The sequence below is a fragment of the Actinomyces sp. Z5 genome, assembly GCF_003287795.1.
Lineage (GTDB): Bacteria > Actinomycetota > Actinomycetes > Actinomycetales > Actinomycetaceae > Actinomyces > Actinomyces glycerinitolerans.
The window spans coordinates 1-50,338 of sequence record NZ_QMIN01000001.1 but is presented as its reverse complement, the minus strand read 5'-3'; the positions used below and the strand labels follow the sequence as shown (position 1 = coordinate 50,338).

Annotated in this window: 40 protein-coding genes; 15 read left to right on the top strand and 25 right to left on the bottom strand. The window is 65.5% G+C overall.

Annotation, left to right across the window (positions count from 1 at the left end):
- Positions 1 to 98: 98 nt before the first annotated feature.
- From DRB06_RS00195 to DRB06_RS00180, 4 genes are all read left to right on the top strand, one after another.
- A complete protein-coding gene (locus tag DRB06_RS00195) occupies positions 99 to 1,250 on the top strand; it encodes a low temperature requirement protein A (protein WP_181575138.1) in 1,152 nt (383 codons plus the stop codon).
- 227 nt (positions 1,251 to 1,477) lie between these two features.
- Positions 1,478 to 1,657: a hypothetical protein gene (locus DRB06_RS00190; protein WP_108968679.1), complete on the top strand. Its 180-nt coding sequence runs from the start codon at positions 1,478 to 1,480 to the stop codon at positions 1,655 to 1,657.
- 330 nt (positions 1,658 to 1,987) lie between these two features.
- Entirely contained in the window at positions 1,988 to 3,028 is a 1,041-nt protein-coding gene (locus DRB06_RS00185; RefSeq protein WP_181575137.1) for a helix-turn-helix transcriptional regulator, read from the top strand.
- 214 nt (positions 3,029 to 3,242) lie between these two features.
- Positions 3,243 to 3,971, top strand: coding sequence for an SDR family oxidoreductase (locus tag DRB06_RS00180; RefSeq protein WP_111818825.1), 729 nt, complete (start codon positions 3,243 to 3,245; stop codon positions 3,969 to 3,971).
- A gap of 98 nt (positions 3,972 to 4,069) precedes the next feature.
- On the opposite strand, the gene DRB06_RS00175 is transcribed toward DRB06_RS00180, so the two are convergent.
- Both DRB06_RS00175 and DRB06_RS00170 read right to left on the bottom strand, forming a co-directional pair.
- Positions 4,070 to 5,548, bottom strand: coding sequence for a PHB depolymerase family esterase (locus DRB06_RS00175; RefSeq protein ID WP_111818824.1), 1,479 nt, complete (start codon positions 5,546 to 5,548; stop codon positions 4,070 to 4,072).
- 43 nt (positions 5,549 to 5,591) lie between these two features.
- A complete protein-coding gene (locus DRB06_RS00170; RefSeq protein ID WP_108968687.1) occupies positions 5,592 to 6,416 on the bottom strand; it encodes an alpha/beta hydrolase family protein in 825 nt (274 codons plus the stop codon).
- Between the two features lie 275 nt (positions 6,417 to 6,691).
- On the opposite strand from DRB06_RS00170, the gene DRB06_RS00165 reads away from it, so the two are divergent.
- A complete protein-coding gene (locus DRB06_RS00165) occupies positions 6,692 to 7,915 on the top strand; it encodes an MFS transporter (protein WP_111818823.1) in 1,224 nt (407 codons plus the stop codon).
- The gene (gene gtfA / locus DRB06_RS00160) at positions 7,912 to 9,372 is read left to right on the top strand and encodes a sucrose phosphorylase (protein ID WP_111818822.1); all 1,461 of its coding nucleotides are present in this window, start codon (positions 7,912 to 7,914) and stop codon (positions 9,370 to 9,372) included. The genes DRB06_RS00165 and gtfA overlap by 4 nt, the downstream gene beginning before the upstream one ends.
- A 47-nt stretch (positions 9,373 to 9,419) precedes the next feature.
- Here the strand turns inward: gtfA and DRB06_RS00155 are convergent, their stop codons facing one another.
- From DRB06_RS00155 to DRB06_RS00135, 5 genes are read right to left on the bottom strand one after another with little or no spacing between them, the layout of a single operon-like run.
- On the bottom strand, positions 9,420 to 10,484 hold the full coding sequence (locus DRB06_RS00155; protein WP_073328969.1) for a helix-turn-helix domain-containing protein: 1,065 nt from the start codon (positions 10,482 to 10,484) through the stop codon (positions 9,420 to 9,422).
- On the bottom strand, positions 10,481 to 11,479 hold the full coding sequence (locus DRB06_RS00150) for an alpha/beta hydrolase (protein WP_073328966.1): 999 nt from the start codon (positions 11,477 to 11,479) through the stop codon (positions 10,481 to 10,483). The genes DRB06_RS00155 and DRB06_RS00150 overlap by 4 nt, the downstream gene beginning before the upstream one ends.
- A gap of 3 nt (positions 11,480 to 11,482) precedes the next feature.
- Positions 11,483 to 12,307 (bottom strand): carbohydrate ABC transporter permease, encoded by an 825-nt coding sequence (locus tag DRB06_RS00145; RefSeq protein ID WP_073328964.1) that lies wholly within the window; start codon positions 12,305 to 12,307, stop codon positions 11,483 to 11,485.
- A 7-nt stretch (positions 12,308 to 12,314) separates the two neighbouring features.
- The gene (locus DRB06_RS00140) at positions 12,315 to 13,214 is read right to left on the bottom strand and encodes a carbohydrate ABC transporter permease (protein WP_083565597.1); all 900 of its coding nucleotides are present in this window, start codon (positions 13,212 to 13,214) and stop codon (positions 12,315 to 12,317) included.
- A complete protein-coding gene (locus tag DRB06_RS00135) occupies positions 13,214 to 14,575 on the bottom strand; it encodes an ABC transporter substrate-binding protein (RefSeq protein WP_146750755.1) in 1,362 nt (453 codons plus the stop codon). The genes DRB06_RS00140 and DRB06_RS00135 overlap by 1 nt, the downstream gene beginning before the upstream one ends.
- A 244-nt stretch (positions 14,576 to 14,819) precedes the next feature.
- Between DRB06_RS00135 and DRB06_RS00130 the strand changes: the two genes are divergently transcribed.
- From DRB06_RS00130 to DRB06_RS00115, 4 genes are all read left to right on the top strand, one after another.
- Positions 14,820 to 16,571, top strand: a complete 1,752-nt coding sequence (locus DRB06_RS00130; RefSeq protein ID WP_111818820.1) for an ABC transporter ATP-binding protein — start codon at positions 14,820 to 14,822, stop codon at positions 16,569 to 16,571.
- Between the two features lie 35 nt (positions 16,572 to 16,606).
- Positions 16,607 to 18,532 carry an ABC transporter ATP-binding protein gene (locus DRB06_RS00125; protein WP_111818830.1) on the top strand — a complete coding sequence of 642 codons (1,926 nt, stop codon included), beginning with the start codon at positions 16,607 to 16,609 and terminating at the stop codon, positions 18,530 to 18,532.
- A gap of 89 nt (positions 18,533 to 18,621) precedes the next feature.
- Complete coding sequence (locus DRB06_RS16895) at positions 18,622 to 19,221, top strand: type IV toxin-antitoxin system AbiEi family antitoxin domain-containing protein (protein ID WP_111818819.1); 600 nt, start codon at positions 18,622 to 18,624, stop codon at positions 19,219 to 19,221.
- A 23-nt stretch (positions 19,222 to 19,244) separates the two neighbouring features.
- Positions 19,245 to 20,102 (top strand): nucleotidyl transferase AbiEii/AbiGii toxin family protein, encoded by an 858-nt coding sequence (locus tag DRB06_RS00115; RefSeq protein WP_181575136.1) that lies wholly within the window; start codon positions 19,245 to 19,247, stop codon positions 20,100 to 20,102.
- 823 nt (positions 20,103 to 20,925) lie between these two features.
- Here DRB06_RS00115 and DRB06_RS00105 read toward each other — a convergent pair.
- From DRB06_RS00105 to DRB06_RS00065, 9 genes are all read right to left on the bottom strand, one after another.
- Positions 20,926 to 21,927 carry a TIM barrel protein gene (locus DRB06_RS00105; protein ID WP_111818816.1) on the bottom strand — a complete coding sequence of 334 codons (1,002 nt, stop codon included), beginning with the start codon at positions 21,925 to 21,927 and terminating at the stop codon, positions 20,926 to 20,928.
- A 14-nt stretch (positions 21,928 to 21,941) separates the two neighbouring features.
- Positions 21,942 to 22,364 (bottom strand): DUF6379 domain-containing protein, encoded by a 423-nt coding sequence (locus tag DRB06_RS00100; RefSeq protein WP_111818815.1) that lies wholly within the window; start codon positions 22,362 to 22,364, stop codon positions 21,942 to 21,944.
- A gap of 64 nt (positions 22,365 to 22,428) precedes the next feature.
- Entirely contained in the window at positions 22,429 to 22,821 is a 393-nt protein-coding gene (locus DRB06_RS00095) for a DUF6379 domain-containing protein (RefSeq protein WP_073328951.1), read from the bottom strand.
- 1 nt (position 22,822) lies between these two features.
- Positions 22,823 to 23,839, bottom strand: coding sequence for a sugar phosphate isomerase/epimerase (locus tag DRB06_RS00090; protein WP_111818814.1), 1,017 nt, complete (start codon positions 23,837 to 23,839; stop codon positions 22,823 to 22,825).
- 207 nt (positions 23,840 to 24,046) lie between these two features.
- On the bottom strand, positions 24,047 to 25,171 hold the full coding sequence (locus DRB06_RS00085) for a Gfo/Idh/MocA family protein (protein WP_108968714.1): 1,125 nt from the start codon (positions 25,169 to 25,171) through the stop codon (positions 24,047 to 24,049).
- A gap of 328 nt (positions 25,172 to 25,499) precedes the next feature.
- On the bottom strand, positions 25,500 to 26,531 hold the full coding sequence (locus DRB06_RS00080; RefSeq protein ID WP_199912516.1) for a LacI family DNA-binding transcriptional regulator: 1,032 nt from the start codon (positions 26,529 to 26,531) through the stop codon (positions 25,500 to 25,502).
- A 41-nt stretch (positions 26,532 to 26,572) separates the two neighbouring features.
- Positions 26,573 to 27,430, bottom strand: coding sequence for a carbohydrate ABC transporter permease (locus tag DRB06_RS00075; protein WP_108968716.1), 858 nt, complete (start codon positions 27,428 to 27,430; stop codon positions 26,573 to 26,575).
- Positions 27,427 to 28,368, bottom strand: a complete 942-nt coding sequence (locus DRB06_RS00070) for a carbohydrate ABC transporter permease (protein WP_108968718.1) — start codon at positions 28,366 to 28,368, stop codon at positions 27,427 to 27,429. Before DRB06_RS00070 ends, DRB06_RS00075 begins: the two co-directional genes overlap by 4 nt.
- Positions 28,369 to 28,429: 61 nt before the next feature.
- Positions 28,430 to 29,743 carry an ABC transporter substrate-binding protein gene (locus DRB06_RS00065; protein WP_220092942.1) on the bottom strand — a complete coding sequence of 438 codons (1,314 nt, stop codon included), beginning with the start codon at positions 29,741 to 29,743 and terminating at the stop codon, positions 28,430 to 28,432.
- A gap of 590 nt (positions 29,744 to 30,333) precedes the next feature.
- Between DRB06_RS00065 and DRB06_RS00060 the strand changes: the two genes are divergently transcribed.
- A complete protein-coding gene (locus DRB06_RS00060) occupies positions 30,334 to 32,280 on the top strand; it encodes an alpha-L-rhamnosidase C-terminal domain-containing protein (protein ID WP_181575135.1) in 1,947 nt (648 codons plus the stop codon).
- Positions 32,281 to 33,245: 965 nt separating this feature from the next.
- On the opposite strand, the gene DRB06_RS00055 is transcribed toward DRB06_RS00060, so the two are convergent.
- The 5 genes from DRB06_RS00055 to DRB06_RS00035 all read right to left on the bottom strand — a co-directional run bounded on the left by DRB06_RS00055 (position 33,246) and on the right by DRB06_RS00035 (position 43,044).
- Positions 33,246 to 36,329 carry a glycosyl hydrolase gene (locus DRB06_RS00055; RefSeq protein ID WP_111818811.1) on the bottom strand — a complete coding sequence of 1,028 codons (3,084 nt, stop codon included), beginning with the start codon at positions 36,327 to 36,329 and terminating at the stop codon, positions 33,246 to 33,248.
- 29 nt (positions 36,330 to 36,358) lie between these two features.
- Positions 36,359 to 37,999, bottom strand: coding sequence for a family 43 glycosylhydrolase (locus DRB06_RS00050; RefSeq protein ID WP_111818810.1), 1,641 nt, complete (start codon positions 37,997 to 37,999; stop codon positions 36,359 to 36,361).
- Positions 38,000 to 38,067: 68 nt separating this feature from the next.
- Positions 38,068 to 39,096, bottom strand: a complete 1,029-nt coding sequence (locus tag DRB06_RS00045; RefSeq protein ID WP_111818809.1) for an alpha/beta hydrolase — start codon at positions 39,094 to 39,096, stop codon at positions 38,068 to 38,070.
- 45 nt (positions 39,097 to 39,141) lie between these two features.
- Complete coding sequence (locus DRB06_RS00040; RefSeq protein ID WP_220092941.1) at positions 39,142 to 41,430, bottom strand: glycoside hydrolase family 3 N-terminal domain-containing protein; 2,289 nt, start codon at positions 41,428 to 41,430, stop codon at positions 39,142 to 39,144.
- Between the two features lie 123 nt (positions 41,431 to 41,553).
- Positions 41,554 to 43,044 (bottom strand): MFS transporter, encoded by a 1,491-nt coding sequence (locus DRB06_RS00035; protein WP_108968731.1) that lies wholly within the window; start codon positions 43,042 to 43,044, stop codon positions 41,554 to 41,556.
- Positions 43,045 to 43,417: 373 nt separating this feature from the next.
- Here DRB06_RS00035 and DRB06_RS00030 point away from each other — a divergent pair, with 373 nt between their 5' ends.
- The gene (locus DRB06_RS00030) at positions 43,418 to 44,791 is read left to right on the top strand and encodes an ROK family protein (protein ID WP_146750754.1); all 1,374 of its coding nucleotides are present in this window, start codon (positions 43,418 to 43,420) and stop codon (positions 44,789 to 44,791) included.
- Between the two features lie 50 nt (positions 44,792 to 44,841).
- Here DRB06_RS00030 and DRB06_RS00025 read toward each other — a convergent pair whose 3' ends face one another.
- Entirely contained in the window at positions 44,842 to 45,612 is a 771-nt protein-coding gene (locus DRB06_RS00025) for a response regulator transcription factor (protein WP_220092940.1), read from the bottom strand.
- Positions 45,609 to 46,631 carry a sensor histidine kinase gene (locus DRB06_RS00020; protein WP_258522084.1) on the bottom strand — a complete coding sequence of 341 codons (1,023 nt, stop codon included), beginning with the start codon at positions 46,629 to 46,631 and terminating at the stop codon, positions 45,609 to 45,611. The genes DRB06_RS00025 and DRB06_RS00020 overlap by 4 nt, the downstream gene beginning before the upstream one ends.
- A 1,055-nt stretch (positions 46,632 to 47,686) precedes the next feature.
- On the opposite strand from DRB06_RS00020, the gene DRB06_RS00015 reads away from it, so the two are divergent.
- On the top strand, positions 47,687 to 48,427 hold the full coding sequence (locus tag DRB06_RS00015; RefSeq protein WP_146750753.1) for a hypothetical protein: 741 nt from the start codon (positions 47,687 to 47,689) through the stop codon (positions 48,425 to 48,427).
- On the opposite strand, the gene DRB06_RS16420 is transcribed toward DRB06_RS00015, so the two are convergent.
- Complete coding sequence (locus DRB06_RS16420; protein WP_244542606.1) at positions 48,428 to 48,613, bottom strand: hypothetical protein; 186 nt, start codon at positions 48,611 to 48,613, stop codon at positions 48,428 to 48,430. It abuts the gene before it with no gap.
- Here DRB06_RS16420 and DRB06_RS00010 point away from each other — a divergent pair.
- Positions 48,564 to 49,223 (top strand): ABC transporter ATP-binding protein, encoded by a 660-nt coding sequence (locus DRB06_RS00010; protein ID WP_258522083.1) that lies wholly within the window; start codon positions 48,564 to 48,566, stop codon positions 49,221 to 49,223. The genes DRB06_RS16420 and DRB06_RS00010 overlap by 50 nt on opposite strands.
- Complete coding sequence (locus DRB06_RS00005; protein WP_111818804.1) at positions 49,220 to 50,002, top strand: hypothetical protein; 783 nt, start codon at positions 49,220 to 49,222, stop codon at positions 50,000 to 50,002. The genes DRB06_RS00010 and DRB06_RS00005 overlap by 4 nt, the downstream gene beginning before the upstream one ends.
- A 25-nt stretch (positions 50,003 to 50,027) precedes the next feature.
- On the opposite strand, the gene DRB06_RS16310 is transcribed toward DRB06_RS00005, so the two are convergent.
- The coding region (locus DRB06_RS16310; RefSeq protein ID WP_220092939.1) for a hypothetical protein at positions 50,028 to 50,338 on the bottom strand (311 nt) is incomplete at its 5' end.

Here is a 50,338-nt window from a genome sequence, read left to right as displayed (position 1 = left end):
CCCCACCGTCAACCCCCCAAACAAAACACACCACAAGCCGAACCACACCCGCCACCACCGAACCAACACAGCCGCGGAGCACGTCTAGAATCCGCGCCGTGTCCAGCTCCTCCACACCGTCTCCCACCCACACTGCCTTGCCGCACCGCCCGGTCGACACCGTCATGCTGTTCCTCGACCTGGTCTACGTTTTCGCCGTGGCCGGCATCAGCGGCCTGCTGCGCGACAACGGGGCCCTCGGCCTGCTCCACGGCGCCGTCGTCCTCGCGGTCATCTACTGGCTGTGGTGCATCACCTCCATTCAGGCGAGCATGCGCGACGTGACCACCAACCACAACCGGTTGGTGGTACTGGCCCTGGCGCTGGTGACGCTGGCCGTCGCCATCACCGTCCCGCACGCCTTCGGCACCCACGCACTCGCCTTCGCCCTGGCCTGTTGGGCGGCCCGCGGCGTCCTACTGATCGGCATGGTCGGCACCGCCTGGCGAGTGTTCACCCCCGACCTAGTGGGAGTGGTCCTGACCGGCCCCCTGCTCGTGGCCGGAGCGCTGCTCGGCGGAAACGCCCAGCTGGGCCTGTGGGGCGCCGCGGCCCTGCTGGAGCTGGTCAGCCCCAGCCTGCAGCGCCGTCGCATGCGGGCGGTGAGCTACGACGCCGAGAACGTGGTGGAGCGCTTCGGCCTGCTGGTGATTGTGGCCCTGGGTGAGACCGTGGTGGGCATCGGCGAGCCACTGAGCGAGGCCGAGGCGATCGACTGGCGCCAGGCCGTCGCCGTGATCGCGGCCTTCGCGCTGGTCGGAGGGCTGTGGTGGTCCTACTTCCACCACAGCAGCGGCCTGGTGCTGCGGCTGTTGGAGACAGCAGGCACACCCTTCGACGTCGTGCGCGAGGTGCTCGTCTATGGGCACCTGGTCCTCATCGGCGGCATCATCGCCGTCGCCGCCGGCTTCCACAGCGTGCTCGAGGAGCCCGACGCCCCGATGGGATGGAAGATGGCGGTGCTGCTGTGCCTGGGGGTGGCCGCGTTCCTGGCGGTGTTCCTGCACGTGCGCGCCCGCGTCTTCTCCAAGCTGTATCGCTCCCGGCTGGCGGGCATGCTGGCGGCGGCGCTGCTGGCACCCCTGGCGGCGACGACGCTGCCCGGCTGGGCCGCGCTGGCGGCCGCCGCCGGCATCGCGCTGGTGGTGTCTGCCTGGGAGACCCTCTCCCCCACGTCCGCCGGACTGCCCGCCCCCGAGGACTTCCGCTGAGCCGCTGTGGCCATGCCCGTCGCAGTGGGTTCCGGCATATCGGGACGGCCGGGCGGGCCCGTCGCCGAATATGACGCGTACGCGCTCTCGACTCCCGCGGCTGCTAACGTGCGTTCGGCGGCCTGCCAGCCGTACCGGCGCCGTTCCCGGGTGCGCACGGTGTGGACCGGCCCCGTCCACGCCCACTTCGACGACGGGTGTGGGCTCCTCCTCCTGAAAGGACCGGCATGTTCGTCCTAGTCCCCACCACACCACTGGATGCCAACACGATCCGCTTCATTGCGGAGTCCACCAACGCCATGCTGGAGGCGCGGGCCGCAGAGCAGACCACGCGAGACGAGCGCGCTAACGGCGCACGCCGCCACGCCCCGATCGGCGCCCGGCCGACGGCGCTACCAGTGAACTGACCGCGTCGTCACCAGGCGTCTACTACGCCACTTCACCGTTGGGCACGCCGGTTCGACCTTTGCTGAACGGCCCACAGCCATTCAGCAGACCCCTAAGGGGCGTAGCAGACGGTGAACCGGCGTAGTAGACGGTCACCATCACCCGCAGAACCGTCGGCCCAACCCTGCCGCCACGGACACTAAACGCGAGCGCCGTGGCCCGCCGCGCCAACCGCTAGCATGGCAGCGCGATCGAGGAGGATCGGCAGCCGCGCGCACATCCCCCGATCAGCTGCTGGAAGTCGGCGCCGTCATGCGCGCGGCCAGGCAGATCGCAGTGAAGGAGATACGGTGCACAGCAACTCGCCCGACGACGCAGCACTTCCCCGGGCGCTGGACCTGCTCGCCGAGCAGTTCCCCCTCTACGACTGGACCTACAGGGAGGTGCCTGAAACCAGCGGCGCCGAGGTCGGTTTTGAGTGGTTCGGCGGAGACGATGAGGAAGTCATGGTCTGCGTCTTCCGCGGCAGCAGCATCGGCGAACGCTTCCACCGCCACGGGTTCTTCTTCCTCAACTACGCCTACCAGGGTGACTACCGGGCGCTGAGTCACCGGTCCGACAACCTGGTGACGGTGCACGAGGGCCAGATGTATACGGGCCAGCCCTTCCACGGCTACGCGCTGCGCTCCAGCGTCGACGAGCAATGCACGATCGTGGGCGTGCTGATACGCGCCCAGACCTTCTACCGAGAGTTCCTGCCGCCGGTCATGGCCGACGCCGAGCTGTTGGACTTCTATCTGGGCCCGCGCGACGACGCCTTCAGCGACGAGTTCCGGCACGTCACCATCCCCGACTCCTCCCCCGTGCGCCGGCTGCTGGAGATCATGGTGGTTGAGTACGCCAACCGCCGTGACGATTCCCAGCAAGTCCTCAAGCCGTTGGCCCTGGCGCTGGTAGAACTGGTGGCGCGGGAATGGCGTGCCGAGTACACAGGTAGCACGGGACGAGCCGAGAACGATAGGCCTGGACGCAGCGAAGGAACCGACGCCGGAGCTGGGAGCGGAGGCATCGAGGTTCCGGACAGGCCCGTGTCCTCAACAGTCATTGAGGCCGTGTCCCGGGATTTGGGGGGTGTCACCCTGCAGGCGTTGGCAGACCGTCTGGGCTACCACCCCAACTACCTGAGCACGCTGGTGCGTAAGGAGACGGGGAAGAACTTCTCCCAGTTGGTCCTCCAACTGCGCATGGAACGCGCCGCCCTCCTGGTGGAGCGGACCACACTGTCAGTGGAGGAGATCGCCCGGAGCGTCGGCTACTCCAGCACGAGTAACTTCTACCGGGCTTACATGAGGTACTTCGGTCACTCTCCCCGGGGAAGAAGCCGGGAGTAGCTCGTGGCCCGCTGAAGATACGACCTGAGGAATTGGCCCGGTGGTGCTGAGATGCGGGCGCTGCGCAAGACCGAGCGGGAATGGAATAGTGCGGACCGTTCCAGCAGACACATCGTCGCCGAGGTGCCGGCGAGAATCATGCACCCCTCGACGGCGATCGGACTCCTAGACCAGCTGCCCCAAGAAGATCCTCAAGCACAGCAAGGAGAGAATCATGCAGGACATCACCGGAAAGACCGCGATCATCACGGGTGCCAGTTCCGGCATCGGCAGGGCGTCCGCCCTCGCGCTGGCCGAGGAAGGGGTCAACCTCGTACTGACCGCCAGGTCTGCGGACAAGCTGGCGGACATCGCCCAGCAGTGCCGTGAAATGGGCGTCCAGGCCGTCTACCACGCCGGTGACGCCCGCGAGGAGGCCACCGTGATCGCTACCGTCAAGCTGGCGATGGACACCTTCGAACGGATCGACATACTCGTCTCCAACGCGGGCATCGGCATTGCCGGACCGTTCCTGGACTCCACCATGGAGACCTACGACGTGCAGATGGACACCAATGTGCGCTCCTCCTACGCGTTCTGTCTGCACGCGGTACCCGAGATGATCAAGCAGGAGGAGTCCCAGCTGATCATCGTCTCCTCCGTCACCGGCATCAATGGCCATGCCCAAGAGGTCGCCTACTCCGCCACCAAGTTCGCCAACCGGGGCATGGCGCAGGCGCTCAACCTGGAGTTCCGCGAGCAGGGGCTCAAGGTGTGCACGCTGTGTCCCTCGGCTACCAACACCGAGTTCCAGGTGGGTGCCGGACGCACGCACGAGGAGAACGATGCCCGCCTCATGCTGCTGCCGCAGGACGTGGCCGACGCCGTCGTGTTCATCTGCAAGCAGAGCAAGGGCACCAGCCGCGTGATGGAGATGACCCTGGCTGCCATGTCCGGGAACTGAGGCCACACCTCACAGCGCATCACCAACCGCAAGGGGCACGAAGAGCTCGTTTCGGGGATGAACCGTGCCGAGCTCCGTGTGCTCCCAGACGCATCCTCTCAGGTGAGCAGATCTCGCAGCAGGACCGCCATGTTCGTGGACAGGTTGGCGTGGTGGTCCGTCACGTACAGCACGCCGTCACGCGTCGAGCAGCGCAACTCGAGGACGTAGGAGGCGAACCACTCCAGAGAGATCCATAGGCAACCGTCACGATGCACGGCCTCAGCGAGCATGGAGGTCACTCGTCCGTTCCTCACGCACCCGATGCCGCCGCGCGCGAACTGCAGGCTCTGTCCATCGGACAGCGTCAAGACCGCCACGGCGCCTCCCTCGGACTCCTCCAGCGCAGCGTCGAAGGTGCACGCGATGAAGCTCAGGGGGACGTATACGTATTCCCCTCGCACGAGTGCGTCACCGCCCAGCCCGTGGTACTTGAGCTTCCTCCAAGTGAAGGCCTCCCCACCGAGCTCGACGACGCCTCCGCAGACCCACGCACGACTGCAGCCGTTCGCCACCGCGACCGCCCAGTCATCACCTTGCCGAGGGCATACGGACCCCGTGTCCTGAATGAGACCGTCCTCATGGCGACGCATCCCCGAGAACAGGTAGTCCCAGACGAGCTCGGCGTCATCGAAGGTCTGGCCGTGATCGCGATTGCGCACATCCCGGAACACTAAGTCCGCGTTCCCACCCCGATAGAAGGCGAAGTTGTCGTCCCCTCGGATGGAGATCGCGGGTGGCTCGGTGATCCCATTGACAGCACGCCAGTACTCGCGGTTGCGACGGACCACTTCCTGAACTGGCATCCCCGCGTCCTTCGGCGGCCCGTCGAGGTCCAGCCGAGACTGCCAGATGGCCAGCGGACCGGCCCGGTTCAGAGGGCGTCCGTCGGCATCGAAGAGAAGGTTGGGTTTGGCCGGGCCGCCGGAGCCAGCTGCGCCCGCCAGCACGTCCCCGAAATAGCGGGCGAACTGGGAGGTCATGAGGTTCCCCATGGACATTCCCTGCATGAACACCCGGCTCCGGTCGATGGAGTATTCCTGGCAGCACTGCTCAATGAGACCGAGGATGAAGCGCAGATCATGGTTATCCTCCGGATTGGCGGGAGGAGTGTTCAAGTACATGCCCTCAGCATCCGGACGGGTGAAAGCCTCGACGTCCTCCGCAGCGACGTCCACGGTCCAGAAGTTACGGGTTCCAGCGCTCGGGAACACCACGATGAAGCCCTCGCGGTCGGCCACATTGGTCCATGAGGTGTACACGGCCTGCGCCCACCCGGTCATCATGCCGCCGTGCAGGGAAACGACGAGTGGCACGGGAACCGTCGGGTCGTAGGACTCGGGCACATAGAGGTACCAGTGGTCGACGACGCCGTCAGCGATCTCTCCGGAGCATTCAGCCAGTCGGGGAGGGAAGGGCTGGGAGTTGTTGCCGTTCTCATTTACGACGATGCTGGAGTTCTTCAGAGATTTTGGGAGATAGTCCCGGTTGTCGTCATCCGGGACGCCCGGGCGAATGAATGCCGATCTTCCTGTCATGTGAAACACCTTTCGCTGTGCGGGTCGCGGGTCTCCTGATGTCTCAAAGGCACGCATCCTCAAGATCGAAGAATTCAAGGGCCTCTCGGATAGCGCGGTCCCAGAAGTCCCACTCGTGTCCGTACCCTTCGGTGATGACGAACTCCGCCTCAAGGCCGATCTCCTCGGCGTGCTTCTTGAAGGTCATCAGATCAGGGACTATGTAGTCGTCATCGCCGCCAGTGTGGAAGCGCAGCCGCGGCAGCGCCCCGCTGGCGGCCTTCTCGTCGATGATCCGCCAAACGTTCTCCTCCGATGCCTTGAAGGCCTCCAGGCCACCGGCGTTGTGGACCATGCCCGCCAGACGCCGAGCGAAGATGTCATCCGAGGCGAGGTACTCCTCGGTCAGGAGATCGAAGTTCTTCGGCGCGGCGGAGAGCACCGCCGCCGCTGCGAAGAGCTCCGGGTGGTTGACCGCGAACTTGATGGTGGCTCGTCCCCCCATGGACAGGCCCGCAATGAAGTTGTCCTCCCGCCTATGTGAGACCGGGAACCAGTTCCATACCAGCGGCATGAGTTCCTTAATGACGTAATCGTATGCGTCGTAGCCCAGCATCGCGCCGCTCCAGTTGGAGAAGTTGGAGTTCTGCCCGCTCGGCATGACCACCGCGATGCCCTTGTCGACGGCGTAACGTTCAATATTCGTCTTGCGCACCCAGTCACTGTGGTCACCGAAGGTCCCATGCAGCAGCCACAAAACCTTCAGGTCTCGGGCTCGCTCGTAATAGTCGGTCGGTTCCTCGGCCTGCGGGCGGTCTGGCAGGATCATTGTGAACTCCTGGTTCGCGCGCAGATGCCTACTCTCGAAGTTCATGGTCAGCAACGCCATAGCTTCTCCTAGTGTCATTGAATCCGGCACGGCATCCCTGCCACACCGATGGTGCGCAGCAACTATCCGCCCCTCATCCCACCTGCGTGAGCCGCCATCCGGCGGCGATATCCCGGCTGATCGCGCCGCGATGGCGGCTCACGCACTGCGCGCATCCTGATTGACTCGGCACATGACGCGGATCGCAGTGCGGCCTACACCACCCGCCTGCGCCCCGCGCCCGAGCAGTTCCCGTCCGTACCAGAGCGCCTCCGTGAGGGGCATCGAGGTCACGCATGTCCGCAGTCAACAACCAACGCATCTGGTCGACTGGATTCACCATCATCTTCGTCATTAATGTCATCATCAACTTCGCGCAGTACATGATGATCACGCTGGTGCCCAAGTTCGCCGAGTCCCTGGGCGCCTCGGCCGTGGTCATCGGCGTGGTCACCGGGACCTTCGCGATCACGGCGTTGGCGGTTCGTCCCCTGGTCGGACCGGCCACCCTACGTCTTCGCAGCCAATGGCTGCTTGCGGGCACGCTTCTGATTCTCATGGCTGCCTTCATCCTCTACTCCTCGGCAAACAGTGTCACGGGCCTGTTCGTGGCACGTCTCCTGCACGGAACAGGAATGGGATTCCTGGCTCCGGTCACCCTGTCGCTGGCCAGCCAGGCTCTCCCGGCGGAGCGCATGGCGCAGGGCATTGGGGTCTTCTCCCTGGGCCAGGCGGTGGCCACGGCCGTCGGCCCGTCAACGGGACTCTGGCTCCTAGACGTGATCGGCTACCGGGGAACCTTCCTGGCCTCTGGAGGCCTCATCGCGATCGCCTTCCTGATGACCTGGGCGCTATCCCCCGCTCCTCCGCCGGCACGCACCGACGGCACGTCCTTCTCCTGGCGATCCGTTATCGCACCCGAGGCGGTGGTCCCGGCCATCGTAATCTTCTTCCTGGCAGGGGCATACTCGGGCATCAACGCCTTCATCGTTCTGCTCGGCGAGTCCGTCGGAGTCGCCGATATAGGTACGTTCTTCACCGCCTACGCCCTCACAATCGTGATCTCGCGTCCCTTGGCGGGACGCATCTCGGACCGACACGGCCTGGCTGTCGTCATCGTGCCAGGCATGGCGGTTTTCGGCCTCGCGTTCGTCGTCGTCAGCCAGGCGCATTCCTTGGCCATGTTTCTGGTGGCCGGAGTGCTCTCGGCCCTGGGTTACGGCATCTGCCAGCCCGCGGTCCAGACCTGGTGCCTAATCAGCGTTGAGCCGGCGCGAAGGGGCATAGCCAGCAACACCAACTACATCGGCGTCGACCTCGCCTATCTGGTGATGCCGGTCGTTGCCGGTTCGATCGTCTCCCAGCTCCGTGACGCGGGCGCCTCAGCGGTGTCCTCGTATCAGATCATGTATCTCTCCCTTATCGTCCCCGTGGCCATCGGTATGGTCGTATTCCTCGCCTATGGCCGGCGCAGTCTATCCCATCAGACCAACAACCCGAATGATCGGAGTTCATCATGAAGCCCGTCGTCAACCAGGCCATGCTTATCACCTACGCGGACTCTTTGGGGGGCAACCTGATGCGCCTGCGTGCCGCCCTGGACACTCACCTACCCGGAGCGTTCGGGGGGCTCCACATCCTGCCCTTCTTCCGCTCCTCGGGGGACCGCGGTTTCGCGGTCATCGATTACGACGACGTCGACCCCGCCTTCGGCGACTGGTCAGACATCGACGCCCTCGGCAAGGACTACTTCCTCATGGCTGACTTCATGCTCAACCATGCCTCGATCCGCTCCCGGGAGTTCCTCGACTACATGGCACGCGGAGATGATTCCACCTACCGATCGATGTTCATCGACTGGGACGAGTTCTGGCCCGAGGGGGAGCCCTCGGACGAGGACATGGAGCTTCTTTACCGACGCAAGCCGGGTGGCCCGGTCAAGGAGTTCACGCGAGCGGACGGGAGGAGCGTGCGGATCTGGAACACCTTCTTCGACGAGCAGGTTGACATCGACCCCTACGACCCCGCCACCCAGGCGTACTACGAGCGCAACCTCAGCCGGCTGGCCCAGCACGTGGCGGCCATCCGGTTCGACGCCTTCGCCTATGCCACTAAACGCCCCGGCACCAGCTGCTTCTTCGTCGAGCCCGATGTCTGGGAAGTCCTCGAAATCGGTCTGAAGCCCCTGAAGCCGTACGGCACCGTCATGCTCCCTGAGATTCATGAGAATTACCGCACGCAGATGAAGATGTCCCGCAAGGGGCACTGGGTCTACGACTTCGCCCTGCCCATGCTTACTCTGCATGCTCTGTTCACCGGGCGCACGGACCATCTCATACACTGGCTGGAGATCTGCCCCCGCCGCCAGTTCACCACTCTGGACACACACGACGGAATCGGCGTGGTAGACGTCGCCGGCCTGCTCAGTGACGAGGAGATCGACCTGGTCTCACAGCGGGTCGACGCCAACACGGCAAACCTCAAGGGGCACGGTCCCGCTCTCCCGGCGATACACCGGGACGGGAAGAAGGTCCGCTACCAGTTGATGACAACCTACTACTCGGCTCTGGGGGAGGACGACGCCGCTTTTCTCCTCGCCCGTGTCTTCCAACTCTTCGTTCCCGGGATCCCACAGCTGTACTACGTCGGGGCACTCTTCGGCGCAAACGACATCGCGGCGCTGGACCGGGTCGGTGATCCCCGCGCCGCCAACCGACACGACTACTCGGAGGCGGAGATCGCGCAGGCAGTCACCCGCCCTGCGGTGCAGACGCTCCTGGCCGCTCTGCGCCTGCGCAACACCTTCCCAGCTTTCAACGGTCATTGCTACGTCTCGGAGCAGGGTCAGGGGCGCATCAGCGTCAAATGGGATGACGGAGCCTGCGCGGTACTACTGGAGGCGGACTTCTCCGACCACTCCTTCGTCATCAAGGCACGGCGGCGGCACGAGCCCTGGCGCCAGGTACTAGTGTCCTGATACCTCACCGACGGGGACGGCCGACGGCGCGCCCGGGAGGCCCCGGCTCAGGACCCCGCCTGATTTCCGCTCCTCGCCCAGGGGTCCAGTTCCGTGCCGAAGACGGCGAAGCGCTGGGCCACGCATCCCAGCCACAGGTAGAACAGATGACGAGAGTTACTCAGGTCGAGGTCAAAGGTGTCCTGAAGGCGATCGACGCGCTTCTGCACGGTGGAGTGGTGCAGGCCCAGCTCGACGCAGGCGCCCCGCACGGACTTGGCCCTGGTCAGGGCGGTCACGGTCTCCTCGAGCCACGGGATCTGCTCAGCGGTGATGAGCTGCACCGTGGGATCGGTCATGACGTCCTCCGGCATGGCATGGAGGAACAGGGGGGCGATCACCTTGAAGCGGTCCCATTCCAACAGCTTGCCGAAGGGGGCCATACGGAGCACCGTTCGCGCTCGACTCCACGACTCCATGATATCCGTCGGTGCCACCGCCGGGCCGGCCCCACCTCGGTGACCGGGGAATTCCGAGTCCAACCTGATCGAGGCGGGCTGAATGACGGCATACACCCGGACGGCACCGATATCGGTCGTGGCACTCAACTGATCGGCTCCGGATATCTTCGTGGTCGCCAAGACCCGATATGTCCGGTTGGCATCCAGCCGCAGTGAGCTAATGAGTTGGACCCGCCGGTCGGCGGCTACCGGGTCATTGAGGAGGATGGACCAAGCCTGGGCGGGGCTGGGGGCGAATGAGTCCATGCGGTCGCGCCAGCGACTCACCCCCTGAACCAGGCGTTCAAGTACCAGGCGATCAGTGGTGCTGGGGTCGGGATTCTCCACCCAAATTCGGCTTCCGGTGTCCGGCGAGACGCACGCCGTCGGCCAACCGGACTCGGGACCAGTCGACCTGCTGGGCAGACGACGCCCCGCGGGGTCGACGCGGATGTCGATCCCGCGGTCCTGCAGGCTCATCCCCGTCACCGACCCGGTCAGTGCGGCACCCCCGCGCAAGTACGCCTCCGGCCCGGCACCGCTGCCATCCAGACTGTCGAAATAATCCAGAACACGCAGTGCCACGCCGGCCTCGGTATCCCGGGCGGCAAGCCTGGACAGAAGGTCCCTCACCCAACCACCTTATCCTGGGGCCCGTAGCCGAATATCCGCCCCAGCCAGCTGTTACGGGACTCCAACGCCGCCCGCCCCACCGAGGTGTGGAAATGGTTCTCGAAGCCGTGGTAGCCGCCGTCCCACACGTGCAGCTCGGCGGAGCCACCTGCCCGCCAGATGCGGGCTGCATAGTCGATGACCTCGGAGCGGAAGGTCTCGGCCGAGCCCACCTCCAACAGGGCAGGCGGCAACCCCGCCAGGTCCTTCACCCGGCCGGGAGTGTTGAACCTGACCTCCCCTGGGTCCGTACCGGCCAGGACCATCGACCAGGCCCTCCGGTTCTCCTCCGCGGACCACGGTCCCGTCAGGGGCTCCTGCCGAACGGAGTCACCGTCTGCGTCGGGGTCGAGCATCGGCGCCATAAGCAACTGACCAGCGAGCGGAGGGCCTGAGTGTTCTCTGGCGAGCAGGGCGGTGCCGGCAGCCAGCCCGCCGCCGGCGCTCATGCCGGCCACGACGATCGCCTCGGGGTTGATCCCCAGCGCCTGGGCGTGCTCGACCACGTAGCACAGGGCGGTGTAGCAGTCCTCTACCAGAGTGGGGGCGGTGAACTCCGGCGCCAACCGGTAGTCGACACTGAAGACGCTGGCCCCGAAGTCGTCAATCCAGCCCTCAAAGTCCGTCACGCCGTCCCAGGGCGTACCCACCATCATCCCGCCGCCGTGAATGTAGAACACGCACGGGCGCAGATCCCTGGCCCCCGCGGCGTGGGTGTGTACCAGGCCGATTGGGTATCCGTCAGCCGCGGGGACCGTGAGATCCTCGACCACGTAGCCCCTGGCCTCGTAGCCCTCGCGGATCTCCTCGGAGAAACCGCGGATATCGGTCCTCATAGCCTCCAGGGCGTCCGCGTCGAAGGGCATGGGTACAAAGCCTCGCACGGCCAGGGCGCCGGCCAACTCGGCGTCATAGGCGGGACGCAGCGGAACCTGACGGCAAAACAACTCACCCATGGTTCAACCCTTCACCGAGCCCTGCAGCAGCGCTTGCTTGAACTGACGCTGGAAGACGATGAATACCAGGAGCGTGGGGATCATCATCAGCAGTGCCGCGGCGCACAGCATGACGACGTCTGTGGCATAGGCCCCTTGAAAGCCAGCGAGTGCACCCCCAACAGTTCGCTGAGACGGATCGTCGATCATCACTACGGTGAGCATGAAATGGTTCCAAGTCCACAGGAAGCTCATAACCATCAGGGTGGACAACGAGGCCTTGGCGATCGGCAGCTGGATGCTGACGAACGTGCGGACTGGTCCAGCGCCGTCGACCTGTGCAGACTCCTCGAGCGCCCCAGGGACGCCGAGGAAATGCGTCCGCATCCAGAACACGCCGAAGGGCATCTGCATGGCCACCAGCGGCAGCGCCACGCTCCACACGGTATTGGTCAGATTAAGGTCCCGCATGGTGATGTAGAGCGGCGTCACAAGGCTCTCCGTGGGCAGGGTCAGGCCCGCGAGGAAGACCAGGAAGAAGATCGCGGATCCGGGCACCTTCAGCCAGGTAAGGGCGTAGGCCGCCATGGTCGACAAGAGTAGGACCAGGGGCACCACAATGATGACGAGCCGAGCGCTGGAGAGCATGAGTGTCGGAAACTTGGCCAGTTCGAAGGCGGTGGCGAAGTTTTCCCAGTGCAGAGCGCCCGTGAAGGAGATCCCGGCGGGCAACGTCCCCGGTTGCGCCAAAGCTACAGACAGCAGCGCGACGAAGGGCATGAGAGTGTAGATGGCCAGGGCAATGAGAAGGGCAGAACCTGAGAACCGCTCACGGCGTGAAATGCGCATGGTTACGTCAATCCTTCGAGCTGAGCTTCTGTAGCGGAATGATGACGAGCAGGACCACGGCCATGAGGACGATTCCCATGGCGGCGGCGGCACCGACCTTCTGCTGGCTGAAGGCAAGGAAGTAGACCTCGACGCCTGGCACCATGGTGGCCCGCGCCGGACCGCCCTGAGTGGTCATGTAGACGATGTCGAAGCTGGCGAGCGCGGCAATGATGGTCATGGTGGCGCACACGACGATCTCCCTGCGCAGGCCCGGAAGCGTCACCGCACGGAACTCCTGCCACGCGTTGGCACCGTCCAGACGGGCGGCCTCGTAGAGTCCCTGGTCGATCTTGGTGATGCCGGAGGACAGCATCATTGTCGTGATACCCAGCAGGGCCCAAGTCCCGATGAACCCGATTGCAACCAGGGCAGTCTTTGTATCGCCCAACCAGGCCCTGGTGATGCCACTGAGTCCGACGGCGTCGAGGATCTGGTTGACCAGCCCCTCGCGCGAGTAGATCCAGCTCCAGCCAATGGCGGAGGCGGCCATGGGGATAACTTGAGGGAGGAACAGTACGGTTCGTACCAAATCGCCGCCCCGTCGACGGGCGACGTGCCCGGTCAGCGCCGCCGCTGCCAACGCAAGGACCAAGGTTCCGCCGGTGAAGAACACCATCAACTCGAAGGAGTGCAGCAGCGTCACGAGCTTGGACGCGTTAGTGAAGATGTCGACGTAGTTCTTCGTCCCCACAAAGGTGGCCTCCCCAACCCCGTTCCAGTCGTAGAAGGAGTATTGGATGGCACGCACGAAGGACCCCAGGATGAGCCACCCGTACAGGCCCGCCGCCGGAGCGAGGAAGGCGAGGGCAATGAGAGTTCGTTTCCAAGACCGGGGTCGGCGCGCCCGGGTGGCTGCCTGTGCCATCAGCCGTTCAACTCCTGCTCGTACCCGTCCTGGATGGCCTGGGCGAACTCTTCGGGCGTGGTCTTTCCGAGCAGAAGAGCCTGGCACTCGGGGGTCATGACACCCATGCCGATTCCCGGAGTTGCATTGGCGATGAAGTCCACCGCCCCTCCGGATTCGAGAACGGTGTTGAATGCCTGGGTGGTCTCCTGGACCAGCTGAACATCACTCGTGGGTACGGGCAGGTCGGTGGGGCCGCCCGGGGAGCAGCCGATCGCGTCGACAACCATCTGACGCGCTGACTCATCGGTGTGAATCCAGTTGAGGAAGTATGCCGTGACGTCCTTGTTCGCAGCGGTGGCAGGAATGACGTAGTTGGCGGGAGACGCCATCGCCTTGAGATCGGCACCCGCCTGGGCTCCTGGAAAGAGGAAGAAGCCGACCTTGTCCCCCATGACCGAGGCGAGTCGCTGGGCCTCCCAGTCGCCGTTGGGGACGAAGAGCGCATCGCCGGCCTGGAAGTCGGCCATTGAGGTGGAGTAGTCGACCGAAACGGCGTCGGAGGGAATGACCCCGTTGCCGACCCATTCCTGGATCTTCGTGGCGGCTTCAATCATCGCGGGCTGGACAAAGGTGGCCCCGGACTTCTGGAAGATCCAGTCGTTGATCTCTTGCGAGTCGCCGTAGGCGTTCTGGAGCATCTGGAGGAGGTAGGGGGTCCCCACGTCCTTTCCGGCCATGGCGATGGCCTTCTTGCCCGCGGCTACCGCGGCGGCGCAGGCGGCGTCGAACTCGTCCACAGTGGCGGGCGGCATCGTAACGCCCAATTCGGAGGCGAGCTCCTTGTTGTAGAAGATACCGGTGACGTTGTAGCCGATTCCTACCGCGTAGAGGGAGCCGACGCCCCGCTGACCGCTGTCGTCCATTCGCGCGATCGCGAGCAGCGGCTGGGACCAGGAGTCCCAGCCGTAGGCCTCCGCATAGGGATCCATGTTGGTAACAATCTTATCCTTCGCCGCGGCGCTCAGCGCCGGCATGAAACACAACTCGGGAGGATCGTTGCGGGTGAGGATGCGGGATATGTTCTGTGCCAGTGTAGCATTCGCCTCAGCAGTGATCTCGAAGGTCACCGTATTGTGCTGAGCGGTGAAAGCCTCGCCGAGAGCCGTCACCGCGTCAGCGGCCTCGGTGCTGGTCATGATGCGAATCTTCACGGACTCGGTAGGCAAGGTCGTGGAGACGGCCTCGGGCGCCGACCCTTCGGCGGAGGCTCCGCCGGATCCCGGCGCCGAGCATGCGGCGGTTGCGGCCGCAACCAGCGCCACGGCACTGGTACCCAGCATGCGACGGCGATTCATAAGAGGAAGGTGCTTCGCACTCACGTCTGACTCCTTCGGTCGTCGTTGACAGGATGATCATCTTCCGGAGCGACCTGCGCGGCCGCCGCCATGTGGTCTCCGTTTCGGCGCCTCCCACCGCCGAATGGCGGTGGGGCGTCCCGAGGGTGCCGCGGCCCTCGCCGAGGTCGGCCGCATTCACCGGAGTCCGTCACAGTTGTCCCCGCCAGGCACAAATCACGACTGAAGGCCACTACCTAATCTACCGAGAAGCTGGTAGAAGACCTCTGTGAAGACCGTACGCATACTCATGCGCAGCCTGCGCGAGTACAGGAAGGCATCGTTGCAGGCGCCACTGTTCATGGTGGGCGAGGCCGGACTCGAGTGCATCCTGCCCCTGATGATGGCCGAGCTCATCGACACCCTCACCGGCCAGTCCATGGGTCCGATCCTGCGGATCGGCCTGGTGCTTGTGCTAATGGCGATGATCTCGCTCGCCTGCGGCGTCCTGTCCGGCGTGCGCGCCGCCACCGCCGCCGCCGGCCTGGCCCGCAACCTGCGCCAGGACCTGTTCTACCGGGTGCAGGAGTTCTCCTTCGCGGACATCGATCGCTTCTCGACGTCGTCACTGGTCACCCGCATGACCACCGACGTCACCAACGTGCAGAACGCCTACCAGATGATCATCCGGGTGGCCGTGCGCGTGCCCCTGATGGTGATCTTCTCCATCATCATGGCGCTGACGATCAATGCGCGCCTGGCACTGATCTTCATCATCATGCTGCCCTTCCTCGGAGGCGCCCTGGTTGGCCTCGCCGCCTACGTGTTCCCGATCTTCCAGCGGATCTTCAAGAAGTACGACGCCCTGAACAACTCCGTGCAGGAGAACCTCTCCGCGATCCGGGTGGTGAAGTCCTTCGTCACCGAGGAGCACGAGAAGACGAAGTTCCGCGCCGCCTCCCAGGAGGTCCGCAAGGACTTCACCTACGCCGAGAAGATACTGGCGCTCAACGGCCCGATCATGGTCTTCTTCATCTACGTGGCACTGATGCTGGTCAACTACCTGGGCGCCCGGGTGGTCGTGGCCAGCGGCGCGACCGAGCTGACCACCGGCGAGTTCTCCTCCCTGATGACCTACGGCGTGCAGATCCTGGCATCAATGATGATGCTCGCGTTCATCTTCGTAATGGTGTCGATGTCGGTGGAGTCCGCCAACCGCATCGCCGAGGTCATCGAGCACCGCCCCACCCTCACCTCCCCCACGGGCGGCCTGAAGGAGGTTCCCGACGGCGAGGTCCGCTTCGAGGGGGTCTCCTTCCGCTACGCCGCCGACGCCGAGGCCGACGTCCTGCACGGCATCGACCTGACGATCCCGTCGGGCTCCACCCTCGGAATCGTGGGCGGCACCGGCTCGGCCAAGACCACGCTCATCCAACTAATCTCCCGCCTGTACGACGCCACCTCCGGGCGGGTGAGCGTGGGCGGCGTCGACGTGCGCGAATACGACCTGGAGAGCCTGCGCGACGCGGTCGCCGTCGTGCTGCAGAAGAACGTCTTGTTCGCCGGCACCATCAAGGAGAACCTGCGCTGGGGCGATCCCGACGCCACCGACGCGGAACTCATCCACGCCTGCGAGCTGGCCCAGGCCGACGAGTTCGTGCGTCAGTTCCCCGACGGATACGACACTCGCATCGAGCAGGGAGGCACCAACGTCTCCGGCGGGCAGAAGCAGCGGCTGTGCATCGCCCGCGCCCTGCTGAAGAAGCCGCAGATCCTGATCCTGGACGACTCGACCTCCGCCGTCGACACCCGCACCGACGCCCTCATCCGTCGCGCCTTCGCCGAGGAGATCCCGGACACCACCAAGATCATCATCGCCCAGCGCCTGAGTTCCGTGGAGCACGCCGACCATATCATCGTCCTCGACGACGGCCGCATCCTGGAGCGCGGCACGCATGCGGAGCTGATGGCCCTGGGCGGCGAGTACCAGCAGATCTACGAATCCCAGAACCGCACCAGCCAGACGCAGGAGGTGGCGTGACCGTGGCGCGCACCCGCAATCAGCAGCCCCGGGACCTGCGTCCCGACGCCGACCAGCCGGACCCGCACGACCTGCCGCATATCGAACACCCGGCCCGCCGGCTGCTGGCCTATGTCTTCCGCTACTACCCGTGGCAGTTGATCGTCGTCGCCGTCAGCATCGTGATCGCCTCGGTGGCCTCCACCGTCGCCTCGATCTTCATGCAGCGGGTGGTCGACGAGGTGATCACCCCCGGGCTGAGCACGGGCCTGGACGCCGTAATGCCCACGCTGGTGCGGATCATCACCGCCATGGGCGTGGTCTACGCGCTCGGCGTGCTCACCAACTTCCTGTACTCGCGGATCATGGCGGTGGTCACGCAGGGCTCGCTCAAGCACATGCGTGACGACATGTTCGACCGCATGCAGTCCCTGCCGATCAAGTACTTCGACACCCACGCCCACGGCGCGATCATGTCGACCTACACCAATGACACCGACGCGGTGCGCCAGCTGATCGGCCAGTCGGTGCCCACCCTGATCCAGTCCGCCCTGACCCTCGCCGCCATGCTGGCGATGATGCTCTACTACAGCCTGTGGCTGACGATCCTGGTACTGGTAGTTGCCGCGATCATGGTCGGCGCCACCCGCAACCTGGGTGGGAACTCGTCGCGCTACATGGTCGCCCAGCAGCAGTCGCTGGCCACCGAGGAGGGCTTCGTCGAGGAGATCATGGGCGGGCAGAAGGTGGTCCAGGTCTTCAACCACGAGGAGGCCGCCAAGGCCGACTTCGACGCCCTTAACCGGCAGCTGTTCGCCGACTCGGAGAAGGCCAACCAGTACGGCAACATCCTCGGCCCCGTCATGGGCAACCTCGGCAACCTGCTGTATGTGCTGATCGCCATGGTGGGCGGCCTGCTCATTCAGCTGCAGGTGACCAACATCGGCTTCGCCGGCATGGGCACCATCACCGTCGGCATCATCGTCTCCTACCTGACGATGGTGCGGCAGCTGTCCCAGACCATCAACCAGGCCTCCCAGCAGGTGGCGCTGATAGCCATGGGCCTGGCCGGCGCCGGCCGGGTCTTCGCCCTGATCGACGAGCAGCCCGAGCAGGACGGCGGTTATGTGGGTCTGGTCGACGCCGTCGAGACCGCCGACGGCGGCGTTCAGCCCGCGGACCACAAGACCGACGTGTGGGCCTGGCGCCACCCCCACCAGGCGGACGGCACCGTCACCTACACGCGGCTGCGCGGCGAGATCGTTATGAAGCACGTCGACTTCTCCTACGACGGCGTCAAGGAGGTTCTCCACGACGTCTCCCTGTGGGCCGAGCCGGGGCAGAAGATCGCCTTCGTGGGCGCCACCGGCGCCGGGAAGACCACGATCACCAACCTGATCAACCGCTTCTACGACATCGACGACGGCAAGATCCGCTACGACGGCATCAACATCAACAAGATCGCCAAGGCGGACCTGCGCCGCTCACTGGGCGTGGTGCTGCAGGACGTGCGCCTGTTCACCGGCACGGTCATGGACAACATCCGCTACGGGCGCCTGGACGCCACCGATGAGGAGTGCATCGCGGCGGCGAAGCTGGCGAATGCCGACGGCTTCATCCGGCGCCTGCCGCACGGGTATCAGACGGTGATCTCGGGCGACAGCTCAAGCCTGTCCCAGGGGCAGGCGCAGCTGCTGTCGATCGCACGCGCCGCCGTCGCCGACCCGCCGGTGATGATCCTGGACGAGGCGACCAGCTCCATCGACACCCGCACCGAGGCGCTGGTGCAGGCCGGCATGGACAACCTCATGCGGGGGCGAACGGTGTTCGTGATCGCCCACCGGCTGTCCACGGTGCGCAACTCGGACGCGATCATGGTGCTGGACCACGGCCGCATCATTGAGCGCGGCAGCCACGACCAGCTGATCGAGCAGCGCGGCACCTACTACCAGCTCTACACCGGCGCCTTCGAACTGGAGTAGGCGTTCCACCTAAGCCCTCCTTTAGTTTCATGCAACATACGCTACGAGTAACTAAAGTTTTTCTGTAGTTTCCCTGCTACACTTGTCACATGTCAACCCGGACTGACCTCCGCCGCTCGTTGGAAGGTACCGCCTTCCGTCAGCACGGTTTCTTCACAGCGGCTCAAGCCCTAGACGTCGGATACTCCTACCAGGCACAGAAGTACCATGCAGACCGCGGAAACTGGGTCCGCGTTGATCGTGGGGTGTTCCGGCTGCCCAACTGGCCACCCTCAGCAGATGACGAGTACGTGCGCGCTTGCCTCAGGCTCGGCCGAGACGCCGTTATCTCACACGAAACCGCCCTGGCAGTCCATGACCTGTCCGATGCGAACCCGGCACGCATCAACGTAACGGTGCCCGGCGGTCGTCGCGAACGAAACGGCATCCTTTCCATTCACGAAGGCGCGGTACCCCCAGGCGATAGGGAGGACCGGGACGGCTGGAGGGTCACCACGGTGGAACGCACGCTTGCCGACGTCGCCTCCTCCACCTCCTCACAGGAGCATCTGACCCAAGCCGTCCGTGAGGCGCTCGCCAACGGGGTGATTACTCCGCGTCGTCTGCGTAACCGAGCGGCAGGACTCAACAATCGGGCGGCATTACGACTCGAACGGGCCGTTTCCACGGCCGTTGAGGAGATACAGTGAGAGACAGTTCGTACAAGGAGTCGGTGACCCAGCGCCTGTCAAACGAGGGCCGCCGTCTCGGCGTCGATCCGAACGTCGTCATCAAGCGTTTCGTCTTTCAACGACTGCTTGCACGATTCGCTACGGATCCCAGATGGGTACTCAAGGGCGGCTACGCGATGGAACTGCGACTTGGCCTGCATGCAAGAACCACGAAGGATCTTGACCTCGTCGTTCACGACATTCAGAACGGACTGACTGCCGTCGAGGTCCAAGACCTGATTGACGAAATACTCGACCAAGATCTTGGCGACCGGATGACATTTACGGTCAGCACTCCTAAGACTTTGACTGCAGACGGCAACGCCGGTGAGACGTGGAGGGTCACGACGCGAGCCCTGCTCGACAACAGCGAGATCTGTTCAGTCAGGCTTGACGTGGTAACAAATGCCGCAGATATGGGCGATACTGCAGACCAACTCCGAGTTGAGCCGGTAATTCCAGAACTTCAAGGGTGCGAAGCGATAACGATAGCCGCTATTGACCCAAATCAACAGGCCGCCGAGAAACTACACGCCTGCGCACGGACATATGCACACGATCGCCCTTCGTCAAGGGTGAAGGATTTGGTGGATCTGGTTCTTCTCGTAGAGGCGGACCTGCTGGCACCGAAACGTCTCGGCGAGGCTCTTCGTCGCGTATTTGATGCGCGCGACGGCGAGTTGCCGCCACGCTCGCCGACAAACCCACCTGGTTTCTGGCGTGCAGCCTACGAGGAAATGGCAGCAGAGTTGCGGATAGAAGCGAGCAATTACGATGACGCGATAGCGCTCATTGACAGCACCTACCAGCGCGCACTCATCCACGTCCCTGATGACATTAACAGTAATGGGAAAGAGTGATTCTGGCATTGCGCAGAGGTTCATCGACACCGAACCCACGTTGAGGTTCGGCGCCATCGGCCGGGGCCGCGCGACGCAGCGTTGGAGCGGGCTGCGCACGATTGCGGATCCCACGCAGCCCGCTCCTGTGCCGATATGGGTAGCACCGCAAAGCGCGTCGATCGACGACGGCACAACGACGCTTCTACGCCGCAGCCTTCCGCAGGGAATGGAGACCCCAAAGGCCGGTCAGGAACGGCGCCGCCCCGAGCACCGCGGCGAGGATCGGAGGCACCTCACCCCAGCCCAGCCAGACCACTACGGCGAGTGAGACTAGCAAGACCGCCCCGTTGTTCTCAGCCATTCGTAGCACGACCCGTTGCCGTGCCGGAGTCCGTTTGTGCACCCGCGTCCCCACAACCAAGATGAACACGACCATGAACAGGGAAATCACACTTGCGCGTGTGTTCTCATCCCCGAACCAATCATCAAGCACAATGCTCCAGGCAGACACCGGCGCCAACACCGCAAGTGCGATCAGGTACCACGCCACGGGCGCGACTCGCCGTCGCGAGGCCACCGCCCCGCAGACGCCGTCTCTTGTTTCCGTTCCTGCACTTTACTCATGACACGCTCCTTTGCGTCTCAGGGAGAACCGACGGGCCACTCCCACATCATTCGCGCCGCCCCATTCGCCAGAGCAGCCGTCCTTTTCAATCGATCTCAGCACGTAACTTCAACCGATCTCGGCGAGAGGGGCCGGGGCCGACGGCGGCGTCAATGCTGCCAACCGGCGCCCGCCCCTCTCACCGAGGCGACGCCCGCCCTTGTCGAGGACGGTCCGTCACAGGCTCTCGAGGATGCTCTTCCCGAGGGTCAGGTGGCGGTCGAGTTGCTCGTCGGCGTCGTTGAGGTAGAAGGCGTGGCCCTCATACTCGGAGATGAAGGCGCCCTTGAAGCCGCCGTCGGCCAGGATGGACAGCGCCTTCTCATACGGGATCGTCGGCTCGAAGACCTTGCCGTCCGCGTCGAGTTCCAGGTGGTAGAACTTGCCGTGCACGTACTTCACATACGGCACCATCGCGGCGAAGGAGTCGAGCTCCGCCGGCGCGAAGGACAGGTAGCCGAACCATTCGGAGATGGCGACCTTCTCCCCCTCGCCGCCGCCCATGTTCTTGGCGACGTGCTCCTGCATCTCCTCCTCGGTCATGCCGTTGTGGCGGTTGGCGATGATCCAGTCGAGGGTCTCCCGCTTGGCGCCCAGGCCCACGTAGCGGTTGATGGCGATCTCGGTGGGCCGCTCGATGAACATGCCGAAGTCGGGCACCAGCCCGAAGGACTCGAGCCGGTTCTTCTCGATCGTCTCCATGAATCCGCGGGTGGTGGCGTCGGCCGGCGTGTGCGGAGCGTGGATCTCGAAGCCGATCTGCACGCCGTAGCGCTCGGCCAGGTCGTTGACGGCGGGGGCGAGCTCCGGCTCGAAGCCGGTGGCGCGCAGATACTTCGCGCCGAGGCTGCGGGCGGTCATGATGTCCAGGCGGATGTCGGAGAGGATGTCCTCCCGGCTCATCTGGTAGCCCGTGATGCGCCCCAGGTCCACGTAACCGCCGTAGGAGAAGACCTCCACACCGTGCTTCGCGCCGGCGGCCAGCACCGCGTCGATCTCCTCGGGCCGCGGGGTGGGGTACTGCTGGAAGGTCTGGGCGCCGACCAGCTCCACCTTGCTGACGCCCTTGGCGGCGACGTGCTCGAAGATCGTGTCAATGCTCCAGTCCTCGTTCTCGATGAACTCCTGGGTGTAGCTGTAGCAGGAAATGCCCTGTTCAATTCCATTAATCGTTGCCATGGTGGTCTTGCTCCTCAGTTCTCAGAGTTCTCGGCCACGGTGAGGGTGGCGGATGCGGAGGCGTCGAACATTCCGTAGACGCCGGAGGCGAACTGCATGTAGACGACGCGCGCCTCGCACACGAAGTCGACGTCGTGCGGCCCGGCCGCCAGCGGCTCGCCGGTCACGTGCAGGCGGATCGGGGTCTTGACGCCCCAGTACTCGGTGAAGGCCAGCGGCACCTGCTTAAGGCGCAGGAACTTGCCGTTGATCTCCACCAGGATGCGGTCGTCGTCGACCCGCTCGCCGTCGACGCTCAGTTCCATCCGCTCGACGGCGGAGATCGGGGTGCCGCGGTAGTAGTTGAGGCCGACGTCGAGGACGTAGCCGTCGGAGTCGTTGGCGAGCCGGCGCAGCACCTGCTCGTCGAAGCCGAGCTTCATGAATTTGGTGGGCATGGGTGATTCCTTCGGTTGGTTCGAGTTTGGTAGCTAGTGAGGCAGCAGTGAGGTGAACACTGTTTCAGGCCACCGCGACCCTGCGGGTGAAGCGGTTCTCGGAGACGAACGGCAGGTAGGACACGCGCAGGCGCAGGTTCACGTGCACGTCGTGCTCGCCGGGGGTCAGGCCGCCGGGCCGCAGCACGGTGATGGTCGCGAAGGTGCGCAGCTCCCAGCGCACGTCCGAGACGTCGGCGAGCTCGGCGAAGGTGCGGGTCACGCCGTCGTAGGTGAAGCGCAGATCCTCCGCGGGCACCGCCTCGCCGTCGACGACGACGTCGGGCGTCTCGATCATGGACAGTCCCAGGCCGCGGTAGTAGGGGATGTGGGCTTCGAAGGAGAAGCCCACCACCTCGCCGTCGGGGCCGGTGACGTTGCGGACGCTTCCCTCGCGAATGATCATCTCGTCGAACATGTCAGTTCTCCTTCCCGATCAGTGCCTTGAGCATGTTCTGGTGGGCGGCGACCTGCGTGACGGAGTCGACGGGCTCGGCGTCCTCGATGTGGCGGTTTCCCTCGTACTCGCTGGAGAGGTAGCCGTCGTAGCCGATCTCGTCCAGGACGGGGACGATCTCGTGGTAGGGGATGGAGTACTCGTGCCAGTAGTCGAAGCCCTCCACCTGGTGCATCTCGTAGAACTTGGCGTGGATGTGCTTGATGAACTCGGCGTGGTCGCGCAGGCAGTCCACGGGTTGGGCGATCATGTGGATGCCGTTGCGGGCCAGGCCCAGGGTGACGCCGTCGACGCCCTGCCGCTCCAGGCGGTCGAAGAGGGCCTGGGTGTCGCCGTGAGAGTTGTAGGTGTCCACGATCTCGTGGGCCAGCTCCGGGTCGGCGCCGTCGCGCAGGGCCCGGTCGACGACGACGCGCGGCAGCTTATGGACGAAGATGCCCATGTCCGGCACGCAGCCGACGACGTCGGAGCCCACGCGCGCGGCGACCTCCAGATGCCGCTTGATCCAGTCGTCCTCGAAGGAGTATGGGGAGTGGACCTCCACACCCATCCACACGCCGTGGTCGCGCGCGTAGGGGGCGGCGGACTCGACGACCTCGGGCGGGGTGTTGACGATGATGCGGATGCCCTTGGCGCCCAGCTTGGCGGTGTGCCGGATGTCCCGTTTGAGGGAGTCGACCATTTCGGAGTGGTTGAGCAGGCGGCCGCGGTAGCGCTTGGTGTCCAGGAACATGTCGTGGACGGTCGGCGTGGTGCCGTACTTCGCCATGAGGTCCTGCCACCAGGAGTAGAAGGAGTCGGGCAGATCGGGCTGACCGGGGAAGGGGAAGCCGGGGATCATCTGCTCGCCTAGGGTCTCGATGCCAAGCGCGCCCTCCTTGGCGGCTGCGGCGACGCAGTCCTCGAGGTCCATGGTGCCGTGAACGTATTCGTGCTGGTACGAGTACAGGCTGACTCCGCGTTTGATCTGTGAGGTCATTGATGCGCTCCTCTCTGAGTGCGGATTGCGGGTGAGTGTGGTTCGGCCCCGGCCCCGCGGTGGGGACCGGGGCCGAACCTGTTGCTGTCCGTCGGGCGAGCCGTGAGGCGGCGCCGGGACGGTGCGGCGTGTTATTTCGGAGGCGACGGCGTCGGCTCCATTGGGCCTGCGCGCCCGGCCGGCCGGGGGAGCGACGCCGTCGGGCCGTCAGTCGAAGTAGACGGGCTTGCCGCCCTGGGCCGCGGACTTGTAGATGCCGTCGAGGATCTCGGTGACGACGACCGCCTGGTCCGCGGTCACGTAGGGCTCGGTGTCGTTCAGGATGGCGTCGAGCCACAGGCCGGCCTCTAGGCCGCCCATGTAGGCGAAGCCGGTCTGGGCCTCGCCGGCGGCACCGGCGGAGAAGTAGGCTCCACCCTCGCCGAAGCCGGTGTTGACCTGCCTACCGCCCTCGATGGAGTTGACGTCGACGATCAGGTTGGCCGAGCCGGCCGGGTCCTGGATGGTCTCGGCACCGGCCTCGGTGCCCATGATGGTGATGCAGCCCTCGCGGGCGGCCTTGATGTTCAGGGCCCAGGAGGCCTCGACGAACAGGGAGGCGCCGTTCTTGAAGGTGACGAAGCCGAAGGCGGAGTCCTCGACCTCGTAGGTGGCCGGGTCCCATTCGCCGCCGATGTTGCCCTCGGGCTTGTCGGCCAGCTTGTAGTTAACCACGCCGGTGACGGAGGCGACGTCGTAGTTGTTCATCAGCCACAGGGCGACGTCGATGGAGTGACCGCCCAGGTCGATGAGCGGGCCGCCGCCCTGCTTGGTCTTGTCGGTGAACACGCCCCAGATCGGCACGCCGCGACGGCGGGTGGCGTGGGCCTTGGCGGCGTAGATCTCGCCGAACTTGCCCTCGTCGGCCAGGGCCTTGAGGAACTGGTACTCCTCGCGCTGGCGGTACTGGAAGCCGACGGTCAGCTTCTTGCCGGTGCGCTTGGCGGTGTCGCGCATCTTGCGGGCGTCCTCGCCGGTGACGGCCATGGGCTTCTCCACCATGACGTGCTTGCCGGCCTCCAGGGCGGCACAGGTGATCTCGCAGTGGTTCGCGTTCCAAGTGCACACGTGGATGACGTCAATCGAGTCGTCGCTCACGAGGTCCTTGTAATCGGTGGTGGTGTAGGCGTCCGTGTTGCCCCACTGAGCCTTGCCGGCCTCGGCGCGCTCAATGTCGAAGTCGCAGAAGGCGACGATCTCGCACTTGTCCTTGTGCTGCGCCAGGCCCACCAGGTGCTTCTGGGTTCCGATGAATCCCAGGCCCACGATGCCGATGCGAAGCTTCTTGCTCATGTCTGAACTCCTGTGTTCGGGTTGAGCCCGCCGGCGGTGGCTGGGCCCGGCAGGATGCGTTCCCGCCTCACAGGATCGATTCAACTCGGCCGCCACAGCCGAACCCAAGCCCACACACGCACACTTGCGCCTCGTGCGTGCATAAGTGGCTACGGAAGGTGGGCATGCCCGCCCTCACCCGCGAGCAGCCTAGGTTTTCGTGGGCAGGAGTAAACACCGGACCAGCTCGCGATTGCGTTTCCCGGGGCGGCAGCAGAAAGCCGCAACGGCGGACACTCACCAAGCCCATTACGAGCACGAGGTACAAGGCCGTACCAATGAGTCAGGCCTACGCACGTACCGTCGACCCCCGCACGATCAACTCCGGAGTGAGCACAACCCGCTGGTGAACATGGAATCCGTCCCGATCCATCTCATCCAGGAGCAGGCGCACGGCCGCAGTCCCCATCTCCTGCCCCTTCATGGTGATGCTGGTCAGCGGCACTCGGCAGTCCCCCGCGGAGCTGTTGCGGTCGCAGCCCATGACGGCAATATCACCCGGAACCGCAATGCCCGCATCACACAGTCCCTCTACCAGTCCAGACGCGAGCGAGTCCGACACACCAATAATCCCGTCGGGGCGGGTTTCGGGGCCGCGGCCGGCGATTTGCTGTGCCACGGCCAAGCCGTCACCCTCTTTCACTCCACCGGCCATGATCTCCTCGAAGGAGGCGGCTCCGGCGGCTTCGCGCATCGCGCGGCGTACCCCCCTGCGTCGCAGCCGAACCGGTTGGTACTGCTCGTCACCGCCTGCCGCGAAAGCGATCCGCCTGCAACCAATATCCAGCATGTGCTGGACGGCCAGGTAGCCGACCTGTTCGTTGTCGACGACGACGGTGCACAGGTCCTCGTCCCCCTGGTCGTAGTTGATCAGTACCACGGGTATACCGCGCACCTTGAGCCGGGCCACATGCTCCGAGGAGTCCTGCATGGGTGCCAGAAGCAGTCCGGCGACCCTGGCCTCGTTGAAGGAGTCCACATTGCTCCCCTGGGCACCGAAGTCATCAGCGCTGTCCGCAAGCAACAGGTTATGGCCGGCCGCACGGGCCGCAGCCTGCGCTCCCCTAGCCACGTCAACGAACATGGAGTTCGAAAGGTTGATGACGACCAGCCCCAATGCGCCAGATCGGCCGGAGGCAAGCGTGCTGGCGTTGGCGTTGCGGACGAACCCGAGCTCATCGATCGCCGCCCGCACGCGCTCTATGGCTGCGGGGGACACGCGCTCGGGATGGTTGAGGACGTTCGACGCGGTACCAAGGGACACCCCGGCGCGATCCGCGACATCGCGCAGACGCGGCGACCGCTGCGTTCGCGTGGGCACCTCTAGAACACCTCCTCCCATCCCGAGCACGTCGGTCCGCATTATCCCTTCACAGCGCCCGCCGTCATCCCCTCCTGGATCTGTCGGTTGAAGAACGCGTACATGATCAGCGGCGGGATAGTGATCAGCAGGACATCCATGAACAGGAGGTTCCACTGGTTCAGGCCTTGAGATTGGTAATTGTACAGCGTGAGCTGAACCGTCTCGTTGCCGGCCCCGGGCAGGAAGTACAAGGCGTAGGTGAAGTCGTTGAAAACGGTCACCGCCTGCACCACGATCACCGTGACGATCGTCGACTTCAGCAGTGGAAAGATGACCCGGAAGAACAGGCGCAACGGACCAGCGCCGTCGATCACTGCCGCCTCGTCCAGTTCTCGCGGGATCGTCTCGACGAAGGCGCGGAACAGCAGGATGCAGAACGAGAGCCCGAAGGCCACGTGGACGGCGATCAGCCCCGCCAGGGTCTTGTACAGCCCTAGGCCATCCAGTACCCAGATGGTCGGGACGACGGCCGGTGGGATGATGAGCCCCATCATGACGAACAGATTGATGATGCCGTTCCACCGTGACTGGCGCCGCTGCAGGACGTAGCCGACCATCGCGCCCAGGATCACCTGGATCGCCACGGCAAGCACTGTTACGACGGCGGAGTTGACGAAGGCACGTATCAGCACGTAGTCCTGGGTGGCGATCACCGTTTTGAAGTTCTCCACGAAGGCCCACTGGGTGGGCAATGAGAACTCCAGCAGGGAGGCCTCCTTCTGCGTCTTCCCCGCGGTCAGCACAATGAAGACGAACGGGACGATGAAGACCACAACGCTGACAAGGATGGCGATGATCCCCGGGACCAGCCCTTTGCGAGTACGCCGCCTTCCGGCGGATGCTGCGGTGACACTCATGATTGCTTGCCCTTCCTGTTCAGCCACGTGTTGAGGGGGATCACGATCACCGCAATGACGAGGAACAGCACGACGTTGCCCGCCGTCGACAGGCCGTAGAAGCCGGCCTGATACTGCTTGTAGATGACCGATGCGATCACGTCGGAAGAGAATCCGGGGCCGCCGCGGGTCATGGTCCAGATTAGGTCGAAGGACCTCAGCCCGCCGATGAGGGAGAGGATGATGACGGTGACCGTAGCCGGACGGCACAGCGGCAAGGTGATGTTCTTGAAAATCTGCCAGGCACCGGCACCATCCACCTTCGCGGCCTCGACGAACTCGTGAGGGATGGCGACAATGCCGGAGATGTAGATGACCGTGGCCAGGCCAACCCCCTTCCAGACGTCGACACCGGCGACGGAGAAGAGCGCGAGGTTGGGATCGGTCAGCCAGCCGGGACCGTCAATTCCGACGAGGGCGAGGGCCCGGTTGACCAGGCCGTCCTGCGGATCGAGCAGCACCTTCCAGGTGACGCCGACCCCGATCGTAGATACGAGCACGGGGAAGAACACGACCGACCGCAGGTAGTTGCGGCCGAAGACCTGGGAGGTGAGGAGCACGGCGAGGGCGAGCCCGAGCACGACCTTTGTGCCTGAAGTGACGAAGGCGTAGATGAAGGTGTTGATGAAGCCCTTCACCAGGGAGGGCTCCTTGAAGAACTGGACGAAGTTGTCCAGTCCGATGAACTCCATGTCGAACAGAGTCCAGCGCGTTAGGGAGAAGTAGAACGAGGCGGCCGTCGGAACCAGGAAGAGAATGACGAAGAACAGCGCTGCGGGGATGTGGAAGTACAGCGGGTAGTACTTGTCCAGGCCCCGCCCCTTCTTCTTCATCTTCTTTAGATGAGTCTTGTTCTTCGAGGCGCCGCTCGACACCGTTGATGCAGTGATAGCAGTCATGATTCCTCCGAGTGAAGTGTGGGGACGGGGTTCTGCCCCGCCCCCACACAAGGCTCACGCGTCACCAGCCCTCGAGGCCCAGCTGCTGCGCTTGCTTCTCAACGTCCTGGTCGTATAGGGCAGCGCCCTCGGACGCAGAAGAGATGCCTGAGCCCACCTGCACGGTGATCTGCTCGAGCGAGGGCCCCTTGATCGGCGAGAGGAACTCCAGCGCGAGGCCGGTGTTGCCCTCGTCGTAATAGGGGGTCATGTCATCGACCAACGAGGTGGCAGTCTCCGGTAGCTCGCAGCCTTCAATGACGAACGGACCGCCGACCGTGATCGCCGAGCCCATTACCGTGCAAGCTTCCGGCGTGGCCAGCCAGTCAAGGAGTTCGTAGGCGGCCTCAAGCTTCTCGCCCTCCGTGCTCTTGGGGATGTACATGCCGTTCGGCGTACCAATGGTCAGCGTGGTGTTGGCGGCGTCGTCCGCAGGAATCGCGAACACACCGAGCGAGGAGTCAGCGTCCGGATAGTTCTCACCAATGGCGGCGGATACATTCGAAGTCAACATCGGATAGTGGGCCGCCGTGCCCTCGGCGAGCATCTTGACGCCGTCGTCGTAGGTTGCGGAGGCGAAGTCGTCGTTCAGGTAGCCGGCGTCATAGACGTCCTGCAGGTGCTGGAAACCGGCGAAAGCGGGTTCGTCAGCGTACTTGGCCTTGTTGGCCGTGTAGTTTTCGGCCCAGTCGGGGTCTGCGGCCAGCACGTTGGCAGCGTCACCGAGGACCATGACCTGCGAGGTCCAGGTGTCGGAGTAGGTCTGTACAACCGGGGTGATACCGGCAGCGGCGATCTTCTCGTTGTTGTCGATGAACTCGTCCCAGGACTTGGGCACCTCAAGTCCAAGCTCGGAGTAGACATCCTTGTTGTAGATCATGCCGAAGGCAAAGGACGCCCCGACCGGCAGGCCGTACAGGCCGTTGTCGGTGGAGGCGGCCTGCGTCCAGTTGTCGTCGACCTTACTTGCCCACGCCTGATCGGACAGGTCCACGAGCGTGGAGTCGGGGCTCAATGCCTTCAACAACGAACCGGAGTTGTACCAGAACAGGTCGTTCATATCGCCAGTAGACAGACGCGTCTTGATCAGGTTGTCCCCCTCCGATCCCGAGGGGTGGGTCTCGTAGGAGATCTGAATGTCCTCATGGGAGGAGTTGAACGACTCCACCAGCGGATCCCACAGGGCGATCGATGAGGGGTCGGAGTCGATGTAGATGGAGAGCTCGGTCACGCCGTCGGCCGAGTCGCCTCCAGATCCGGAACCGCAGGCGCTGAGTCCAAGCGCCCCTGTGAGGGTGACGGCCGCTAGGACGGCCACGGACTTACGGATACTCATGTGGGTGTCCTCCATGTGTGGGTACCTCCGCCACTCCTCCATTGGAGTGGCGTGCGCCATGAAACTGAAGCGCTTCATTGCGAAGCAAGCATAAGCGCTGACCCACACAGCGTCAAGCACCAAGGCTCGCATCTACGTCAAAACGGTACAATTGCGGCGATTCAGCAGCACCGCAGAGGCTTTACACGATCGAACAACGCAACCAACAGCGCTCACACACCTCGTACACCACACCCCACTTGCGCCGAGAGTTCCGAAGCGCTTCAATATGTGCGGCAAGCCGACTAGGTTATGACACGCTGCGATGAGGCAACGACTCCCCGTGAGGTACAGATATGAGCTTCCCGCCAGCGCCGCATGGTGACTGCACCCCTGCGGCGCCAACCTGCGACTACGAGACGATCATCTCCCGCTCGCCACTGCCCATGATCGGGCTGGACGGCCCTGCTAAGACGTCTGCCGGACCCAAGCCACGAACCTGGCTCTATCCGCGCGCTCAGTTTGGCCGTGGAGCGCTACAGGCGCTGTTTTCAGAGAGTCGCCGAACCATGTGTCATGTCTCCTACCCGGAGACTGCTACTCCCCCGGCCTTGCGCGCCTTGTTCCGGCTGCGAGGACACGGGACCGCAGTCCTTGTCGACGCCACCGGCGTCGTCTCTGTGGAAGCAAGTAGCAGTTCGTCTGAGGCGACCGCATCCACGACGGCGGAGACTTCGTTCACGCCCCCGCCGCGCGTCAGGCACCTGAAACCCGGCACAACTTTGTGCTTCCACGGCGAGGAGGCGATTACCCTCGTCGTCGATGCGAAGGACGGTCAACCGCCAGCGATCTGTCTCGCCGCACCAGCCAGCCGCGGTCAAGAGGAGAGCAGCACAGTCCTCGGAGAACGACGCAACTCCCTTAGGGACATCCACGTCGAGACGCTACTGGAGGGGGATAAGCACTGGTATCCGGCCGACATTTTCTTCGGCGGTCAGGCGCCGCCACATGCGACGGGCGAGCCGGTCACCGAGGTCGAGCTGGCCCATGAAGATGGGGGATCACTATGGGTCGCGCCACTCCCCTTACTTGGGCATGTTGTCATCGATTGCCCACCCGGGGCCGAGCAACCGGTGCTGACGGCAGGCGAGTCACCCGCGGAGGCACTGGCCGGCACCGAGTTCGCTGAGTGCCATACCGATCTGAAACAGGTGGAGCCGGGACGTTGGGTCAGTAGGAACCGCCTGGGGCTACGGTACGTCCTCGTGGATGGCGCTACCGCATCACGTGTGCACGTGCGTGCCAGTTCTCGCACTTTCAGCCGGCGCGGAGCGTTCGCGTGCTCGGATGAGCGCCTGACCCGCATGTGGACAGTGGCGGCGACGACTCTGGGTACCTGCATGCAGACCCTCGTCGTCGACGGAATCAAGCGGGATCGCCTGCCATGGATGGCCGACAATGCCGCCGCAATTGGCCCGAACGCATATGCATTCGGTGATTCGCGTATCACCGCGAACGGCATTGCTGCCCTCTTCCTGCCGCAAAGTGGCTACGTGAACGGCATCGCCGATTACACACTGTGGGGAGTCATCGCACTCGCGCTCGACCTGGAGGCCTTCGACGATGAGGCGTTGCTGGCTGCGACCGCGCCGGAGTTGGACGAGGTCGTCACCTCGCTGCTGGCGATGACGAATAGCAATGGATTGCTGTACACCACCAAGGACGAGTCCTCCTTCCCCCATACGGGACCGGGAGCGGTCTTCCTGGACTGGGGCGTCGAGGTGGCCCCACAGCGCACACCGACGGCGTTCCAAGCCCTGTGGTACTGGGCGCTGCGAAGCGCGGTTCGGGTAGGCGCTCATCTGCGCAGTGCGGAAGCTCCGGACGCGCCTAGCGCAGGGCAACTTCATTCCTGGGAAGAGTGCGCCACGCGAGTTGCCCGGACGTTGAACAACGCGGCATGGGATCACAGCACCGGCGCATGGCGCGAATACGTTGACGGCGTCTCTCGGCCGACACCGTTGGCGAACACGCTAGCCACCCTGGCCGGGCTCACGCCGCTGCATGCGCCGGGCGTGGAGACGCAAATCCTGGCCACGTCGTCGGGAACCCCCTCGATGCGCGCCTGGGCGTTGCGCGCACTCGTGCAGCGCGGACTGCGACATCAGACGGTGGACGAGCTCGTGCGGATCTGGGGACCGCTGGTTGACGCCGGGGTGAATACGTTCTGGGAAGAATTCCCCTCGGAGGGGGAGCAACCGACACAGATGTACGGGCGCCCCTTCGGCAAGAGCCTCTGCCACGGCTGGGCCGCAGGGCCCGCTGATCTGCTCGTGCTGGCAATCCTGGGCGTGCAGGCCCTGGCACCAGGCTGGGAGGAGTTCACAGTGGACCCCCAGCTAGGGGAGCTCGAATGGGCTGCATGCGCCATCCCGACCGTGCACGGCGACGTGTGCGTCGTCGCGGAGCGGGGAAGGACGACGGTGGACGTGCCGGCGGGAACAGCGCTCGTTCGCGGCGCTGAGCGGTTCGTCGGACCGGCTCGAGCGATTTGGTAAACGGGCTCTTCCGGTTTGAGATTGGGGTGATGTCTGGGGTGTGTGGTTGCTTGCGGTTCGGCCGACTGGCCCGTGTCTGCTTGGACCGTCCCAGACGGCCCAACTAGAGGAACGCAATCAAACTGGGGATTCGGGGGCCAGGTTTAGGTGCGGGCGCCGGCCCGGCTGGCCTCCCCGGCGCCGGCCAGCGCACCGGGCGCCGGGCAGGACCGCGAGTCCCCCCAGGCGGAGGCAAACCGGCTCTTCCAGCTCCGGGGTTTGTGGTGTTGCATTCCGGGGCGGCCTCGGGTGGAGGGGTGGGGGCCTGTCCACCCACGGCCCACCGCTGGCGCTCGTTCCCGTGCGTGGCGGCACAAAGTGTCCAGGATCGGCATAAACAGCCCCGACGTTGCCCGCGGCCATGGGCAGAACGTTGGAATCATGCGGTTTCAAAAACGGCCCCAGCGGTCGCCGACAGCCTTAGTGCCGAATTCGGACATTCCGTCCCCGACGGGGCACCCGGGCACACACCACCCACCCCCGCGCCGGTAAACGTCAGCACCCGGCCAAAGGCACTTTTCCGGAGCATTCCTTCAAGAGCATCCTGGACAAACAGGATCTCGATCAAGCAGGTGCCTGGTGACGCAACCGAGCAGATGGCAACACTGCACACTCAAGAAGTCCAACTCCCACCAAAACTCACATGATCCTGCGGTTTCACCCATCGGGTCCGGACCTGCGGAAAGGCTCCGGTGTGCAACGAGGTCCCCGTTGCACACCGGAGCACTGTAACCGAAATTCGGCCGGTCCGTCATTTCCGCACAATACCGATGAAAAACCAGAACTGAACAAGTTTGTCCTCGCAGTTCCAGTGTGCAGCCCCTACACGCCCACTCCAACCACACCCATCCCGGATATAGCCTCCGCCACATCAACCGACGTCGGCACGTAACTTCTACCGACCTCGGTGGAGGGGACTGGAGGGGCTAGCGGAGGTGGACGGGGCCGAGGAGGCCGTGGGGGACGCTCGGGTGTTCCACCGCCCAGGGGCCAGTCATGTAGGCGTCGGCCGCGAGGGTGGCGTTGCGCAGCGTCGTGCGCACCTCGATCTCAATGATCGGCTCGCGGCCCGCGGCCACGGCCGCCGACAGCGCGCCCCCGATCGCGATTGTCGCAGCGTCGCGCAGCACCGGCCCGAAGACCCGGTCGCCCACCCGCACCACGGCGCTGCCGCCCAGCTCCCCGAGCGTCAGCACCGCATCCGCGAGCGCAGCCCGGCCAGCGTCGCCGCCACTGCCCACTTCCACACGTGCCCGGTACAGGCCGGTGCCGGAGACGTCCTTCAGCGCCGCGATGTCGCGCCAGTCGCCGGGGCCCTGCCCGGGCAGGACGATGGTGCGGGGCCCGGCGGGCTCCTCGGAGATGACGGTCAGGCTCCAGTCCGTCAGCACGAACTCCTCGCCGCCGGCACCGACGCGGGCGGTGGCCGCCGAACCTCCGGGCAATGCGGCGCCGCCCGCGCCATACGCATCCGCTGCGCCGCCCACGGCCCCGGTTCCGATCACCGCCCCGGCCACCGCGCGGGAGCAGGCTTCACCCGCTGCGGCGCCTGCTGTGTCGCCACTCCCCGCGGTCGCGGCGGCCGCCACTGCGCCCTCCCCCGCGGGCACGACCCGCAACATCACCAAGCCGAGCGGCTCCAGGCAGGCCTCCACCCGCGTACGCCCGCCGGCCACCTCGGCACCCACACGCGTGATCTCGCCGGCGTCCAGGTCCAGGACCTCCACGCGCCCGGCCCCCTCGATCTCCAGCGGCAGTGCCACCGCCTGCGCGGCGGGGTTGTAGACGAGCACGTAGCGGCCCTCGACGGCGTCACGCACCTGGGTCAGCAGCACCGGCCCGTTCCAGGCCACGCGGGGCCGCACCCCGAGTGCCGCGAGCGCGCCGGGCACCTCCGCCCAGGCGTCCACCCGCTTCACGCGCGGTCCCGCGAGCGCGGAGGCGATCGCCTCACGGACGGCCGCGCCGGCGTCGGCGCCGCCCCAACCGGCATCCCCGGTGGGCGGCCGGCCGACGAGCACAATCGCCAGTCCCTCCGCGGCGGCGCACGCCAGCCCACGGGCCGCATCCGACGGGATCGCGCCGCCCTGAAGCGCGGCATCCAGCACCAGTGCCCGGTAGGCGGGCCCCTCCGGGAAGAGCACGACTCGCCCCGCTTCGAGGCCGACGACACCTGCCTCGGCCAGGCCGACCGGGTCGAGTATCTGCACGTTGTAGCCGGCGCGCTCCAGGGGCTCCGCGTCGATGAGCCGGTCGGGGGCGGTCGCGTCGGCCTCGGCGTTGCCGCGGGCGGCGGTGGTCAGGAAGCCGTCCCGGTAGACGGCCACGTCCGCTCGGGGCGTGCCGGTCTCCAGCACCGCGGTGCCGCGCACCCAGTAGTCGGTCAGTCCCTTCCAGTGCGGCCACTGGGGGAAGTGCCGGTGGTTCCAGGACTCGGAGACGATGGTGCCGAAGCGGCCCCGGGTGGGCCAGGGCGCCTCGGGGTCCTGGGCGGCGAAGCCGTGCACGAAGGGCTTGGTGACGCCGACGGCCCACTCCTTGTCCAGCATGTGCCGGTAGTCGGCCAGGGAGAAGTCGTAGCACTTGTCCATCTGGGCGCCGAGCTCGGTGGACACGCGCACGGCCCCGCCCTGGTGGGCGCCGGCCACGCAGCTGCGCTGCCAGTCCAGGGCGAAGCGCCAGTTCGGGTGGTCCATGTTGATGGGCGCGCGGTCTCCGGAGTTCAGGGACTCCACCTCCGCGCGCCCGCCGCAGCGCACCAGCTCCCGGAAGGAGCGGACCGGTTCCAGGTTCTGCCCGTAGGCGGCCTGCGCCTTGTGCCGCATGCCGTGCCCGACGGCCCAGTCCTGGATGAGGGCCAGGTGGTCGGTGACGTAAAGGTCGGTGACGGTGCGGTTGTAGTCCGCGCGCACGCGCCGCCCCAGTGAGGTCGGCGCGCCGTCGGGGTCGGCGGAGTCGAAGTCGGGGCGCGGCGGCGTCTCGGGCACCCAGTACCGGCACTGGCCGTGGGCGATCAGGAGCGGCAGGTAGCGGGTGGGGTCGTAGCCGCGCAGGGCCTGGAAGCGCTCACGCAGTTCGGGGCTCCAGAACAGGCAGTCGGCGTTCAGTTCCAGGGAGTCCTCGAACAGCTCAGTGGCGGTAGACCCCTCCGCCCTCAGTGCGGCCGCACCCGCCTGCCCGAGCTGGTGCTCATCCAGGTAGGCCAGGGCGGCGCGAGCGGCGGCGGCGTCCAGGAAGCTGGTCACCCCCTGCTCGCTGTCGCGGCTCCAGAAGGCCATAAGCGCCCACTGCCCCGGCCCGGGCTCCCAGTCGACGACGGCGCCGGTCCCCTCACCGCGCACCTGCCCGGTCAGGTCGGTCAGGGTGGTCTCGTCCAGCAGGGTGGAGTGCTCGGGCTCGATGATCTTGGTGGGCTTGCCCCAAGGGTTGCCGGAGTCCACCACCCGCGGTGGTGTGCCGCGTCGGACCACCCGGGCGGAGACGACGGCGACCAGCTTCCCGCCGCGCGCCAGCTCCGCGTCGTCGAAGGGGGTGGGCACGGGGGTGGTGACCGCGCCCCGGCCACCGCCGGGCCCATGAATCTCGGCGGCGGCCCGGCCGGCGTCGCCCCGGGCATCCGCCCGGCCCTCGCCCTCAACCCACCTCACCCCGTACTGGAGCTCCTGGGCGGCGTAGGCGGTGCCGCGGGTGGTGTTGGGGGTTTGCAGCGGCCAGGCGGCGCCGAGCGTCATGGCCACGCCCACCCCCAGGTGCCGTGCCTCGGCCAGGACGGCGGCCAGCGCCTCACGCTGGGCGGCGTCGGCCCAGAAGCCGGGCGAGAAGGCGATCTCCACCTCCCCGAAGCCGGCGGCGGCGATGGCCCGCAGCTCCTCGAGCAGTTCCTCAACCGGAACCGGCTGCTGCCACCACCAGCGGATGCCGGGCCGGTCGGTCATCTCCGGGGTGGCGAAGCGCGCCCGGGTCAGGGCGGCGCGAGTGGCGGGTCGGCGCAGGTCGGCGGGCGCGGTCATTGTTTGCTCCTGGCTGTGACGTGCGGCCCTTACAGGGCCCGGTAGCGGAAGTCGGTGATGCGGGCGCTGCCGGGTCCGGCGGCGAATACGGCGGGCCGCAGCGAGACCAGGTCGTTCGCGGTGTTGGCGTGGTAGCCGGAGCACTCCAGGGTGAGCGGGTAGTGGGTCCATTCCGTCTGCCCGGGGCTGCGGTAGTACATCTGCACGATGTGCTCGTGCTTCTCCAGGGCGAGTTCCAGGGCGCGGGTGCCCTCCGGCAGCGGCTGACTCCCCCAGCTGCGGGTCCCGCCGGTCCACGCCTGCAGGCGCCCGGCGGCCAGTTCCAGTCCGAGGAAGAGCCGGTGGTTGAAGAACAGCAGCAGGCCCGCCGTCGTCCCGGCGGTCTCCGAGCCGCCGGACGTGCCCGGTTCACCGCCGGAGCCCTCCGCGGCTCCGGTCTGCGGGCCGCCGTCCTCTCCCGCCCGGGCTGCGTCCAGCAGTTCGATGCCGGCCTCCACCCGGTAGGAGCGGTCGGGGGCGCGCACGGTCATGGGTAAGGCCGACGCCGGGTCCTGGCCCTTCCCGGACAGCACCAGGCCCGCCTCGGTGAAGGCCGCGCGGGCGGTCTCGTCGGCACCCGGCCGGTCGAAGGTCCAGCGCCAGCCCCAGGCCGGGGCGTGGAAGTCGTCGGACAGGGCGACGCCGTGGGGCCGCTGCTCGCTGCCGCCGCCGGGCAGGGGCAGGGGCGCGGTGAGGTCGCCGCCGCGGGCGACGGGCCAGCCGTCGTCGGTCCAGTCGACCGGTTCCAGCAGGATCTGCCGACCCAGCCCCTGCGCGCCCCGCTCGTAGGCGTGGTAGATGACGTACCACTGCCCGCCGGGTCCCTCCAGCAGGGTGCCGTGGCCCCGGGACCACCAGGGCTGGGCGGCGTCGGTGCAGCGCACCAGCGGGTTGGTGGGCATGTTCTCCCAGGGGCCGTCGATGCTGCGGGAGCGGGCCACGATGACCATGTGCCCGGTGGCCGGGCCGGCGGTGCCGCCGACGGCGGAGACCAGGTAGTGCCAGCCGTCCCGCTGCACGTGCTTGGGGCCCTCCAGGGAGTAGGCCTCCACCACCCAGTCATCCGGGTAGTGCCAGCCGTCGTAGACGTGCTCCACCTCGCCGACGGTTCCCAGGCCGTCGGAGGTGAGCCGGACCCGGTCGATGCCGTTCAAAAACAGGTAGCGTTCGCCGTCCTCGCCCACGGCGTGCCCGGGGTCGATGTAGCCGCGCAGGCCCAGGTCGATGGGCCCGTGCCAGGTCCCCTCGATGTCGTCGGTCCACATCACCGCGATGGTGGGGGCGTCCACGCGCGACCAGGAGGTGGGCATGAAGGGGATGTACATGTAGTAGCGGCCGGCGTGTTCAACCAGGTCGATGGCGAAGACGCTGCCCCAGGGCTCCGGGCAGGCGGGGCCGACCGGTTCCCAGTCCACCAGGTTCTCCGAGCGCCACAGCACGATGCCGGGGCTGGACTCGAAGGAGGAGTAGGTCAGGTAGTACCGGTCCCCCACCCGCAGGACGGTGGGGTCGGGGTAGTCCCCACCCATGACGGGGTTGCGGTAGGTGCCGTCGCCGAGGTTGGCGCGGCGCTGGTTCTCGATGCCACGCCCCCAGGCGGGGGCGGCGGACGGGATGCCTGTGGTGGTCATTTGGTTACTCCGGTGGTGCGACGGCGGTTGTGTACAGCGTGCGGGTGGTCGGGGGAGGTGGGGTGAGCTCAGCGCAGCACGTCGCCGATGAAGGCGGCGAAGTGGGCGCAGGTGGCCTTGGCGGTGGGCAGACCGGGCACGGACAGGTGCCCGTGGGTCTCCCCCGGCACGGTGTGTTGCTCCACATCGACGCCCGCCTGGGCGAGTTGCTCGGCGAAGCGCTCCCCGGAGGCGCGCAGTTCGTCGGCCTCGCAGTTCTCGATGTAGGTGCGCGGGTAGCCGGTCAGGGACTCGGCGTTCCCGGGCATGGCGTAGTCGAAGTGCTCGACGCCGGTCAGTTCCGGCCCCAGCAGCTGGGCCATCAGGGCGTCGTTCTCACCCTCGGGGCCGAGCAGCACCGGCGGCAGGGTGGACAGGACGGCGGCGAGCTCGACGGAGGGCCCCGGCAGCGGGTAGTGGACCAGCGGGTAGGCGAGGAAGACGCCGGCGGGGGCCTGTCCGGCGTCGCGGCCGTGCAGGCCGACGGAGGCCGCCAGGCAGGCTCCGGCGCTGCCACCGCCGACCGCCACCCTGGCCGGGTCGGTGGGCAGTCCGTGCCCGCCGGCGCGCACCCACTGGTAGGCGGCCCAGCAGTCGTCGTGTGGCACCGGGTGGGTGACGCCGTCGACGGCGAGCCGGTAGTCGACGCTGACGACGGGCAGCCCGGTGGCGTCGGCGAGGCGGGCGGCGGTGTGGTCGGCCTCGGCGGTGTCCAGGTCGCCGAAGATGAAGGCGCCCCCGTGGATCCAGACGACGGCGCCGCGGCGGCCGGCGGCGTCGGGGGCGGCGAGCTCGTGCGGGGTGTACACGCGCACGGGCACGTCCCCGTGCGGGCCGGGGGCGGCAGCGTCCCGGCGGGCCACCTCGGGCAGGTCGACGGGCTCGACGGGTAGGTCGTAGCGGTCCGCCTGAGCCATCACCGCCGGCGTCCACTCCGGGCCGCGCTGAGGCAGGCCGTCCAGGACGTGAATCCGCTCGCCGTGGATGCCGGCGACGCAGCCGACCTTCTCGGGCCCCTCGGTGACGACGACGGGGTCGTCGGGTGAGTTGAAGCGCATGGGCCGTACCTCCTCGTACGTGCTTGCAGGTGCTTGTGCGCGGGGTCAGTCGGTGACGGTCAGCAGTAGGGGATCGGCGTCGGGGTCGTCCCCGAGGCGGATCTCGAAGTCGCCGGGCTCGACGCGCCAGCCCTCCCCGTCGTCATCCCACAGCGCCAGGTGGCTGCGGTCCAGCCGGAAGGAAACCGCTTGGCTGCCGCCGGCGGGGACGGCGACGCGCTGGAAGCCGGCGAGCCTGCGCACGGCGGGGGCGAGCGAGGCGAGCACGTCGCGGGTGAACAGCAGTACCACGTCCTCACCGTCCCGCTCCCCGGTGTTGGCGACGGCGGCCGTGACCTCCACGGCGGCGCCGGCGTCGAGCTCCGCCCGGGAGATGGTGGTGCGGGACAGGGCGGCGTCGCGGTAGGCGAAGCTCGTGTAGGACAGGCCGTGGCCGAAGTGGAAGCGGGGGCCGAGCGGCAGGTCGCGGTACTTGGAGGTGAAGAACTCCTGGAGGTTGGCGGGGCCGTCCAGGCCCATGTCGAAGACGGGCTTGACCATCTCCCCGCCGCGGGTGGCGGGGCGGCCGGTGTTCTCGTGGGCGTCGTAGGTGGCCGGGAGCTGCCCGGAGTGACGGGGGAAGCCGATGGGCAGGCGACCGGAGGGGTTGACGGCGCCGGTGAGGATGTCGGCGATGACCTCCGGGCCGGTGGTGCCCAGGTGCCAGGCGGCCAGGACGGCACCCGGCTCCTCGATCCAGTCCTCCACGACCAGCGGGCGCCCGGCCACGAGCACCACGGCCAGGGGCGTACCGATGACGGCGACGGCGTGGACGAGGGCGGCCTGGTCGCCGGGCAGGTGCAGGTCGGCGCGGGAGGTGGCCTCGCCGGTGAGTTGGCTGGGTTCGTCCAGGGCGAGGATCACCAGGTCGGCGTCGGCGGCGGCCGCGGCGACGGCGTCGACCTCCTCCCCGGTGACGCCGAGCGGGTCCTGCCCACCCAGCACCGTCAGCTCGGGGGCGGGCGTGCCGGCGTCGGCGGCGCGGGCCTCCAGGGCCGCGGCCAGCGCGTCCGCGAGTGAGCGGGTGGGTGGGGCGGCGAAGTGCTGCACCCAGGCGCCCAGGTGGTCGGTGTGGGTGGCGGCCGGGCCGGCCAGCAGGATGCGGCGGGCGGTGGGGGCGATCGGTAGGGAACCGTCGTTGGTGAGCAGCACAGGGCACTTCTCGGCGGCGGCGCGGGCGGAGGCCAGGTGCTGCGGGGTGGGGGCCGTGATCTCGGCGCCGGGGTCCACGTAGGGGTTGTCGAACAGGCCGAGGGCGAGCTTTAGGGCCAGAACGCGGCGCACGGCGTCGTCGACGCGCGCCACCAGGGCCGGGTCGCCCCCGTCCAGGAGGGCGGGGTGCTCGGGGCGGGCGTCCGGGTCGTGCAGGTGCCCGCCCATTTCGATGTCGAGCCCGGCGGAAAGCGACATGCGGGCGGCATCGGGCAGGTCAGCGGCCACCCCGTGGGGGATGAGGTTCTCCACGCCGGAGGCGTCGCCGACGATGGCGCCGGTGAAGCCGAGCTCGTCCTTGAGGAGGCCGGTGAGCAGGCGGCGGTTGGCGTGCACCGGGCGGCCGTTCACGGTGTTGAAGGAGGCCATGACGGAGCCGACGCCGGCGTCCACGCAGGCGGCGAAGGGCGGCAGGTACACGGAGTGGAGCCGCTGGTCGGACATGTCCACGGTGTTGTAGTCGCGACCGCCCTCCGCGGCGCCGTAGCCGATGAAGTGCTTGGCGGTGGCCACCACGGTGCCGGGCTCGTCCAGGCGCTCGTGCTGGTAGCCCGCAACCATGGCGGCGCCGAGTTCGGCGGTCAGCAGGGGGTCCTCGCCGAAGCCCTCGGCGACGCGCCCCCAGCGCGGGTCGCGGGCGACGTCCACCATGGGCGAGTAGGTCCAGGTGACGCCGCCGGAGCGGGCCTCGGCGGCGGAGACGGCGGCGCAGGTGCGGGCGACGGCGGTGGAGAAGGAGGCGCCCATGGCCAGCGGGGTGGGGAAGATGGTGCGTTGGCCGTGGATGACGTCCAGGCCGATGAGCAGGGGGATGCCGTGCGGGGTCTCCTCCACGGCGGCGCGCTGGATCGCATTGGCGTCTGCCGCGTTGCCGGGCCAAAACAGGGCGCCGATACCGGCACGCGCCGCCTCCAGACACTCCTCGGTGGTCATCTTGAAGGTGACCTGCACCTGCGCCAGCTTCTCCTCCCAGGTGAGGGACGCGAGGATGGACTCGATGCGCTCGCGCTGGGCGTCGGTGAGCTGTGCGGCGGGGCTCTTTGGGCTGGTGGCTGGGTGGTTGGCGGCGGGGGCGGCGGTCACGGGAGGGCTCCTCGTTGAGCGGGTTAGCGGGTGGATGGTCGTGCGGCGTTGACTGGGTCGGGCGGGCGCAGGAGGGTGCCGGCCCTGCGGCCGATCATCCGCCTGCACCCGCCCGCGGCGTAATTAGATCTCGCCGCGTTCCTCGGCGGCGCGCTCGGCCGCCTCGGCGAGGCGCTCGGCCTCGTCTCGGCTTACCCCCTCGGCGAGGGCCTCAGCCCGGGCGGCACGCTTGACCTCGAGCTCGGCGGAGATCTTGGCCATCGTCTTCGTGTCCAGCTTCCAGAACAGGAGCGGGACAAAGGCGAGGAAGGCCATGATGGCCGGCACCAGGTTAGCGGCGATGTTGATGCCGGTTAGCGCGCTGGCGCTCTGCACCTCAAGGGCCCCGTCATAGCCGAACCAGCCCATGATGTACAGGGCGGCGGCGCCACCGATCGCGTTGGCGAACTTGGTGGACAGTGAGACGGTCGCGTAGGAGGTGCCGTCGGCGCGGACGCCGGTCTTGTGCTCGTAGTAGTCGACGGCGTCCGGCACCATGGACAGGGCGATCGGCGCCGCGAAGCCTGACAGGCCGTAAAGGAACTGCAGCACGAGGAGTACCGTGAGGTTCGTCTGCCCGAAGAAGAAGATGAGCAGGAGGAAAATGCCTCCCGAGAGTACCGACGCCATCATCATGTTGCGCTTACCCAGCTTGAGTGCGAACGGCGGCAAAGTGACGCTGCCAATGATGGTGCCGATTCGGAAGGCGAGCATGACCCCCGCCATCAGGAGCGGGCTGCCCAGGATCCAGCGGCAGTAGTAGAACATGATGCCGATGCGACCGAAGAGGCCGAAGAGCTGGAACAGCAGCGCGAAGAAGACGACCATGAGCTGACCGTTGGTGACGACCGCCTTCACGGTCCGGGTGAAGGGAACCTTCTGCTGCTCGGCCGTCATGGTGATGCGCTCGCGAACGTTGAGGCCCGTGATGAGGAAGGCCGGCAACGCGATAACGGCGAATATGAGCATCGTCAGGAAGTAGGAGCGGTTGTCGAAGCCACGGTCCTTGGCAGCATCGGAGGCTACTAGGGAAACCAGGAGGAAGGGTGTGGCCACGTCCAGGATCAGCCCGGCGGCTTGGGAACCGATATTGCGAATCCAGTTGAGGGTGACGCGCTCACCAGAATCCGTGGTCATGACACCCGCCAGTGAGCCGTAGGACATGTTGGCGACGGTGTAGAAGAAGCACAGGAGCACGTAGGCGATACCCGCCCAGGCGATCTTGGCGCCGTTGCCGCCGTGGAACGGCATCCAGAAGGCCAGAATCATCGTGATGGACAGCAACGGGGCGCCGAAGATCACGTAGGGGCGGAAGCGACCCCAGCGACTCTTCGTACGCTCGGCCACGTAGCCGAAGGCGAGGTCCTGGATGCCGTCCAGAACACGGGCGACGAGCAGAATATTCGCCGCCGCTGCCGCTGGGATGAGCGCGATGTCGGTATAGAAGGTGATGAGGTAGTTACCGACGGTCGTCCAGATGAATTGGGAGCCGAACTCGGCGAAGCCGTAGGAGATCTTCTCCTTAAGGGGGACCTGGGCCCCCGTCTTGGCGGGTGCCGCAGACTGCGTCGTCATGACGGGCCTTTCTGTGATGCGAAGTGCGGGCTGCTCTGCCCGGAACTCCCGAGGCCAGGGACTGCGACGTCCGCACCTCGTTGCGTTCTGCGCTACAGTCAACGCGGGGCAGCCGTGGGCGACAAGCACACCGCCCCCTCCTTCCGCACTGCCCGTGCATAAGGTTGAGCCTTCGACACTCGCACGACCATCCCGCTCACAGCCCCGACGCACTAGCTGCCATACCCACGGTAAACAAACCCTCAGCACATTGACAGCCAGGTATTGGGGTCACATCGACCGCCTTCAAGTTTCGCACGATTGAGGCATAAGTCGCGGCATTGTTGCCATCATTCCGGTTGACGCATACGAAAGTGGGACGGACACTGCCTGTGTGACACCTCGAGACAGCCAGCACGAAGGCGTGCAGCCGCCCGACACCTCAGCGCCAGCCCGGGGTACAAAGACGAGCACACCAGTCCCGCTCCGCGCCCCCTCCTTCGCCCACGTCTCCCAACTGGCGGAGCTCATCGCTGAGGCACGCCAGTATCCTCAAGGCGTCTCCCGTGCTGACCTGTCCGAGACCCTGACGCTGGGCCGGAACGCCGTCGACCGGCGACTCAAGACCGCCGTCGAGCTCGGGCTGCTCGCTCCCGCCGGCCGGGGCGTGTCAACCGGCGGGCGCGCCCCGGAGATGTGGCGCTTCAATCCGTCCGCGGCCACAATCCTGGTCCTGTCGATCTCCTACCGTTCCAGCACCGCGGCACTGACGGACTTGAGCGGCGCGATTCTCGATCGGATCAGCTGGGAGGAGGGCATTCTCAGCGATCCGCAGACGGTCACCCGGCACGCCCTGGAGCATCTGACCGCACTGCGCAACCGCCACCCCGAGCTTCCACCTACCTGGGGCGTGGGCGCCTGCATCCCGACGGCCGTGGACTTTCGCGATGGGAGTCTGATCGCCCCGGCTACGGCCAGGGCCGGCGGCGCCTCCGACACCCTGAGCTGGACCGGCTTCCCGCTGCGCAGCCGACTGGCGCAGGCGCTGGGCCTGCCGGTCTGGGTCGACGACGAGGTCAATGTCCTGGCGCTGGCCGCCGCGAAGCGCATCGGCGCCCCGCAGGACCTTTTGTATGTCCGCCTCAGCCTGGGGCTCGGCATGGGCATCGTCTCCCGCGGGCAGGTGCACCGGGGTGCCGCTGCGGCCTCCGGGGAGATCGCCCACATCCAGATGACGGGATCGGGGGGACGCGCCTGCCGCTGCGGACGCAAGGGGTGCCTGGAGACGACGCTCTCCGGCGGCGCCATGGAGGAGGCGGCCGTGACCCCGCAGGCCCTGAAGCGCTCCTCCTACCTGCGCCGACTCGACGAATCCGGAGGCGTCCGCTGCGAACACGTCTTCCGCGGCGCGGCGGAGGGCGACCCCGTGTGCATGCGACTGCTGACCGAGGCCGCGGACCGACTCTCCGTGGTGCTGGCGGTATTGACCACCACATACAACCCCGGGGAGGTCGTGTTGGGCGGCAGCGTGGCCGAGGCCGGCGAGTTCTTCTCCCGCGCGGTCGGTCAGGCTCTGCGCCGTCGCGTCCTGCCGGCCACCTCCGAGCGCCTGCGCGTGCGCATGGGCAACGAGGACGACGCGTTGGCAGGTGCTTGCCGTATGGTCACCGACCGCCTGCTGTCCGCTCACGTAATGCACGTCTGGCTTTCCCACGGTTCCCCGGTGGGGGTGCAGGAGCTGGTCACCCACCGCCGCCAGGATGCATAACACGAACGCGCGACACATGGCGACGGGTCGACGGCCCCGCACCAATCGGATTATGCACGCCACCTGCTACGCCCTTGACCCCGGGGATCGTCCCCACTCTCATTTGAATTTGAACGTCTGCCAAATACGGGAACCTGTCGCCGCCCGTCGCCTGGGGCATCGGAGATAGCGGAGTTGACGTAGTAGAGGGTCACTAATTCCGCGCGGCTGCGTGCCTTCAGCTTCGCGCGTAACCGGCTGACATAGGTCTTCACCGATGTGGGAGCCAGGAACAACTCGTCCGCAATCTCAGAGTTGGTCTTGCCCATGGCAATCAGGCGCAAAACCTCAGACTCACGTTGAGTGAGACTCACGGGTACACCCAGGCCTGTCTCAATCTCCTTCACCGTTGAGTCCTGGGCCGAGCCACGCAGCATGTCCAAGACCCCGCCAGTAACTTCGGGGGACAGTACTCCCTGCCCGGAACCCACAAGGCGCACCGCCCTCAGCAAATCCCTCACCGGACTGTTCTTAATGACGAACCCGGAGGCTCCGGCGGCAACCGCCGCCTCGACATCCTCAGGCTGATCGAATATCGTGACCACGAGTACGCGAACATCCGGCGCCTTTGCCACCATCTTCCGTGTGGCCTCAACCCCGTCCATCGCCGGCATATGGAGATCCATAAGCACCACATTTGGTCTCGTCCCCGGCAGCTTACGCAAGGCATCGAGGCCGCTCTCGGCCTCACCGACCACCTGCATGTCATCCTGAGCGCCGATCAACTTACCGTAAGCTGATCGTGTGACCGGATCGTCGTCGACTATCATTACACGGATCACCCTGAATCATCCACCTTCGATCCGATCGCGGTGCGCACGGGCACCACGATCTCTATATTGAACACGCCATCCCGCTCCATTATCTCAGAGCGCCCGCCCAGAGCTGAGATACGCTCCTTAATTCCCGACAGCCCCATCCCGTGCGCGGAGTCACGCGTCATGCGATCGAAGTGATTACGTGCCCGCACGCGAAGTTCGGGGCGCCGGACGTCAATCTCCAACTCACCGGCGCTGCCACTAGCATGCCTACCGATATTAGTGACCAGTTCCTGCACGACGAGGTACAAGTCATACGCAATCGGCGCGCCCGCCAGACTCCCGAAGTCCATAACAGCGTCGACCTTGAAACCATTCGCACGACTCCGATCAACCAGCGCGCCGATATCTTCTGTCGTCACCACATACCGATCCGCGTCGCCCGCACGGACTCCGCCCAACACAGATCGGACTTCCTCAAGCGCATCGCGACTAGCATCCTCGATATCGTGAAAGGTGCGCAGCACCTCTTCGTCGCCGCTCTCATCGAGTTCCGCAGCAACGGCCGCACGTATACCAATTCCACTCAACGTGTGGGACAGTATATCGTGAAGATCTCGCGCCACCTTAGCCCGGTCCTCAAGTACACGCGTGCGTTCACGGGCTATTTCCGCCCTCGCTTTTTCCTCCGCCTCCGCCTTAACCTGTACGCCAAGCAGCCAGGATCCGAACAGCAGTACCGCACTCATAACAACCTGCAGCGTCAACGCTTCTCCCGCCGGCGCCCTGACACTGAGTAGACAAAACAGCAGCATGGACGCGACTGCCAAGGCAGTTGGCACTACGTATCGCAGACCGCGCATCAATCGCCCCGCACAATACAGCGCCCATGATGCAACGACGAAGGGCTCACGTGTAAGCTCAAGCAGCCATCCGGCTGCAGTAAACGCAGCGATGCCCAACACCATTAGCCACGGCCGAGACCAAAAAAACAATACGGCCAACACATAGCCGCAGACCATAGCGAGTTGAAGCAAACGCATCGCCAAAGTGCCCGGATCCTTCGTGAGCCAGAACCCGACATATATCACGCAGACGATGGCGACGCCCGTGCGAGGCAGCGTTATCCACGGCGACGCCGCTGCCGAAAACTTGTTATGCGATGAGCTGCTCCTCGGCCAGGCGCCGATAGAGCGCATTAGATTCGAGCAGTTCATCGTGATTCCCCCCTTCCAACCGCACGGCAAGAATCTGACCAGTCGATCCGCCGAACTAGCCGCAGAAACGCACTCCCACACCAGAAGGCCGATGCACCCCCATCCTCGGGCATGCGTATCTCTTCATCGCATAACATGGCAATGCTGCTGTCACTTCCTATAGCCGGTTGTCGAATCACTGACCCGAGGCCTTGCCGCGTCATGTTCACACGGTACACGGCTAGATGGACGCGAACCCTGGCACGTCGGGCGCTACGACACCTTCATTTTGCCCCGTCATGGCTCGCGGTCCGTCCCGACCCTAGACCTCCAGCTCACCTACGCCGTAAAGACCGTTCGCAGAATACCGCACAACGGCACCACCATAGAACCGGGCAATAACTCCTAGGTTATTCATACGCAGCGCCTCTGCCCCCATCCTCGGCCTTCTTCGCTACCAACCCGTGCAGTTGCACTTGTTTACTTTGGAAGACACCTCACAGAACGCCGGCGAGTCCGGCGGGCGCCCACCGCAGCGCGCTCCATACCTCGGGGCGCCCTCACCTCTACAACGCTGGTTCGAGCACCCGTGCACACTCGCAAACTGCAGTAGTTAGTTCGCGCGCCGGTGCCGTGCCCCGCTGTTCGTTAGAACACCACGAAACTCAGTCACCGGTCAGACCCTGAATGACGGCGAAGTCAACTCAGGTAGACATTTTCCCGCGGACTATGTACCAGAGAAACGCTCGCACGATAGCATCCACCATAGTAACCGTACCTACAGGAGGGTATTAATGCAGGCATTGGCAAAGCGCTTGCGGATCGCGTTACTTCGCGTTCCGCAAGAGCACCCCGACTCCACTTCATGTGCCAGCCTCGCAGGCCGGCCAAGCGCGACCCCAATGACTGCCGCAATTGCAGCGGAGGTACGCAAAACGGCCTCGCTCACAACCATTCGTCAGTGTGTGCTGCTAGGTTTGACAGGAATTGCAGCGGTGTCCTGGTTCGGCGTTCTGCAAACAATCAGCTACACCCAGGCAGGCCGGCCTGAGGATACCGGCGGCATAGCTGCAGCAGACTGGCCGCTGCTGGCATTGCACTATGGCCAGGTCATCCCAGTCCTCCTGGGCGCATGGATCTTCGGGCAAGACATGGCAACCGGAACACGGCGCATGATGTTCCTGGCATCATCTTCACGGATCAGGATCGCGTGCGGAAAAATGTTCCTGGCGACACTACTTACTAGCGCGACGGCATTGGTGTGTTCGCTTGGCGCCCTTACCCCATTCCTTGGTGCATCCGAGCGCGCAGCGGATGGTGTAGGCGGATTCCAGCTCAGCCCGGCACGGTTTGGCTGGCTCATCGGATACTGGGTAGTCATAGCGCTGCTGTCTGCAGCGATTACAGCGGCAACGCGAAATACGGTCATAGCCGTGGCGCCGTTGCTAATATGGACTATCGGTCTCTCCGACCTGTTAACCAACGCCTTGCCGTCATTAAAGATCGTCTTCGATCAGGTTTTCAAGACTGCCTACCAAAGCGGCTTCACTCCTTCGGCGTCTGAACTCACCGCCACGGCAATTCAACTGATCGTCGTAATGACGATAGGGGCCGTCATATTCATCCGTCGGGACTGCGGGTAATCACCACAACAGAACACCATGAAATCCGAACCATTCCAACATGAGGACATCCAAAATGATTGAAGTATCCGAAGTATCCAAAAGGCACGGAAAGGTGCTGGCTGTTGATAGGGTCAGCTTTTGCGCACCCTCCGGCATGATCACAGGACTGCTCGGCCCGAATGGAGCAGGAAAGTCATCGGTCATGCGTATCATATGCGGCCTAGATCGTGCTGACGGCGGTACCGCGACCGTCTGTGGGTCGCATTATCGGCAGCACCCATTCCCCATGAGAGTCGTCGGCGCACAGTTCGAGGGATCGGGCGCACATCCCTCCCGCACAGCGGTAAATCATCTGCGGTGGGTGGCGCGCGCAAATCGCATCTCCGACGATCGCGTGGAAGAAGTCTTGAACATAGTGGGCCTGCAACCCGGCGACTGGAGACGGCCAGTTGGCGGATTCTCGCTCGGAATGCAACAACGTCTTGGAATCGCCACGGCTCTTCTAGGCGATCCCCAGGTGATGATATTCGACGAGCCTGCCAACGGACTCGACCCGTTCGGAATTCAGTGGCTGCGGGACCTTCTTGCGCGGCTTGCACATGCCGATAAGACCGTGCTCCTCAGTTCTCACCTGATGGGCGAGACTGAAGTTATTGCTGACCGAGTCGTTCTTATGGACCGCGGCCACGTGATCGGTGAAGGCCGAGTCGAGCAACTCGTCGCGGAACATGGCTCGCTCGAACGGGCGTTCTTCAGTCGTTTGGCGGACCACAGGAATACAGACGTTCCTCCTACCGGAGGCGATAAGCGATGAGCTTCGTCGATGTGCTAGCCAGCGAGACCCGCAAGGCATTGACTCTGCCGTCCCTACGACTGACTGTCACCCTCACCATTCTTCTCATGGCATCATACTGCGCACTTGATGCTAGGGGCGCGCGCTCTGCGCTTCTTTCCGGTCAGGACGCCATGGGCCCACAAGAATTAGGAGTGTACGCCCTGGCGAATCTCGCATTCCTCCCCGTAATTGCGGCGGTTCTTATAGCATCTAGCGAGCACGCGGGCGGACAGCTGACCGACTCGATCCTAGCCGTACCGCGCCGGCACCTGCTCGTCCTTGCGAAACTGACGCTCGCCGCCATGCTGATCTTTGCCGAGGCCGCACTGCTGTCCATTATGATATTGGCATTTTATCAAGGCGGTCTCGGCTCCATTTCGGTATTCGCGTCGGGCCAGGGCACCCATTACCTCGCATCACTGGCCATGGGGACCGCGTACTGGACTCTCCTTGGTCTGTTCAGCACCTCTGTTGCTATGGTTGTACGATCTCAAACCACGGTGCTGGCAGTCATGATTCTGCTTACCGGCGCTGGCATGGCCTTCCTAATGATCAATAAAGTATTTCAGTACCTGCCGACCAATGCGGGACTGATGATGTTCATTGGCGATCAAACGGAAGACCTGGCTAATCCGCCCGACCTCGAACCGACCCCTGCGACTGCTGTCGTGGTGGCTTGGGTTTTGGTCGCGATTGCCACGGCGTTGGTAGCCATCAAGCGACGGGACGTCGGCGCCAGACAAGTCACGCCCCAGTAGCTTCGCCCGGGCCTGCGCAACAAGTTCACAGAGATCTCAAACGAATCCAGACAGACCAGCACGTCGCACCCCGTCGAAGCAGAAGCGTGAGTGCGTGTGCATTGACACCACCGTTCGTCACGCCCGCATTAGCTGTCGGCGGTGGTGAAGACGGCGCATCGCCGTTCTCAGCGCCGCAGCACGCGCACCCGCACCGCGCCAGGCGGTCCAGCGGCAGCAGGTTCAGGCGCTCATCACCGTTGAGGTTGCATCCGCCCAGCCACCCGTTACCTTGTTTGTGGTCGCCGGTGAAGGAGTGCCGGTGGCTGGGCCAGCCGCTGTGGGCACGGGTGTCTT

Coding starts and splice junctions, on each gene's coding strand:
- DRB06_RS00190 (WP_108968679.1), top strand. CDS start 1,478: ATGTTCGTCCTAGTCCCCACCACACCACTGGATGCCAACACGATCCGC.
- DRB06_RS00180 (WP_111818825.1), top strand. CDS start 3,243: ATGCAGGACATCACCGGAAAGACCGCGATCATCACGGGTGCCAGTTCC.
- DRB06_RS00175 (WP_111818824.1), bottom strand. CDS start 5,548: ATGACAGGAAGATCGGCATTCATTCGCCCGGGCGTCCCGGATGACGAC.
- DRB06_RS00170 (WP_108968687.1), bottom strand. CDS start 6,416: ATGGCGTTGCTGACCATGAACTTCGAGAGTAGGCATCTGCGCGCGAAC.
- DRB06_RS00165 (WP_111818823.1), top strand. CDS start 6,692: ATGTCCGCAGTCAACAACCAACGCATCTGGTCGACTGGATTCACCATC.
- gtfA (WP_111818822.1), top strand. CDS start 7,912: ATGAAGCCCGTCGTCAACCAGGCCATGCTTATCACCTACGCGGACTCT.
- DRB06_RS00150 (WP_073328966.1), bottom strand. CDS start 11,479: ATGGGTGAGTTGTTTTGCCGTCAGGTTCCGCTGCGTCCCGCCTATGAC.
- DRB06_RS00145 (WP_073328964.1), bottom strand. CDS start 12,307: ATGCGCATTTCACGCCGTGAGCGGTTCTCAGGTTCTGCCCTTCTCATT.
- DRB06_RS00140 (WP_083565597.1), bottom strand. CDS start 13,214: ATGGCACAGGCAGCCACCCGGGCGCGCCGACCCCGGTCTTGGAAACGA.
- DRB06_RS16895 (WP_111818819.1), top strand. CDS start 18,622: ATGTCAACCCGGACTGACCTCCGCCGCTCGTTGGAAGGTACCGCCTTC.
- DRB06_RS00105 (WP_111818816.1), bottom strand. CDS start 21,927: ATGGCAACGATTAATGGAATTGAACAGGGCATTTCCTGCTACAGCTAC.
- DRB06_RS00100 (WP_111818815.1), bottom strand. CDS start 22,364: ATGCCCACCAAATTCATGAAGCTCGGCTTCGACGAGCAGGTGCTGCGC.
- DRB06_RS00095 (WP_073328951.1), bottom strand. CDS start 22,821: ATGTTCGACGAGATGATCATTCGCGAGGGAAGCGTCCGCAACGTCACC.
- DRB06_RS00090 (WP_111818814.1), bottom strand. CDS start 23,839: ATGACCTCACAGATCAAACGCGGAGTCAGCCTGTACTCGTACCAGCAC.
- DRB06_RS00085 (WP_108968714.1), bottom strand. CDS start 25,171: ATGAGCAAGAAGCTTCGCATCGGCATCGTGGGCCTGGGATTCATCGGA.
- DRB06_RS00075 (WP_108968716.1), bottom strand. CDS start 27,430: ATGAGTGTCACCGCAGCATCCGCCGGAAGGCGGCGTACTCGCAAAGGG.
- DRB06_RS00070 (WP_108968718.1), bottom strand. CDS start 28,368: ATGACTGCTATCACTGCATCAACGGTGTCGAGCGGCGCCTCGAAGAAC.
- DRB06_RS00065 (WP_220092942.1), bottom strand. CDS start 29,743: ATGAGTATCCGTAAGTCCGTGGCCGTCCTAGCGGCCGTCACCCTCACA.
- DRB06_RS00055 (WP_111818811.1), bottom strand. CDS start 36,329: ATGACCGCGCCCGCCGACCTGCGCCGACCCGCCACTCGCGCCGCCCTG.
- DRB06_RS00050 (WP_111818810.1), bottom strand. CDS start 37,999: ATGACCACCACAGGCATCCCGTCCGCCGCCCCCGCCTGGGGGCGTGGC.
- DRB06_RS00045 (WP_111818809.1), bottom strand. CDS start 39,096: ATGCGCTTCAACTCACCCGACGACCCCGTCGTCGTCACCGAGGGGCCC.
- DRB06_RS00035 (WP_108968731.1), bottom strand. CDS start 43,044: ATGACGACGCAGTCTGCGGCACCCGCCAAGACGGGGGCCCAGGTCCCC.
- DRB06_RS00020 (WP_258522084.1), bottom strand. CDS start 46,631: ATGCGTTTGCTTCAACTCGCTATGGTCTGCGGCTATGTGTTGGCCGTA.
- DRB06_RS00015 (WP_146750753.1), top strand. CDS start 47,687: ATGACTGCCGCAATTGCAGCGGAGGTACGCAAAACGGCCTCGCTCACA.
- DRB06_RS00010 (WP_258522083.1), top strand. CDS start 48,564: ATGATCACAGGACTGCTCGGCCCGAATGGAGCAGGAAAGTCATCGGTC.
- DRB06_RS16420 (WP_244542606.1), bottom strand. CDS start 48,613: ATGACCGATGACTTTCCTGCTCCATTCGGGCCGAGCAGTCCTGTGATC.
- DRB06_RS00005 (WP_111818804.1), top strand. CDS start 49,220: ATGAGCTTCGTCGATGTGCTAGCCAGCGAGACCCGCAAGGCATTGACT.